The sequence below is a fragment of the Roseateles sp. genome, assembly GCF_047654785.1.
Classification (GTDB): Bacteria; Pseudomonadota; Gammaproteobacteria; order Burkholderiales; family Burkholderiaceae_C; genus Pelomonas.
Genome location: NZ_JASGKQ010000002.1, coordinates 55,862 through 113,532, shown reverse-complemented (window position 1 = coordinate 113,532; position 57,671 = coordinate 55,862). Strand labels below are relative to the sequence as shown.

The 57,671-nt window shown below is 69.2% G+C and carries 43 protein-coding genes and 1 pseudogene (2 of these 44 running past the window's edge); 17 read left to right on the top strand and 27 right to left on the bottom strand.

From position 1 onward, the window contains the following. The 11 genes and pseudogenes from tnpC to dnaA all read right to left on the bottom strand — a co-directional run. Window positions 1-624, bottom strand: partial view of an IS66 family transposase gene (tnpC, locus tag QM788_RS05175; protein ID WP_415660317.1) — the start only. Its footprint begins 855 nt before the window's first position; only the first 624 of its 1,479 coding nucleotides appear in the window; the start codon lies at window positions 622-624; its stop codon lies beyond the left edge, outside the window. Between the two features lie 111 nt (window positions 625-735). Then, window positions 736-1,122, bottom strand: coding sequence for an IS66 family insertion sequence element accessory protein TnpB (tnpB, locus tag QM788_RS05170; protein ID WP_415660126.1), 387 nt, complete (start codon window positions 1,120-1,122; stop codon window positions 736-738). Then, the gene (locus tag QM788_RS05165; protein WP_415660125.1) at window positions 1,065-1,412 is read right to left on the bottom strand and encodes a transposase; all 348 of its coding nucleotides are present in this window, start codon (window positions 1,410-1,412) and stop codon (window positions 1,065-1,067) included. The genes tnpB and QM788_RS05165 overlap by 58 nt, the downstream gene beginning before the upstream one ends. 51 nt (window positions 1,413-1,463) lie before the next feature. Beyond that, complete coding sequence (locus QM788_RS05160; protein WP_415660413.1) at window positions 1,464-1,910, bottom strand: very short patch repair endonuclease; 447 nt, start codon at window positions 1,908-1,910, stop codon at window positions 1,464-1,466. Next, window positions 1,903-3,984 (bottom strand): AIPR family protein, encoded by a 2,082-nt coding sequence (locus QM788_RS05155; protein WP_415660412.1) that lies wholly within the window; start codon window positions 3,982-3,984, stop codon window positions 1,903-1,905. The genes QM788_RS05160 and QM788_RS05155 overlap by 8 nt, the downstream gene beginning before the upstream one ends. Next, window positions 3,981-4,937, bottom strand: coding sequence for a PD-(D/E)XK motif protein (locus QM788_RS05150; protein WP_415660411.1), 957 nt, complete (start codon window positions 4,935-4,937; stop codon window positions 3,981-3,983). Before QM788_RS05150 ends, QM788_RS05155 begins: the two co-directional genes overlap by 4 nt. Then, the gene (locus QM788_RS05145) at window positions 4,930-7,650 is read right to left on the bottom strand and encodes a Z1 domain-containing protein (protein ID WP_415660410.1); all 2,721 of its coding nucleotides are present in this window, start codon (window positions 7,648-7,650) and stop codon (window positions 4,930-4,932) included. Before QM788_RS05145 ends, QM788_RS05150 begins: the two co-directional genes overlap by 8 nt. A 13-nt stretch (window positions 7,651-7,663) precedes the next feature. Next, complete coding sequence (locus QM788_RS05140; RefSeq protein ID WP_415660409.1) at window positions 7,664-9,100, bottom strand: ATP-binding protein; 1,437 nt, start codon at window positions 9,098-9,100, stop codon at window positions 7,664-7,666. A gap of 226 nt (window positions 9,101-9,326) precedes the next feature. Then, window positions 9,327-11,837 (bottom strand): DNA topoisomerase (ATP-hydrolyzing) subunit B, encoded by a 2,511-nt coding sequence (gyrB, locus tag QM788_RS05135; RefSeq protein WP_415660408.1) that lies wholly within the window; start codon window positions 11,835-11,837, stop codon window positions 9,327-9,329. 117 nt (window positions 11,838-11,954) lie between these two features. Further along, window positions 11,955-13,073, bottom strand: a pseudogene (dnaN, locus tag QM788_RS05130) (DNA polymerase III subunit beta); the annotation flags it as partial. 190 nt (window positions 13,074-13,263) lie between these two features. After that, the gene (gene dnaA / locus QM788_RS05125) at window positions 13,264-14,775 is read right to left on the bottom strand and encodes a chromosomal replication initiator protein DnaA (protein ID WP_415660407.1); all 1,512 of its coding nucleotides are present in this window, start codon (window positions 14,773-14,775) and stop codon (window positions 13,264-13,266) included. 253 nt (window positions 14,776-15,028) lie between these two features. Between dnaA and rpmH the strand changes: the two genes are divergently transcribed. Genes rpmH through yidC form a run of 4 tightly spaced genes read left to right on the top strand, consistent with a single transcriptional unit; the run spans window position 15,029 to window position 17,711 of the window. Continuing rightward, window positions 15,029-15,163 carry a 50S ribosomal protein L34 gene (rpmH, locus tag QM788_RS05120; protein ID WP_054021782.1) on the top strand — a complete coding sequence of 45 codons (135 nt, stop codon included), beginning with the start codon at window positions 15,029-15,031 and terminating at the stop codon, window positions 15,161-15,163. A 58-nt stretch (window positions 15,164-15,221) separates the two neighbouring features. After that, a complete protein-coding gene (locus QM788_RS05115; protein ID WP_415660406.1) occupies window positions 15,222-15,695 on the top strand; it encodes a ribonuclease P protein component in 474 nt (157 codons plus the stop codon). Beyond that, entirely contained in the window at window positions 15,692-16,009 is a 318-nt protein-coding gene (gene yidD / locus QM788_RS05110) for a membrane protein insertion efficiency factor YidD (RefSeq protein WP_415660405.1), read from the top strand. The genes QM788_RS05115 and yidD overlap by 4 nt, the downstream gene beginning before the upstream one ends. Beyond that, entirely contained in the window at window positions 16,002-17,711 is a 1,710-nt protein-coding gene (gene yidC / locus QM788_RS05105) for a membrane protein insertase YidC (RefSeq protein ID WP_415660404.1), read from the top strand. Before yidD ends, yidC begins: the two co-directional genes overlap by 8 nt. A gap of 198 nt (window positions 17,712-17,909) precedes the next feature. Here yidC and QM788_RS05100 read toward each other — a convergent pair whose 3' ends face one another. From QM788_RS05100 to QM788_RS05085, 4 genes are all read right to left on the bottom strand, one after another. Continuing rightward, window positions 17,910-18,797 carry a hypothetical protein gene (locus QM788_RS05100; RefSeq protein ID WP_415660403.1) on the bottom strand — a complete coding sequence of 296 codons (888 nt, stop codon included), beginning with the start codon at window positions 18,795-18,797 and terminating at the stop codon, window positions 17,910-17,912. 38 nt (window positions 18,798-18,835) lie between these two features. Further along, window positions 18,836-19,759 (bottom strand): hypothetical protein, encoded by a 924-nt coding sequence (locus tag QM788_RS05095; protein ID WP_415660402.1) that lies wholly within the window; start codon window positions 19,757-19,759, stop codon window positions 18,836-18,838. A gap of 125 nt (window positions 19,760-19,884) precedes the next feature. After that, complete coding sequence (locus QM788_RS05090) at window positions 19,885-22,734, bottom strand: protein kinase domain-containing protein (protein WP_415660401.1); 2,850 nt, start codon at window positions 22,732-22,734, stop codon at window positions 19,885-19,887. Window positions 22,735-22,747: 13 nt separating this feature from the next. After that, window positions 22,748-23,281, bottom strand: coding sequence for an ECF-type sigma factor (locus QM788_RS05085; RefSeq protein ID WP_415660400.1), 534 nt, complete (start codon window positions 23,279-23,281; stop codon window positions 22,748-22,750). 42 nt (window positions 23,282-23,323) lie between these two features. Here QM788_RS05085 and mnmE point away from each other — a divergent pair, with 42 nt between their 5' ends. The 6 genes from mnmE (at window position 23,324) to QM788_RS05055 (ending at window position 29,507) form a co-directional block, all read left to right on the top strand. After that, window positions 23,324-24,700, top strand: a complete 1,377-nt coding sequence (gene mnmE, locus QM788_RS05080; RefSeq protein WP_415660399.1) for a tRNA uridine-5-carboxymethylaminomethyl(34) synthesis GTPase MnmE — start codon at window positions 23,324-23,326, stop codon at window positions 24,698-24,700. A 28-nt stretch (window positions 24,701-24,728) separates the two neighbouring features. Further along, entirely contained in the window at window positions 24,729-25,901 is a 1,173-nt protein-coding gene (locus QM788_RS05075) for a diguanylate cyclase domain-containing protein (protein WP_415660398.1), read from the top strand. Between the two features lie 10 nt (window positions 25,902-25,911). Further along, window positions 25,912-26,724 carry a pyrroline-5-carboxylate reductase gene (gene proC, locus QM788_RS05070; protein WP_415660397.1) on the top strand — a complete coding sequence of 271 codons (813 nt, stop codon included), beginning with the start codon at window positions 25,912-25,914 and terminating at the stop codon, window positions 26,722-26,724. Then, window positions 26,725-27,270, top strand: a complete 546-nt coding sequence (locus QM788_RS05065) for a chorismate--pyruvate lyase family protein (protein WP_415660396.1) — start codon at window positions 26,725-26,727, stop codon at window positions 27,268-27,270. Between the two features lie 79 nt (window positions 27,271-27,349). Then, complete coding sequence (locus QM788_RS05060) at window positions 27,350-28,501, top strand: HPP family protein (protein WP_415660395.1); 1,152 nt, start codon at window positions 27,350-27,352, stop codon at window positions 28,499-28,501. After that, window positions 28,494-29,507 (top strand): Gfo/Idh/MocA family protein, encoded by a 1,014-nt coding sequence (locus QM788_RS05055; RefSeq protein WP_415660394.1) that lies wholly within the window; start codon window positions 28,494-28,496, stop codon window positions 29,505-29,507. Before QM788_RS05060 ends, QM788_RS05055 begins: the two co-directional genes overlap by 8 nt. Window positions 29,508-29,517: 10 nt before the next feature. Here QM788_RS05055 and QM788_RS05050 read toward each other — a convergent pair whose 3' ends face one another. Genes QM788_RS05050 through pbpC form a run of 6 tightly spaced genes read right to left on the bottom strand, consistent with a single transcriptional unit; the run spans window position 29,518 to window position 36,621 of the window. Further along, the gene (locus tag QM788_RS05050; protein WP_415660393.1) at window positions 29,518-31,128 is read right to left on the bottom strand and encodes a S41 family peptidase; all 1,611 of its coding nucleotides are present in this window, start codon (window positions 31,126-31,128) and stop codon (window positions 29,518-29,520) included. A 20-nt stretch (window positions 31,129-31,148) separates the two neighbouring features. After that, window positions 31,149-32,051 carry a 4-hydroxybenzoate octaprenyltransferase gene (ubiA, locus tag QM788_RS05045; RefSeq protein ID WP_415660392.1) on the bottom strand — a complete coding sequence of 301 codons (903 nt, stop codon included), beginning with the start codon at window positions 32,049-32,051 and terminating at the stop codon, window positions 31,149-31,151. A gap of 15 nt (window positions 32,052-32,066) precedes the next feature. Then, a complete protein-coding gene (locus tag QM788_RS05040; RefSeq protein WP_415660391.1) occupies window positions 32,067-32,951 on the bottom strand; it encodes a DUF2145 domain-containing protein in 885 nt (294 codons plus the stop codon). Then, entirely contained in the window at window positions 32,948-33,379 is a 432-nt protein-coding gene (locus QM788_RS05035) for a hypothetical protein (RefSeq protein ID WP_415660390.1), read from the bottom strand. Before QM788_RS05035 ends, QM788_RS05040 begins: the two co-directional genes overlap by 4 nt. Before the next feature lie 38 nt (window positions 33,380-33,417). Next, window positions 33,418-34,194: a response regulator gene (locus QM788_RS05030; RefSeq protein ID WP_415660389.1), complete on the bottom strand. Its 777-nt coding sequence runs from the start codon at window positions 34,192-34,194 to the stop codon at window positions 33,418-33,420. A gap of 30 nt (window positions 34,195-34,224) precedes the next feature. Beyond that, complete coding sequence (gene pbpC, locus QM788_RS05025) at window positions 34,225-36,621, bottom strand: penicillin-binding protein 1C (RefSeq protein WP_415660388.1); 2,397 nt, start codon at window positions 36,619-36,621, stop codon at window positions 34,225-34,227. A 116-nt stretch (window positions 36,622-36,737) separates the two neighbouring features. Here pbpC and QM788_RS05020 point away from each other — a divergent pair, with 116 nt between their 5' ends. Next, complete coding sequence (locus tag QM788_RS05020) at window positions 36,738-37,406, top strand: esterase (protein WP_415660387.1); 669 nt, start codon at window positions 36,738-36,740, stop codon at window positions 37,404-37,406. A 2-nt stretch (window positions 37,407-37,408) separates the two neighbouring features. On the opposite strand, the gene QM788_RS05015 is transcribed toward QM788_RS05020, so the two are convergent. The 3 genes from QM788_RS05015 to QM788_RS05005 all read right to left on the bottom strand — a co-directional run bounded on the left by QM788_RS05015 (window position 37,409) and on the right by QM788_RS05005 (window position 40,540). Next, a complete protein-coding gene (locus QM788_RS05015) occupies window positions 37,409-38,617 on the bottom strand; it encodes a Fic family protein (protein ID WP_415660386.1) in 1,209 nt (402 codons plus the stop codon). A 91-nt stretch (window positions 38,618-38,708) separates the two neighbouring features. Then, complete coding sequence (locus tag QM788_RS05010; RefSeq protein WP_415660385.1) at window positions 38,709-39,479, bottom strand: LytR/AlgR family response regulator transcription factor; 771 nt, start codon at window positions 39,477-39,479, stop codon at window positions 38,709-38,711. A gap of 2 nt (window positions 39,480-39,481) precedes the next feature. Continuing rightward, entirely contained in the window at window positions 39,482-40,540 is a 1,059-nt protein-coding gene (locus QM788_RS05005; protein WP_415660384.1) for a sensor histidine kinase, read from the bottom strand. Between the two features lie 116 nt (window positions 40,541-40,656). Between QM788_RS05005 and QM788_RS05000 the strand changes: the two genes are divergently transcribed. The 3 genes from QM788_RS05000 to pcaF are packed head-to-tail and all read left to right on the top strand — an operon-like array spanning window position 40,657 to window position 44,071. Beyond that, the gene (locus QM788_RS05000; protein ID WP_415660383.1) at window positions 40,657-41,451 is read left to right on the top strand and encodes an enoyl-CoA hydratase-related protein; all 795 of its coding nucleotides are present in this window, start codon (window positions 40,657-40,659) and stop codon (window positions 41,449-41,451) included. Next, the gene (locus tag QM788_RS04995) at window positions 41,448-42,872 is read left to right on the top strand and encodes a 3-hydroxyacyl-CoA dehydrogenase NAD-binding domain-containing protein (RefSeq protein WP_415660382.1); all 1,425 of its coding nucleotides are present in this window, start codon (window positions 41,448-41,450) and stop codon (window positions 42,870-42,872) included. Before QM788_RS05000 ends, QM788_RS04995 begins: the two co-directional genes overlap by 4 nt. Further along, on the top strand, window positions 42,869-44,071 hold the full coding sequence (gene pcaF, locus QM788_RS04990) for a 3-oxoadipyl-CoA thiolase (RefSeq protein WP_415660381.1): 1,203 nt from the start codon (window positions 42,869-42,871) through the stop codon (window positions 44,069-44,071). Before QM788_RS04995 ends, pcaF begins: the two co-directional genes overlap by 4 nt. A 3-nt stretch (window positions 44,072-44,074) precedes the next feature. On the opposite strand, the gene QM788_RS04985 is transcribed toward pcaF, so the two are convergent. Further along, the gene (locus tag QM788_RS04985; RefSeq protein ID WP_415660380.1) at window positions 44,075-45,319 is read right to left on the bottom strand and encodes an NAD(P)/FAD-dependent oxidoreductase; all 1,245 of its coding nucleotides are present in this window, start codon (window positions 45,317-45,319) and stop codon (window positions 44,075-44,077) included. Between the two features lie 373 nt (window positions 45,320-45,692). On the opposite strand from QM788_RS04985, the gene QM788_RS04980 reads away from it, so the two are divergent. Both QM788_RS04980 and QM788_RS04975 read left to right on the top strand, forming a co-directional pair. Next, on the top strand, window positions 45,693-48,560 hold the full coding sequence (locus QM788_RS04980) for a TonB-dependent receptor domain-containing protein (protein ID WP_415660379.1): 2,868 nt from the start codon (window positions 45,693-45,695) through the stop codon (window positions 48,558-48,560). Window positions 48,561-48,677: 117 nt separating this feature from the next. Then, complete coding sequence (locus QM788_RS04975; RefSeq protein WP_415660378.1) at window positions 48,678-50,714, top strand: alpha/beta hydrolase family protein; 2,037 nt, start codon at window positions 48,678-48,680, stop codon at window positions 50,712-50,714. A 1,020-nt stretch (window positions 50,715-51,734) separates the two neighbouring features. Here the strand turns inward: QM788_RS04975 and QM788_RS04970 are convergent. Both QM788_RS04970 and QM788_RS04965 read right to left on the bottom strand, forming a co-directional pair. Then, a complete protein-coding gene (locus tag QM788_RS04970; protein ID WP_415660377.1) occupies window positions 51,735-54,809 on the bottom strand; it encodes a TonB-dependent receptor in 3,075 nt (1,024 codons plus the stop codon). A gap of 392 nt (window positions 54,810-55,201) precedes the next feature. Further along, window positions 55,202-57,391 carry a malate synthase G gene (locus tag QM788_RS04965; RefSeq protein ID WP_415660376.1) on the bottom strand — a complete coding sequence of 730 codons (2,190 nt, stop codon included), beginning with the start codon at window positions 57,389-57,391 and terminating at the stop codon, window positions 55,202-55,204. A gap of 156 nt (window positions 57,392-57,547) precedes the next feature. Between QM788_RS04965 and QM788_RS04960 the strand changes: the two genes are divergently transcribed. After that, window positions 57,548-57,671, top strand: partial view of a LysR family transcriptional regulator gene (locus tag QM788_RS04960; RefSeq protein ID WP_415660375.1) — the start only. It continues 794 nt past the right edge of the window; 124 of the gene's 918 nt are visible here — the first part of the coding sequence; its start codon is at window positions 57,548-57,550; its stop codon lies beyond the right edge, outside the window.

The window sequence follows — 57,671 nt, the reverse complement described above, 5'->3', positions numbered from 1 at the left end:
CAGCGGCTGCAGCTGCACGCCGCATTCGCCGACCCACTGCGCGAGGGTCGACCGCGCGATGGCCATGCCAGCGCGTTCGAAGATGGCTTCCTGGCGGTACAGCGGGAGGTGGTCGAGGTACTTGGCCACCAGCACCTGAGCGAGCAGCCGTGTCGTGGGGATGCCCTTGTCGATGATGTGCGGGTCCATGGGCGCCTGCATCAACGTCTCGCACTGCGCGCAGACCCACTTGCCCCGGACGTGGCGCTCGACCGTGAAGACGCCCGGGGTGTAGTCCAGCTTCTCGCTGATGTCCTGGCCGATGCGCTTCATCGTGCAGCCGCACTTGCACGTCGTGCTGGCCGGTTCGTGATGTACATCGTGGCGCGGCAGGTGAGCCGGCAGCGGGGCCCGCTTGGGCTGGCGCTTCTCGCCGTCAGGCTTGTGGGGCTGGGCGTCCTCAATCTCGCGCGCCACCGCCGCCAGGTCCATGTCGAACGTCTCGTCGAGCAGGCTCTTCTGCTCCGGCGTGTAGGCCTCGCTCTGCGCCGCAAACTTCAGTCGCTTGAGGACCGCGTTCTCGTGGATCAGCTTGTCGATGAAGGCCTGCTTGAAGGCCAACTCGGCGCGTGCCGCGCGCAGCATCTGACGCAGTTGCTCAGGTTCGGCGGTGTCGAGGGGGTCAGCAGCGATCACGGGGATTGATCGTGCCGACGACAGCGCTCCCGCGCCATCCGTGGATGCCGCAATTGCTGTCTACAGCAGGGTGATGACGCCGGCGTCGCCGACGCGCTGCCACGGCAGGCCGAGGACGAGCGCATTGAGCTGCTCCGTCGTGAGCGTCAGCGTCCCGCCGACATCCCGGGGCCAAACGAACTTGCCGCTGTTGAGCCTGCGAGCAGCGAGCCACACGCCGATGCCGTCGTGCACGAGGACCTTCATGCGGTTGGCACGGCGGTTGGCGAAGAGGTAGGCGTGGTGCGGCCTGGCGGCGCCGAAGACGTTGACCACGCGGGTGAGCGCAGTCTCGGTTCCAGCTCGCATGTCCAGCGGCTCGACCGCCAGCCACACGGCGTCAACGCGAATCACCGCAGCAGCTCGCGAGTCCAGGCAGCGAGCTCCGCTACAGCGCTCAGAGGCCATGTGACGGTGATGGTGACCGCGCCCCGTTTGAGCTCGACGCGAAGGTCCACCGGTGCCGCAGCAGGTGCAGCCAGGCCGGGAAGCGGCAGTGCAACGAACTCGCTCGTCACCGCGAGCCCCTCGTGCGAGCCGCTGCGAGAGAGCTGCCTCCAGCGATGAACGACGTTGGCATTGATGCCATGAGCCAGCGCTACCTGGGCCACCGATGCGCCTGGCTCTGCGCATTCGGCCAGCACCAGCGCCCGCTTCGTCGCGCTGTATCGCCGCCGCGTTTTCTTCTCGCTTGTCATGCGTCCACCTCAGTGATGTGGACAGCATCCTTGTCGTAGGCGACTGCTGGTTCAAGATGCCTTTGCCGGACGCATACCGCCGCCCTCGATCCAGGCGCTCAGGGCTGCTTGCAGGCCTGCTGCAGTGTCAGCTTGGCACGTTGAGCATTCCCATACGCACAACACTCGCCAGCCTAGCGCCTGAAGCTTCTCGACCGCCCGGCGGTCGCGCTCGACATTAGCTTCGAGCTTGGCTTTCCAGAACTCGGGTCGCGTGGCTGGCATCTTTGAGAATCGGCACCCTTGGTGCATGTGCCAGAAGCATCCGTGGACAAAGATTGCGACCTTGCGGCCAGGCATGACGATGTCAGGCGCACCTGGTAGGTCACGCCGATGCAGCCGGAAGCGGTAACCCGCGGCGAAGAGCATCCGGCGGACGATCAACTCGGGTTTGGTGTTCTTGCCCTGGATGCCAGCCATCATCCGGCTGCGGTCCGCAGGGGAAACGACATCAACCATGGTGGTGTGAGTTAGAGGCCGCCCAGCCCTCGTCGACGGCCTTGGTCACTACCTGAAGCAGCTTCACGGACTGGGGTCCGGTTGGGATCATCCTCGGCATTCGCGCAGCGACACGCAGCACGTCCAGCTCCGACGGTGTCATCACCGTGCCCGCCTCCGCCCATCGCAACAGCTGTTGCCAGTAGGGCGTCCCGCGGTTCACCACGAGCGTCTGCGCCTCGACCTCGTTGGTGACCTTCTGCTCCTTCCTGGCACTGCGACGGCCCGAGGTCGCGGTCTCCGATGACACGAGGTCTGCGTCCAGCTCATTGAACACGCTGGTGTCTATGTACGCCTTTAGGTCCTCCCAGCAGCGCTCGCGCTTGCACCATTCGGTGACGTTCGCGATGCCGGACTTCGCTGCGGTCTCGACGATCCGCTGGTTCACCTGAGCTCCGACCGCGAGCAGCGCGGCCAGCAGCTCGTTGGACGGTGCCTGGCGCTGCCAAGTACGCTCGAAGTCCAGTGCCTGCCCCGCCTTGCCGAGATGGTGCTGCATCAGGGCGATGGCATAGGTGACGATCTGCGCTCTGTAGCCCTGCGAGTACCAGTCTGCCTTCTGCACGCTACGTTCGAGAGCGCGAAAGATGATCGTGCCGGCCACCGCATGCCGGAACCAGGCGTCGTTGAAGTCGATGCCCTCGTCCTTCCAGGACTCACCGACGAACTCGGCGAACTGCATGAAGTTCTTCTGTGAGCCGAAGCAGACGATGTGTGGCTGACCGCGGAACGTCATGACCACCTTGGCCAAGTCAGTCTTGGCCATGACCTGCCCGCGTGGGTTCTGGAGGTCGAACTCACGCTTCTTCGCCGTCGTCAACCACGCGCTGGCATTCGCATACTGCCCTCTTGCCCGCTCATAGAACCAGTGCGTCTGCGTCAGCACGCCCTCTGGTGCCGGAGCCCAGAGCCTGCGGGAAATGCCTTCGATGCGGACGTGGAACGGGTGGTTGGAGAAGAAGTCGGCGTCGCTGACCTTGTTCTGGCTGTTGGCGTACTGGGAGATGCGGGGCACCATCTCGTCGACCAGCTCCGGCTTGATGACCGACAGCTTCATCTGGACACGGATGCGGTCCAGGTTGACGCCTTTGTCCTTCTTCAGCACGTTGAAGATCGACGCGGTGGTCTGGCCGCCATTGACGATCTGCAGGTGCCGCAGCTTCTCCAGCCGAATGGCGCCATCCCGCTCGACAAACTCAGCTTCGCTGGCGGTTGCCGATATGCCGTTGTTGTAGGCGAAGAACAGGTCGGGTTCGTCGAGAATGGTCTTGCGGATGCCCTTGTTCACCTTGCCCTTGGCTTGCAGGAACGTCCGCACGTTCTGCTCGAGCAGCCGACCGGACCACCGGTCGTAGATCGCCGCAAGCCAAGCACCCGGGATGACCGTCAGGTAGGAGGCACTGCCATCGCCTCCCGAATTGGCGGCCAGGCACGGTAGCGACTCGCCGAACATCTCCACTAGGTCGATTTCGATTTCCTCCGGTTCGGCCGATGCCATGAGGCGTTGGATGACCCTGAGGTCCCATACGCGATATGTCAGCTCGCGACCGTCAACCTGCTGGGAAGGAATCTTCTTGACCGCACCCGACAACGCCTCGTCTGTGAGCAGATGGAAGCGCACCCGTCTGATGCCCGGCAGCTGATCGGCAAGTTGGCGTGCAAACCCCCAGGCCGGGTGGCTGACGTCGATGGTGTCGCGGAATGCCGGCTTCGATGCCTGGAGCAAGAACTTTTCGACCCGGCGGAAGCACGGCTCCATGGCCGTCCTGGTCAGCGTCTGGACCTCGTTCCCACCATCGAACTCGGCGACAAGCAAGTCAAGGGTCAGCCCCTCGTCTGCGAATCCGTAGCCCTCGATGCGGATGCTGCCGTTGGGGCTCTTGAATGGCAGCGGCACGAACTCCTGGACCGCACCAGAATCGACCAGGGCCTCGGCGACAAGCTCCGTGAACGCAGCGACCGAGAAATCGGCCGTGGCCGCCCCGCGCGCTGCCACCATCTGCATGAGCTCGGCGTGGAACTCGTCATCCGTCATGTCTGAGCTCCGCACGCGCCTGAGACTGCATCGGCTGGGACGGCAAAAGATCGCATATCTGCGAGGCAGATCGAATAGGCAACGTCCTTGACGCCAGTGGGAACCTGCTCGGTGGTCAACCGGGGAAACCCATCACGGACCTCGTAGTCGCCAGTCGAAGTCACGGCATACGACATCGCGCGGTATTCCGGCAGGTCGACGTAGCCCATGGTCAACAGCCGGTCCTCGAAGGTCTCTGTCGCTGCGTGGCTCGGGGCAAGGAGTCGCCGCAGTTCATCTACCAAGTCAGGCAGGGCAAGGCCATCATCCTGACGGACAAGGCAGACAAGATGCAGGAACAGGGGCACTTCGCTGGACGTCAGTTGCTCGGCCGATGTGATTCGGACCGAAGGGTCCGAGCCGGCGGCGAACGTCTTCACCTCGACCAATCGCCCGTTGAACACGAAGTCCTGCGGGAGACCCATTGGACCCTGCCAGCACTCAACGGCCGCAGTGCCAACCGTCGACACCAAGTAGTCCCGAAGGAACAGCAGTTCGCCGATGAGGCCCCGGACCTGACGCTCGTCGAGCAGCTTCCCGGTGCCCTTGCTGAGGAACTTCTGCCAACGCAACAGCCTTGCAACGAGAAGCTGCAATCCTGTTGCCTCATCCTTGCCCTCGTCGGCCACAGACAGCAAGTCCAGGCACAGGGCGTGGAACATCTCCCAGTCGCCGGCGGGCTCGAGCACCAGCTGAAGCCGACTGTCCGCAGCAACGACCAGGAGCTCGACGCCCTTCACAGTTGGCAGTTCCAACGGGACATCTTCGACCCGGTGAAGCGCTATGAGCAGTGCCAGCCTACCGTCTGGCTTCCGCCCCCAGAACGCTTCAATCCGTGCCAAGCCAGGAACCCGAAGCACCGACAGGGTCCCGGGCGTGCCAGGAGGCAGTCCCTTCCAGGGGTTGTCACGCATCGGCCTGCTCCGACTCTTCCGCCGCCTCCTCCAGGTCCTCCTGGAAGTTGTTCTTCCACCAAGTCGTATTGACCACGTATTCGACCTGCTGCTCTGGGCGACCCGTTGCCTTAAAGCTAATGCCCCAGGCCAGCGCACCCCGCTCTTCCCGGGCCTGCTGGTCCTGCGGTGGACTGCTCTCACGCAAGAGAAGCAGATGAAGCATCAGCAAGGGCCGCGTCCGCGCCAGCCGATAGGCCTTGTCTGAGATGCTCTTGCCTTCGTTGCCAGAGATTTCAAAGAAGTCGTCACGGGCAGTCTTCACCTCTTCGTCGGTAAGCCCTACCCGCTCTTGCCCGCGCGACGCGACGCGTGAGGACTTGCCATTGATACGGAAGTACCCGATACCGTCATCGGCCGTGTCCCAGCTTGAGCTTCGCTCCTGCAACTGCACGGCTCTGCCCCCGAGCGTGAAGGGTCCGGCGTCGGCCTTGGCGGGGCTGAAGAGGCAGACATCCCACTCTGGCATCTCATCGACCTCGCGTGCCTGGATGTAGGCATTCACAGGTCCCGCCTGAGTCTTGATGCAGAGGTCGTCATAGTTGCGGAAGCGGCCGACAAAGTCGCGCACTTCAGCGGCGCTCACACCAGACCACAGCCATCCCGCGTCCGAGGCCACCAGCGTGGAGCCGTGCTGCCGGTCCAGCGAGGCAACGAACTCCTCCGCCAGTTTGCGGTTCTGTTCGAGCGCATCCTTCCGAAGAGAAGTTGTTTCGATTAGCGTGCCGCCGAGCGAGATGCTGTGCCGGACGGGCTTACCCGTCCGCATCTTGTTGCGGGCAGTGATGATGAGCGACTCGGGATCGGAGCGCACCCGCAGGCCGAACTGCAGCGGCGTTCGGTTGGCGCGCTCCATGCGCTTGAATTCGTCGCGCAACTCGTCGATGGCATCGGAGATATGAGAGTACCAGCCAATGGCATCGTCGGTCATGTAGACGCGGCAGACATCCGCGTATCCGTCCCGGTACCCGAACCATCGCCCCATCTGCAGCAGCGTGTCGTACATCATCGAGCTGCGGAGGAAGTAGCTCACGGTGAGCCCCTCCAGCGTGAACCCCCGCGACAGCACAAACCCCCCAACAGCAATGACGTGAAGGCCAGTCTCCTCGTTGCGCTTGTAGTCCAGTGTGTCAGGTGACTTGCCGTTGATCTTCCGCACGTCCACCGGTCCAACGGCCTCGCGGAGTCGCGCCTGCACATCCGACCAAGTCTCCTTCACGCTTCCCGCGAACTGGTCGTCCCACACGCGGCGCAGTTCGGCAAGCGCCGGGTCACGCAGTGCCTGCGCCTCGGGCAGGGCGGCATGTCCCTGGCATGCCTCGAGATACCTTACCAGTTCGCTCTTCACCAAGCCCGTGACTTGCGTCTGGACGTCATTGAAGCGCGAGACGTTGATGAGCATCGACGAATGGTTGGTGCCGTTTCCACGACAGCAACGGACAGCTCTGGCTAGCAGGAAGGTGGCGACCGCCTCTTTCAGCGAAGGAGGAAGAGCTGGGACCTTCCAGCTGATCTTGTGCTTCTCCGGCAGGCTGGCCTCGTGATCCTCGACCGCAATGAGAGAGCCACCGAGGTCACCGTCAGCGCCGAACAGGCGCGCCGCGCTGACATAGTTGGTTGGAGCGTCCAGCGACACGATGAAGTCGCGAGGAAACAGGTCTTCGCGCGCCATCGCGTCAGTCGACTCCGGGTCAATGAAGATGTTGGCGAACGGGGTCGCCGTGTAGCCCAGATAGACGTTTTTGTCGAACAGCGACAAGAGCTCGCGTATGCGCCCGTTGATGCTGGTGGGGCTGTCGGCGTTCGCCGAGGTGTTGACCGATGCGTTGTCAGCTTCGTCGTCGATAAGCAGCATCGGGGTGCCGGAAATGCGGCCTGACGGGTCCTTGTTCTTCGTCTTCAGCCATTCGACCAGGTTGCCCAGTACCTTGGCGTTCTTCTTCATCACGAGGATCAGCGGCTCCTTCAACGACTGGATCGGCATGGTCAGCCTCGCGTGCATGACCTTGAAGTCATCCGCCCGGCTGGTTAGCGTCGACGGCCTCCGGTCTAGCCCGAGTCGACCGACACCAACGATGGGGTCCTTCGCCTCCTTGTCGGAGTTGCTGCCGATGAAGCCCTCTTCGATGCGCTCTTGCGTCTGCGCCCGCAGGTCTTCCTGCATGCCGGCGAGGATGACGATGAACTTGTAGCCGTAGTCGGCGGCCTTGCTGATGACGCCAGAGTAGTTCGCGGTCTTGCCGGACTGGACATGCCCGACGACCAGGCCCCGTCGTGACCAGGGCTTGGCCAAAAGAGGGTCACCCAGCAAGCCCACGATCTTGTCGGTGTCCTTGTCCAGGACACCCAGAACTGTCGAGACAAACCCCTTCTGGCTCAGCCATCGGCGGTAGCGAGGGTAGTAGAAATGACCTTCGACCTCCGCCCGGCGCTGCGGCAGCCAGGGCTTGAATTCACCGTCGAACTTGATTGAAGACGCATCGTGCACACGCACGAATAACTTGGTCTCGATGCGCTGCGCACAGAGTTCGAGCTGCTCTGCGGATGTCTGCGCCTTGAGGTCCGGGCTCAGCACCAGCAGCGTCGTCAGCACCATCCGGACGGACTCGGGTGTGCGCTCCGGCATGGTGGCCAAGACGCCTATGGCGTTGTTCTCAAGGTCATTCAAGGTCATCGTTGTTCTCCCTTCATGTTCTGCCCTGCAGCGCGTCGCGCGCCACCTTGTCGAGTTCCTTGGGCCAGGCGGCAAACGGCTCGATGTCGCGGAGGAGCTCCGTCAACCCTTTCTGGTCCACGCCTGGGTTTGCTGCAGCAATGAGGCGCGCAAGGGTCACCAGAGCGCCCACATCGCAGGTAGTGGGCTCAAGTACACGCGGGTTCGTCGCGTAGTCGCTGAAGAAGATCGCCGCGGGGAAGGCTTCGCCCACCATGCGCAGCACAGCGTCGAGCCGAGTCCGGGTATCGTTGTCCAGGTTCGCACGAAGGTCGGCGACGAGGGGGTGCTCGGGGTTGACCTCATACCTGACAGCGTCGTTGAACGCGCGCCTCTGCCAAACGGCGGCAGTCGGCCCGGACGACACCGGCGTGCCCCGGTGCGTGTACGGCCGCTTGGCCGATGAACGGATGCGCTCGACAATCTGCTTCATCCGCGCACGGACTGCGGCTGGAGGCCGTGCCCGTGACTTCCGGACGTCGATTGCCCAGAGGTGATCCTGGGTGTTTGGTATGTCGACCTTGATCCGCGCGAGCTTCGTCAGCTCCTCCTGCGGCGCCAGCCGGAACCAGGTTCCCCAGACGATCAGCCTGCGGTTTCGGTAGACGTAGAAGCCTTGGTTCCGGAGGTAGCCCTCTGTGCCGGAGAGGCGCTGGTACTCGGCTTGTGTCACCTTGGAGTGATGCGGAAGCACGTAGGCCTGCATTCGCACGTCGCCGGTCTTCGTGACCACCCGCTCCTCCTGGAGCACCTGTGTTGCCAAGCTCCGTTCATTGAACGGGTCGAACGCCGGGACCTCGGCCAAGTTCAGGCGCATCGCCAGCTTGGCGTAGCCGCGTTCTCCGCCGATGAAGCGATGGAAAACACGGGCGATGTGCTCCCGGACCACGGCCATCTGCTCGTTGAGCTGCTGATGGCCTCGCTCGTCGCGACCGTCAAACTCGAGCCGGTCGATGTTCTCCCACATCACCAGAGTGCCTTGCGGTCCCAACTCGCGCAAGCACGGCATCAGCGCCAGTTCAGCGGCTGCCGGGCGCTGCAGGGTCCACTTGTCGGTCTCGGCAACGTAGTCGAGGTCCCACCTCGCCGCTGATTCGATGCCCTTATGGCGGGTGAGGACGGTGAGCCGGCGGCACTGGGAGAACGATGCAGTCTTCAAGCCGAGACCAAAGCGCCCGAGGTCATCCTTGCTTCGCGACTCGAGCGGATTCCGCGTTCCCGGCCGCATGGCCTCCCGAAGGACGGAAGGCGACATGCCTTCACCATCGTCGATGATGCCAATCCATGCCCCGCCGTCGTGCCAACCGAAGCGCACATCGACGGCGCTTGCGCGGGCAGTGATGCTGTTGTCGATGATGTCCGCAACGGCCGACTCCAGCGAGTAGCCGATGTCGCGCATCGCCTCGATCATGGCCGAGGCTCTAGGCGGGAGCTCCTCTACTCCCGGTATGTCAGCTGCCTCCGGCTCAGCGAGGTGGTCCCTTTCGGTATTCATTCTGTTCCCAGATATATGGCAGGGAGCTCAATGCACGCCCCTCTTGGTCACACCGTCAGAAACGTCTATCAATATTGACTATTTGATAGCTTTCGCGCTTTATACCTCACCGTTTCGCGTCTTATGCCTCGCTCTACAGGCGTCAGACGTCGATGTTCCCGGCCCTCAGCGCATTCGTCTCGATGAAGTCGCGCCGCGGCTCGACCTCGTCGCCCATCAGCATCGTGAACACCTTGTCGGCCTCGATGGCGTCCTCGATCTGCACGCGCAGCAGCCGGCGGACCGTGGGGTCCATGGTCGTTTCCCACAGCTGCTCGGGGTTCATCTCGCCCAGGCCCTTGTAGCGCTGGCGGCCGACGGCGCTTTCGGCCTGCTGCATCAGCCAGGCCATCGCGGCGCGGAAGTCGTCGACCTTGCTCTCCTTGGCCTTCTCGCCCTCGCCCTTGCGGACGACGGCGCCGGGCTTGATGAGGCCCTGGAAGCTCAGGCCCGCGTCGGCCAGCACTTCGTAGTCGGCACCGTGCACGAAGTCGGCGTGGATGACGCTGGCGCGCACGTTGCCGTGGTGCATGCGGGCGATCTTCAGGAAGAGCTTGTCGGTGCGCGGGTCGGTCTCCACCGTCACCTCGGCGCCGTGCAGCGCGGCCTTCAGCGCGGCCGCGCTGGCCTCGGCGTCTTCGCGGCTGTCGATCTTCAGCGCCAGGCCGTTGGCCAGCACGTGCAGCGCCTCGCCGTCCATCCAGTTGGACAGGCGCTCGATGACGCTCTGCGCGGTGACGTATTTGCGGGCCAGCGCGTCCAGCGCGTCGCCGCTCAGGGAGGTGCCGGCGCCGGTGTCCAGCGAGGCGTCCTGCAGCGCGACCTTGAGCAGGAAGGCGTCCAGCTCGGGCGCGTCCTTCAGGTACTGCTCGTGCTTGCCGACCTTGACCTTGTACAGCGGCGGCTGCGCGATGTAGATGTGGCCGCGCTCGCAGAGCTCGGGCATCTGGCGGTAGAAGAAGGTCAGCAGCAGCGTGCGGATGTGGGCGCCGTCCACGTCCGCGTCGGTCATGATGATGATGCGGTGGTAGCGCAGCTTGTCGGGGTTGAAGTCGTCGCTGCCGGCGCCGCGGCCGATGCCGGTGCCTAAAGCGGTGATCAGCGTGATGATTTCATTGCTGGTCAGCAGCTTCTCGTAGCGGGCCTTCTCGACGTTCAGGATCTTGCCGCGCAGCGGCAGGATGGCCTGGAACTTCCGGTCGCGGCCCTGCTTGGCGGAGCCGCCGGCGGAGTCGCCCTCGACGATGTAGATCTCGCACAGCGCCGGGTCTTTCTCCTGGCAGTCGGCCAGCTTGCCGGGCAGGCCCAGGCCGTCGAGCACGCCCTTGCGGCGCGTCATCTCGCGGGCCTTGCGGGCGGCCTCGCGGGCGCGGGCGGCGTCGAGGATCTTGCCGCAGATGGTCTTGGCGTCCAGCGGGTTCTCCAGCAGGTAGTCGGTCAGCAGGCGGCCGACGATGTCTTCCACCGGCGCGCGCACTTCCGACGAGACCAGCTTGTCCTTGGTCTGCGAGCTGAACTTGGGCTCGGGCACCTTGACGCTGACGACGCAGGCCAGGCCTTCGCGCATGTCGTCGCCGGCGACCTCGACCTTGGCCTTCTTGGCGAGCTCGTTGTCCTCGATGTATTTGTTGATGACGCGGGTCATCGCGGCGCGCAGGCCGGTCAGGTGGGTGCCGCCGTCGCGCTGCGGGATGTTGTTGGTGAAGCAGAGGACGTTCTCGTTGAAGCCGTCGTTCCACTGCATCGCCACCTCGACGCCGATGTTGGTGCCCTGGTCGCTCATCTTGTCGCCGACGGCGTGGAAGATGTTCGGGTGCAGCGTCGTCTTGCCCTTGTTGATGAACTCGACGAAGCCCTTCACGCCGCCCGCGTAGGCGAAGTTGTCTTCCTTGTTGTTGCGCTCGTCGACGAGGCGGATCTTGACGCCGTTGTTCAGGAACGAGAGCTCGCGCAGCCGCTTGGCGAGGATGTCGTAGTGGAAGTCGTTGTTCTGCTGGAAGATCTCGGTGTCCGGCAGGAAGTGGACCTCGGTGCCGCGCTTGTCGGTGTCGCCGATGACCTTGAGCGGGCGGGTCTCGAAGCCGTCCACCATCACGCTTTCGGCGTTCTGCGGGATGCCCTTGGCGAACTCGATGAAGTGGGCCTTGCCGTTCTGGCGCACCGTCAGGCGCAGCCATTTGGACAGGCCGTTCACGCAGCTCACGCCGACGCCGTGCAGGCCGCCCGAGACCTTGTAGCTGTTCTGGTTGAACTTGCCGCCCGCGTGCAGCTCGGTCAGCGCGATCTCGGCGGCGGAGCGCTTGGGCTCGTGCTTGTCGTCCATCTTGACGCCGGTGGGGATGCCGCGGCCGTTGTCGATGACGGAGATGGAGTTGTCGGTATGGATGGTGACGACGATGTCGTCGCAGTGGCCGGCCAGCGCCTCGTCGATGGAGTTGTCCACGACCTCGAAGACCAGGTGGTGCAGGCCGGTGCCGTCCGAGGTGTCGCCGATGTACATGCCGGGGCGCTTGCGCACGGCCTCCAGGCCTTCGAGGATCTGGATGGAACTGGCGTCGTAGGCCGCTTGCGGAGCCGGTGCGGGGCTGTTCTCGGGGGTGGCGCTATCGCTCATCGGGGACTTTCAAGGCCGCAACGCGGCCGGTACAACTTCAAACCAGAGCCCCCCGCTTGGCGGGGGGCTGGGGGGTGCGGAACATTCAGGGCATGCAATGCCGATGAGGATCGTCAGAATCCGCATCGGCATCACGACGTACTTGAACCCGGTCGTGTCGGGGAGGGTCAGCAGCGCGCTGCTGGCGCTGTCGTTGAGGTCGATGCAGACCATGTCCTGGCTCATGTTGGCCAGCGCGTCCATCAGATAGGTCACGTTGAAGCCGGTCTCGATGCGGTCGCCCGCGTAGTCGATCTCGATCTCTTCCTTGGCCTCTTCCTGCTCGGCGTTGCTGGACGCGATGCTCAGCAGGCCCGGCTCGAAGGTCAGGCGCACGGCCTTGAACTTCTCGCTGGTCAGGATGGCGGCGCGCTGCAGGCTGGCCAGCAGCGGCGCGCGGCCCAGCGTCAGGCGGAACTTGTGGTTCTTCGGGATGACGCGGTTGTAGTCCGGGAACTTGCCCTCGACCAGCTTGGTCACGAACTCCATGCCCGAGAAGCTGAACTTGGCCTGGTTGCCCGCGAAGCGCATCTCGATGGGCGCGTTCTCGTCGTCGCCCTTGCCGTCCTTCAGCAGGCGCTGCAGTTCCAGCACGGTCTTGCGCGGCAGGATGACTTCCTGCTTGGGGATGTCGGCGTCCAGCTCGGCCTGGGCCAGCGCGAGGCGGTGGCCGTCGGTGGCGACCAGCGTCAGGTTGCGCCCTTCGGCGACGAACAGGATGCCGTTCAGGTAGTAGCGGATGTCGTGCACCGCCATCGCGAAGTGGACCTGGTTGATCAGGCCCTTCAGCGCCTTCTGCGGCACGCTGAACGCGGGGCCGAAGTCGGCGGCCTCCTGCACCAGCGGGAAATCGTCGGCCGGCAGCGTCTGCAGCGTGAAGCGGCTCTTGCCGCCCTGCAGCGTCATCTTGTTCTGGTTGCTGGCCAGGCTGACGGTCTGGTCGCTGGGCAGCGCACGCAGGATGTCGATCAGCTTGCGCGCGCCGATGGTGGTGGCGAGGTTGCCGGCGTCGCCGTCGAAGGCGACCGTGGTGCGCACCTGGATTTCGAGGTCGCTCGTCGTCAGCTCCACCTGGTCGCCGGTCTTGCGGATCAGCACATTGGCCAGGATCGGCAGCGTGTGGCGCCGCTCGACGATGCCCGACACCGCCTGCAGCGCGGTGAGCACCTGATCCTGGGGAGCTTTCAAAACGATCATGAGGGCCTCTTTGGCGGGGTCTTTGGGGGGAGGGGCGCCGGGGCCGGGGCCCCAGGAACACGCGCGCGCGTGAAGCTGCGATTGTCGCCCGGAATGGGCGTGCGGCCGGCCGCCGGAGGCGGGCCGAGCGCTACGGGTCAACCCGAGTCCGGGCCGTTCCCACGGGGCGCCCGGGCCCTGGGCGGAGGGGTCAGCCCTTCAGCGTTTGCTCCAGCACGTGCAGCTGCTGGTTCAGCTCGGTGTTCTTCTGCCGCTCGCCGCCGATCTTGCGCACCGCGTGCAGCACCGTCGTGTGGTCGCGGCCGCCGAACAGCTCGCCGATCTCGGGCAGGCTCTTCTGCGTCAGCTCCTTGGCCAGGTACATCGCGATCTGGCGCGGCCGGGCGATGCTGGCCGGGCGCTTCTTCGAGTACATGTCGGCGACCTTGATCTTGTAGAAGTCCGCCACCGTCTTCTGGATGTTCTCGACGCCGATCTGGCGGTTCTGGATGGACAGCAGGTCCTTCAGCGCCTCGCGCGCCAGCGCGATGCTGATCTCCTTGTGCGAGAACTTCGCATAGGCCAGCACCTTGCGCAGCGCGCCCTCCAGCTCGCGGACGTTGGCGCGCACGTTCTTCGCGACGAAGAAGGCCACGTCCTCGGGCATCGGCGTGCCCTCGGCCTCGGCCTTCTTGATCAGGATGGCGACGCGCATCTCCAGCTCGGGCGGCTCGATGGCCACGGTCAGCCCGGCGTCGAAGCGCGAGGTCAGGCGCTCGTCGATGTCCACCAGCCCCTTGGGGTAGGTGTCGCTCGTCATGATGATGTGCGCCTTCTTCGCCAGCAGCGCCTCGAAGGCGTTGAAGAACTCCTCCTGCGTGCGGTCCTTGCCGGCGAAGAACTGCACGTCGTCGATCAGCAGCAGGTCCAGCGAGTGGTACTTGGCCTTCAGCTCGTCGAAGGTCTTGCGCTGGTAGTTCTTCACCACGTCGGAGATGAACTGCTCGGCGTGCAGGTAGAGCACGCGGGCGTCCGGCCGGTCCTTCAGCAGCGCGTTGCCGACGGCGTGGATCAAATGCGTCTTGCCCAGGCCGACGCCGCCGTAGATGAACAGCGGGTTGTAGGTGACGCCCGGCGCGCCGGCCACGTGCAGCGCGGCGGTGCGGGCCATCTGGTTGGCGCGGCCGGGCACCAGCGTGTCGAAGGTCAGCTGCGGGTTGATGCGGTGCTTGCTCGACGCCGGCGCCTGCGACGGCAGCAGCACCGGCGCGGCCGGCGGCGCCGCGACGACGGGCCGCAGCGCCGCGCTGGGCTCGGCCGGCAGGCCGGCCTGCTGGGGCGCGGGCGCGGCCGCCGGGCCGGCGGGGGCGGCGGCCGCGTCGCGCGCGGCCAGCGTCAGCTCCAGCCGCGTGGGGCGGCCGGCCAGCTCGGTCAGGATGGTTTCGATGCGCGCCGCGTACTGGCGGCGGATCCAGTCGCGCTTGAAATGGTTGGGCACCTTCAGCGTCGCGACGAGGGGGGCATCCCCCGGGGCGTCCGCGCCCTCCAGCGTGGCGGGCGGCAGCGGGCGGATCCAGGTGTTGAACTGCTGCTCGGGCAGTTCGGCGGCCAGGCGCTCGCAGCCGCGCTGCCACAGGCCGGCGGCCCAATCCGCCGCGTCCCGGCCGTCTGCGCCCGTCGTCAATGCCTGCACGCCAGCCACCCCGTGTTCTTCTTCGCTCATTGTGGAAAACTTCTTTTCGAGCGGCCGGATTGTACGGGTCCGGGCCCGCCGCAGGCCGGGTTATCCACAGAAACCCGACGGCCGCCCATCCCTGGCAAACCCGCCCCGGGGCCGGCCACTGATTGACCGGGGTGGCCGCATCTGCTGTAATGCCGGGTTTTCGCGCACAAGCGGCTGGTTCGCTGTGCGCTTTTTTGCCGGGCGCCAACCGCTGTGGCCGGCTCCGCACAAACACCCTCAAAAGAGGTTCCCCATGAAGCGTACCTACCAAGCCTCCAAGACCCGCCGCGCCCGCACCCACGGTTTCCTCGTGCGCATGAAGACGCGCGGCGGCCGCGCCGTCATCGCCGCGCGCCGCGCCAAGGGCCGCAAGCGCCTGGCCGTCTAAGCCACGCCGCGATCCGAGCGACGGCGCCCGAGCGCGTCGCCAGCCTGTCCGGCGCCCGATGATCGGCAAGCTGCAACGCCCGGTGGATTTCGAGCGCGTGCTCGGCCGCCAGAGCCGGGCGCGCAGCGCGCATTTCGCGCTGCACCACCTCGCGGCCGAGCCGGCGCCCAGCGCCTGGCATGCCGCCAGGTCGCGCACCGCCCAGGCCCAGTTATCAACAGGCGACGCACAGCCTGCCCACAGCGTTGTGGACCATGACCCGCCCGCCGCGCCGCAAGGCTGCTGGGTGGGTATGGTCGTGCCCAAGCGGCACGCCAAGCGCTCCGTGACGCGCCAGCTGCTGAAGCGCCAGATCCGCGCCGCCTTCGCCGAGCGCCCGGGCATGCCGCCGGGCCTGTGGGTGGTGCGATTGCGCGCGCCGTTCGACCGCCAGCAGTTCCCCAGCGCCGCGTCCGACGCGCTGCGCCGGGCCGTGCGGGCGGAGCTCGCGCAGCTGCTGGGCCGCGCGATGCCGCCCCGGGGCGCCGCATGAACGCGCCGAGCCCGCCAGCCCGCGTGCTGATGGCCGCCGTGCGCGGCTACCGGCTGCTGCTCAGCCCCTGGCTGGGCAACGCCTGCCGCTTCGAGCCGACCTGCTCGCGCTATTCGCTGGCCGCGCTGGCGCGGCACGGCGCGCTGGCCGGCAGCTACCTGACGGCGGCCCGGCTGCTGCGCTGCCAGCCCTGGTGCGACGGCGGGCACGACCCGGTGCCCGACAATCCGCCGCGGCTGTTCTCCCGCCTCGTCCCTTCCTCCCCCGCGCGCCGTGGCGCGCCGTCTTCCTCGCCCGAGTCTTCCCATGACTGATATTCGCCGCACCGTGCTGTGGGTGGTGTTCACCATGTCCCTCGTCCTGCTGTGGGACGGCTGGCAAAAGCACAACGGACATTCCTCGATGTTCAGCCCCTCGGCGCCCAAGGCGGTGGCCACGGCGCCGAACGGTGCCGCCTCCGGCGGCGTGCCTGCGGCCACCGTGGCGGCGGGCCAGGCGCCGGCCATCGCGCCCGCAGCCGCCCCGTCCGAGAAGGTGACCGTCCGCACCGACGTGCTGACGGTCACCGTCGACACGCTGGGCGGCGACATCGTCCGCGCCGAGCTGCCCAAGTACCTGACCTCGCCCGACCCGTCGGTCACCGACCAGTTGCTGCAGATGGTGCGCCTGAAGCAGCCGGCCCCGTTCACGCCCGAGCCCGTCGTGCTGTTCAACGCCGCCCAGCAGTACCGCGCGCAGACCGGCCTGGTCGGCGCCCAGGGCCCGCTGCCCACGCACAACACGCCGATGACGGTGCTGCCCGGCGAGCGCGAGCTCCAGGCCGGGCAGGACGAGGTCAAGCTGCGGCTGGAGTCGGCCGAAGTCGGCGGCGTCAAGCTGGTCAAGACCTTCACGTTCAAGCGCGGCGCCTACACGGTGGGCGTGACGCACGAGGTCATCAACGCGGGCGCTGCGCCGGTCACGCCGCAGGTCTACCTGCAACTGGTGCGCGACGGCAGCACCGTCACCGGCGGCGCGGCGTTCACGCCCAGCTTCACCGGCCCGGCCGTCTACAACGACAAGGCCAAGTTCAAGACGCTCAAGTTCGAGGACATCGACAAGGGCAAGGTCGACATCGAGAAGCAGGCCGATGACGGCTGGGTCTCCATGGTCCAGCACTACTTCGCCAGCGCCTGGCTGGTCAACGAGCCGGGCAACCGCGAATTCTTCGTGCGCAAGCTGCCCGGCCAGGCCGGCGTGCGCGGCGACACCTACGCCACCGGCATGGTCTTCACGCTGCCCACGCTGGCGCCCGGCGCCAGCACGACGCAGACCGCCCTGCTGTTCGCCGGCCCGCAGGAGGAGAACAAGCTCGCCAAGCTCGCCCCGGGGCTGGTGCGCGTGAAGGACTACGGCATCTTCACCATCATTGCCGAGCCGCTGTTCTGGCTGCTGGACAAGATCCACGGCGTCATCGGCAACTGGGGCTGGACCATCGTCGCCCTGGTCGTGCTGCTGAAGGCCGCGCTGTACGGGCTGAACGCCAGCGCCTACAAGTCCATGGCCAAGATGAAGGCGCTGGCGCCGCGCATCAACGAGCTGAAGGAGCGCTACAAGGACAAGCCGCAGGAGATGCAGCAGCAGATGATGAAGATCTACCGCGAGGAAAAGGTCAACCCCATCGGCGGCTGCCTGCCCATCTTTGCGCAGATGCCCATCTTCATGGCGCTGTACTGGGTGCTGCTGTCCACCGTCGAGATGCGCCAGGCGCCGTGGATCCTGTGGATCACCGACCTGTCGGTGCGCGACCCCTACTTCATCCTGCCGCTGCTGATGATGCTGTCCAGCCTGTTCCAGGTCTGGCTCAACCCGCCGGCGGCGGACCCGATGCAGCAGAAGATGATGTGGATCATGCCCATTGCCTTCGGCATCATGTTCTTCGTCTTCCCGGCCGGCCTGGTGCTGTACTGGCTGACGAACAACATCCTGTCGATCGCGCAGCAGTGGATGATCAACAAGCAGCTCGGCGTGAACTGAGTCACGCCCGCCGGACGAGCCCCCGCAGCCCGGGGGCTTTTTTACGCCTGCGCTTCGCGGTTCAATGGCTTCGCGGGGCAGAGAACACAACGGCCCGGGCGAAGCGCACGAGCGCGGTCGCACCGGGCCTCCCCCGCGCCAGATGCCAGCGGGCCGCATCCCTTCACGGTGATGCGGCCTGTTGCGTTCTGCGGGCCCTCAGCGGTTGCTGGCCTGCCAGCGCGCGAGCTGCTCGGGGCCGATGACGAAGTAGCGCTTGTACCCGCCGTCCTGGCGCGAGCCCATCTCGATCGCCTCGATGGACACCGCCAGGTCGGCGTTGGCGCCTTGGCGGTTGACGATGGGCATCGGTGCATTGGAGACGCCGGTGACGCGCCCGTAGATTCGCAGCATGTCCTTGCCCTTTTCACGCAGCGCCTCGATCTCTCTCGCGCGTTCCACGGGCACCTTGACCGTGAACTGCAGCGTCTGGCAACTGGCGCAGAGTGCGTCGAACGCGGGGTCGTAGTTCAGGCTGCTGCGGTGCTTGCCGTCGCTGTAGCTGACGCCCAGGCGCCGCGCCCCGGGCTTCACGCTCAGGTAATACTCGCCGGTCGCGACATCGGGCCCCGCCAGAAAGATGTACTCGGCCTGGTAGGCCATCACCATCTGCAGCGAAGCCGGGTCGGCCGGCAGTTCCTGGCGGGTCTTGTCGGCCCACGCCTGCTTCTTGAACTCGTTGGCCTCGTCGGCGCTCTCGGGGTGGACGATCTTCGCGATCAAACCCCAATCCGGTTTCGGCACCGAGGCGGCCTGGGTCTTCCAGTGCGCCAGGTAGGCGAGGAAGGCGCTGTCGGGCTGCTGTTGGTATTCACCCTTGGTCCACTCGGTCGCCTCCTGGCGCTGGTAGCTGGCGAAGCGCTCCGGCAGCGGCGCCGTGCCGTCCAGGACGACGGCGCTGACGGAGCCGAACTTCTCGGTCTGCTTGAAGCGCGGCAGCTGCGGGTCGGCGCTGGTGGCGGCTGCCGCAGGCGTGGCCGGCGTGCCCGCCTCGTCCTTCTTGCCGCAGGCGGCGAGCAGCGGCAGCGCCAGCGCAACGGCCAGCACGGGCTGGCAAACACGGTGATGCATGGGCTTTCGCGCGCTCACGGGCTCACCCACATCTGCACGATGCCTTGCTCGCGCCCCGACACGGTGGTGCCGCCCGGCGGCGTGGCCTGCACGACGATCGCGTAGCGCGGTGTGCCGCCCTTGCGGGGGATGCTGTAGGCGTGCATCGCGTAGTGGCCGGTGCCGGCGGTGCTGGGCACGGTGTCGCCGGTGGCCGCGTTGCGGGCCATGTCGAGGCCCGTGCCGCCGGCGGCGAGCGCGGCGCCGACGTCGGCGGCGGCCACCGCAAAACTCGCCGCGCCGACCGGCGCCACCGTCAGCGAGCCGTCGGCGTTCACGACCACGTGGTTGTTGGCCGCGGGCGTCACGGCGGCGATGTCGCCGGTCGCGCCGGTCGCGGAGCCGGTGAACCGGCAGTCCTCGGCGACATAGAGGCGCGTGCCGGCGGGGATGTCGGTGATCCTGGCCAGCGCTGTGGCCGTGCCCGCCACCATGACCTGCATGCTCTTGGCGTAGCCGGCGATGCTCGCGCCGTTGGCGTCCCAGCGCACGACCGAGCATTGCTGGATCAGTTGCCCGTCGGCGCCCGGCGCCAGCCAGCTCAGGTCGCCCGCCTTCATGATGGTGCTGCTCAAGGAAACGCTGTCGCTGCCCAGCGTGATGCCGGTTTCGCCGCCGGCCAGCGCGTCGCGGAAGCCGAACGAGCCGATGACCACCGCCCCCTTGGTGGCCGACACGGCCGTCACCGCGCCGGTGCCGGCCGCGGTGGCGGTGCCGTACAGCGTGTAGATGTCGTAGCGGGCGTAGGGGAAGGTCGTGCCGCCGGTGCCGCCGGCGCTGCCGCCGGTATTGCCGGTGCCGCCGCTGCTGGCCTCATCGCCGCCGCCACCACCACCGCAGGCGCTCAGCGCGGCCGCCATCAGCAGGCTCAGGGCCAGGGCCCCCGTTGTGTTCTTCATCGTTGGTTCTCCAATCCGTTGCAAGGCAAGGCGCCGGCATGGCGCCTTGCCTGCATTGACGAGAACCGGCGCCGCGAAGCGCCATGGCGCTGCGCAGCGTCCGCCGATGGGTGGGCGGCCGCCCGTCAGCGCTTGCCGGCCGCCAGCTGCTGCGCCTCCCGGCAGCGGGCCAGCCAATAGCTCCCTTCCACCTCGCCACGCTGCCCGTGCAGCTGCGCGGCGCGAGCCAAGGGCGCCACGGCACCCGCGGCATCGCCTCGCGCCAGCCGCATGCGGCCGAGGGCTTGCTGCAGCAAGGCTTCCTCATAGGCGAGCGCCGCCCGTTCGGGCGATTGCTCCAGCGCCTGCAGCAGCGGCTCCAGCCCCGGCAGCTCGGCCACCTTCGCGTCCCGCCGCGCAAGCAGCGACAGGTCCAGCCACAGCACGGCGGCCTGGAAGCGGGAGGCCTCGGGCAGCGCGGCAAGCGCTTCGGTGAGCTTGGCCTTGGCCGTGTCGAGCTGCCCTTGCGCCAGCGCCGCCTCGCCCTCGGCCTGCCGGATGGCCGCGGCGCGCAAGGGCAGCTCGGGCCAATATTGCAACCACAGCGCCTGCGCCCGGGCCAGCCAGGTGCGCGCGCCGGCCGCATCGCCCAGGCCGATGCGCGCCTGGGCGCACATCGTGAGCCGCTGCACAAGGCGCCCCGGCTGAACGCTCCTGCTCTCGCCCCAGGCATGGCATTGGCGCAGCGCTTCGCCAAAGCGGCCCAGCCGCAACGAGGCGCGGATGTTGGTGTCCTGCGCGAGCGAGACGAAGTCGGCCAGCTTGGAATCCGGCGCCAGCCACGCCGGCCCCGTCATCCGTGCCAGCGTCCGCTCGGCCAGCGTCGCCGCCTTTTGGGCGTCCACGGCGTCCAGCTGCAGGCTGGCCAGCTTGGTCTGGACCAGCAGCGTCTGCTGATGATCTTCGCCCCAGACCTTGCGCATGCCCGCCAAAGCCTCGCTTCTCACGCGCGTCGCTTCCGTCCAGCGGCCGAGGTTTTCCAGTACGTCGGCGCGGTCGCGCAGCGACGTCATCGCCTGCGCCGAATCCTCCCCGAAATGCTGGCGATTGGAGGCGAGCGCCCGTTCGGTGTCGGCCAGCGCCAGGTCGTACCGGCCCGCGTTGGCATGGAAGCGCGCCAGGATGCCCAGACTCACGTGCACCTGATCGTGATCGCCCGCTTCGCGCGCGTATCCGACGGAGGCCTGCAGATCCTGCTCCACCTGGGGCGAGCCAGCCGGAAAGCGCTCGATGCGGGCGCTGCGGCCCACATAGGCGCGGGCCAGCTTGGCGGGATCGCCAACGCCCAGGCGCTGGTAGATGCGCAGCGCCTCGTCCGAGCGGGCGATGGCCTGTTCGTCGCGCTTGTTCTCGTAGTCCCAGTCCACTTCCTCGAGCAGCGCGTCCGCGTAGGCCACGCTGTCGCGCCCATGGACCCGGGCCGCGAACGCCACCATCTCGTCGTGCAGGCGCTGCGCCTCGCCATCGAGGTTGAACGCGCTTGCGAGTGCCGCCAGGTCCGTCATCAGCGACAGGCGTTCGGCCGGCGCGTCCTCCAGCTCGACGAGCACGCGCTTCGCTCCCGCCTGCACGAGATCCTTCAGGCGCAGGTCCCGGTGAGACAGGTCAGGGCTGGTCTGGTCATCCGGGTTGAACAGGCCGAGCGCGAAGCGGTACATGGCCTGGGCCCGCGTCGTCTGGCTTCGCGCCTCCTGCGCCGACCGCAACGCCCACCCCGTCGTCCCCACCAGCGCCAGCACCGCGACTGCGGATGCCCCCACCGCCCAGCGATGCCGCGCGACGATGCGCCCCGCCCGGTAGCGCCACGACGGCGGCCGCGCCAGCACGGCCTCGCCGGCGAGGTGGCGGCGCAGGTCGGCGGCCAGTGCGTCCATCGTCGCGTAGCGCTGCGCCGGCTCCTTGGCCAGCGCCTTGGCGACGATGGCGTCCAGGTCGCCGCGCAGCGCCTTGCGCACCGCCGCGTCGGCCGCGGCGGCGGACGGCGCCCGCGGCTCGGCCTCCAGCACGGCACGCTCCAGCGCATGGCGCGTCGCCGGCGCGGCCGCCGCATAGGGGCTGGCGCCGCTCAGCAGCCGGTAGGCCAGCACGCCGAAGGCATACACGTCGCTGGCGACGCCGGGCTCCTCGCCGCGCACCTGTTCCGGCGACGCGTACTCGGGCGTCATCGGCCGCTGGCCCCCCTGCGTCAGCGTGGCCTCGCCGTCGCCGGGCGCCAGGCCGCGCGCGATGCCGAAGTCCAGTAGCTTCACCTGCCCGTCGTCCTGCACCATGACGTTGGCGGGCTTGATGTCCCGGTGCAGCACGAGGCGGCTGTGCGCGTACTGCAGCGCGTCGGCCACCTGCAGCAGCAGCCCGACGCGCTCGCGCACGCCGCAGCGCCGGGCCTCGCACCAGCCGAGGATGTCGCGGCCCGGCACGCATTCCATCGCCAGCCAGGGCAGCCCCTGGGCGTCCACGCCGGCGTCGTACAGCCGCGCGATGCCGGCGTGCGCCAGCCGCGCCAGCAGGTCGCGCTCGCGCCGCAGGCGCTCCAGCCAGCCCGGCGCCGGGCTGTGCGGCAGCTTCAGCGCCACCTCGCGCTGGAAGTCGCCGCTGTGCGGCCGGGCGCGCCAGACGCTGGCCATGCCGCCGCGGCCCAGCGCCTCCACCAGCACCCAGGGGCCGACCCGCTGCCCCGCCTGCCAGGCCGGGCCGGCGCTGCCGCCCGGCCCGGTGGCACCGGGCAGGCTGGCCGCGCGGCTCATGAAGTGCGCCCCGGCCGCGTCGGCCTCGGCCTGCAGCAGCCGCTCCAGCGTGGCGCGCCAGGGCCGCTGCGCGGGCGGCAGCGCGTCGAGGAAGCGCGCCCGGGCCTCGGGCGGCAGGGTCAGGGCTTCATCCAGCAGGGGTTCGAGGGCTTGCCATGGGTCGGCGGTCAGGTCGGCGAGCGGCTCGGTCATGCCAGGGCGGGATTCATGCGTTCAGGTGTCCCCACAGCAGCGCCCGCGCCTTCTGCCAGTCGCGCTGCACGGTGCGGCGCGACTGGCCCAGCGCCTCGGCGCACTCGGTCTCCTCCAGGCCGACGAAGAAGCGCAGCTCGACCAGCCGCGCCAGCCGCGGGTCGTGGCGCTCCAACTCGGCGAGCGCGTCGTGGACCTGCAGGTACTCGTCATCGCGGTGGGCCAGCGTGGGCAGCTCGTCCAGCGGCAGGTGCGTGGCGTCGCCGCCGCGCCGCTGGGCCTGCCGGGCGCGGGCGTAGTCCACGACGATGGAGCGCATCACCGTCGCCGCGTAGGCCATGAAGTGGCCGTGCGCCAGGCCCTGCCAGCCGCTGCTGCCGGCCAGCTTGAGCCAGCTTTCGTGCACCAGCGACGTGGTGTCCAGCAGCGTCAGCGGGCCGCTGCGGCGCAGGCGCTGGCGGGCCATGCGGCGCAGCTCGCGGTAGAGGTCGTCTCGCAGCTCGGGGTCGAGGATGGGAAGTTCGGGCGGGGTCTGGTGAGCGCTCACGAGCGAGCCGGCGCAAGGCGGCGGAGGTTCGACAATGCCGCGATGCTATCCCGCCAAGCCGACCCCATCGCCGCCATCGCCACCGCGCCGGGACGAGGCGCCGTCGGCATCGTGCGGGTGTCGTCGCCGCACGACCTGGCGCCGCTGATCGAGGCCGTCTGCGGCCGGGCGCTCCAAGCCCGCGAGGCGACCTACCTGCCCTTCCGCGATGCGGCCGGGCAGGCCATCGACCAGGGCCTGGCGCTGCACTTCCCTGCGCCGCACTCCTACACCGGCGAGCATGTGCTGGAGCTGCAGGCGCACGGCGGCGCGGTCGTCATGCAGCTGCTGCTGGCGCGCGTCATCGCGGCGGGTGCCGGGGTGCGCCTGGCCGAGCCGGGCGAGTTCACGCAGCGCGCCTTTCTGAACGGCAAGCTGGACCTGGCGCAAGCCGAGGCCGTCGCCGACCTGATCGACGCCAGCACCGAGGCCGCCGCGCGCAGCGCCAGCCGCGCGCTGGGCGGCGCGCTGAGCCACGAGGTGGGCCTGCTGCGCGACCAACTGATCCAGCTGCGCATGCTGGTCGAGGCGACGCTCGACTTCCCCGAGGAGGAGATCGACTTCCTCGAAAAAGCCGACGCCTTCGGCCGGCTGGACCGCCTGGCGGCGCAGCTCGCCGCCGTGCAGGCCCGCACCCGCCAGGGCGCGCTGCTGCGCGACGGGCTGAAGGTCGTGCTCGCGGGCCAGCCCAACGTCGGCAAGAGTTCGCTGCTGAACGCGCTGGCCGGCGCGGAGCTGGCCATCGTCACGCCCATCCCCGGCACGACGCGCGACAAGGTCAGCCAGACCATCCAGATCGAGGGCGTGCCGCTGCACGTCACCGACACGGCCGGCCTGCGCGACGACGCGGCCGACGAGGTCGAGCGCATCGGCGTGTCGCGCTCGTGGGACGCGATCGCCGAGGCCGACGTCGTGCTGTTCCTGCACGACCTGGGCCGCGTCGGCCAGCCCGGCTACGAGGCCGAGGACGCACGCATCCGCGCGCGGCTCGCGGGGGTGGACGCGGGCCGCATCGTGCAGGTCTTCAACAAGGCCGACCTTGCCGCCGCGGCCGAGATCGACACGGCCGGCGAGATCGTGCTGAGCCTGAAGACCGGCGGGGGCCTGGAGGCGCTGCGCCAGCGGCTGCTGCAGACGGCCGGCTGGCAGGCCGTGCCCGAGGGCCTGTTCATCGCCCGCGAGCGCCACGTGCAGGCGCTGGCGCGCACGGCCGACCACCTCGCGCAGGCCCGCGCCATCGCGGAGCAGCGCGACGCGGCGCTGGACCTGCTCGCCGAGGAACTGCGCCTCGCGCACGACGCTTTGGGCGAGATCACCGGCGCGTTCTCGGCGGACGAGCTGCTGGGCGTCATCTTCAGCAGTTTCTGCATCGGCAAGTAGCGCCGCGACGTAGCATGGCCGCCTGACCATGCAGCTCGACCCCGCCTCCACCTTCGTCATCGCCACCATCGTCCATGTGCTGATGGCCGCGCTGCTGGGCCTGTTCTGGCGCAATGTGCGCCGGGGCGGCGCGGCGGGCTTCGGCTGGTGGGTGTGCAACGAGGCCCTGCTCGCCTGCGGCGTGCTGGTGCTGGTGGTCGGGCCGGTGCCCATGGTGACCAATGCCGTGTTCATCACCGGCATGCCGCTGCTGGAGCTGGGCCTGCGCGTCTGGTTCGGCCGCCGGCTGTGGCCGGGCATGGGCCTGCGCTGGGCCGTGGCCGGGCTGGGCTTTGCCGCCTGGCTGGCCGCCTGGCGCCTCGGCATGGACTACGGGACGCGCGCGGCCATCGTCATCAGCGTGCAGCTGCTGCAGTCCGTGCTGCTGACGCAGTTCGTGTACGCGCAGTGGCGCCGGCTGCGCGGGGCCGACGAGCCGTCGCGCCTGGGGCTGGCGCTGCTCGGCCTGGGCGGCGTCGCCGTCGCCGTCATGCAGCTGTGGCGGGGCCTGCAGAACTGGCCCTACGTCGGCACCGGCGTGGCGCCGCCCGGGCAGTTGCTGGCGGTGCTGATGGTGGTCAACATCGCGCTGGCGGTGACGCGCGTGTCGGCCATGCTGCTGATGCTGCACGGCCGCGTGGAGGGCCGGCTGCAGCAGGCCGGCGCCGAGCTGGAGCGGCGCGCCAACACCGACGCGCTGACCCAGGTGGCCAGCCGCGCGCATTTCGAGGCCGCCTGCGGCGTGCTGCTGGCGCAATCGCGCGCCAGCCGGCTGCCGGTGTGCCTGATGCTGTGCGACATGGACGGCTTCAAGGCCGTCAACGACGAGCTCGGCCACCCCGAGGGCGATGCGCTGCTGGTGCGCTTCGCCGCGCAGCTGCGCGACACGCTGCGCCAGGGCGACCTGGCCGGCCGGCTGGGCGGCGACGAGTTCGCGGTGCTGATGTTCAACTGCCCGCTGGAGACGGCGCAGGGCATCGCCCAGCGGCTGCGCATGGCCGTGGGCATGCTGGACGGGGGCGGCGGCCGCAGCATGAGCTTCTCCGCCGGCCTGGTGCCGGCCCGGCCCGGCGAGGACTTCGCCGCCCTGTACCGCCGCGCCGACCAGGCGCTGTACGCCGCCAAGTCCGCCGGGCGTGACCGCGTGGTGGCGCAGGCCTAGACTGCGGCCCATGCAAGACAAGATCGCATTCATCGGCGGCGGCAACATGGCCGGCGCCATCTTCGGCGGGCTGCTGCGCGCCGGCATGCCGGCCGCGCAGCTGCTGGTCGTCGAACCCCATGCGCCGCAGCGCGAGCGGCTGGCGGCCGAGCACGGCATCCAGGCGCTGGCCGCGGGCGACGCCAGCCTGGCGGCCGCGGGCACGGTGGTCTGGGCCGTCAAGCCGCAGCTGTTCGCCGAGGCGGCCGCGCCGCTGCGGGCCTGGCTGGGCGGGGCGCTGCAGCTGTCGGTGATGGCGGGCATCCCGTCGGCCGCGCTGGCGCGGGCCACCGGCAGCGAGCGCGTCGTGCGCGCGATGCCCAACACGCCGGCGCTGATCGGCCAGGGCATCGCCGGCCTGTATGCGCGGCCCGCGGTGTCGGCGGACGAGCGCGCGGCCGTCGAGCGGCTGCTGGCGCCCACCGGCCAGACCCTGTGGGTGGCGCGCGAGGACGACCTCGACGCGGTGACCGCGCTGTCGGGCTCCGGCCCGGCGTATTTCTTCTTCTTCGTCGAGGCCATGATGGCCGCCGCGCAGGACATGGGCCTGGACGCCGAGCAGGGCCGGCGCCTGGCGCTGGCCACCTGCGCGGGCGCGGCGGCGCTGGGGCTGGCGTCCGACGAGCCGCCCGCCACGCTGCGCGAGCGCGTGACGAGCAAGGGCGGCACCACGCACGCCGCCATCACCTCGCTGCAGGCCGATGCGGTGGACGCCGCCATCCGCCGCGCCGTGCTGGCCGCGCAGCGGCGCGCGGCGGAGCTGGGCCGGGAGTTCGGCGCGTAAGTGGGCATCGCCACCCGCGACAGCCTGCGCGACTGGCTGCGCGCGCCGGGCTCGCTGAGCCGGCGGCTGGCGCGGCTGGGCGGGCGCTTCGAGGTGCAGGTGCTGCGCCAGGGCGTGGCGCCGTTCCGCGCCCGCGAGCGCGCCGCGCTGGGCCTGCCGCCGCGCGGGCTGACGCTGGTGCGCGAGGTCATCCTGCGCGTGGACGGCCAGCCGCTGGTGTGGGCGCGCTCGGCGCTGCACCAGTGCGCCGGCACCGGCCCGTGGCGGGCGCTCAAGGGGCTGGGCGCGCGGCCGCTGGCCCACCTGCTCTACGACGACCGGCGCATCCACCGCAGCGAGCTGGAGCCGCGCCGCCTGGCGCGCCAGGGCCACACGCGCCGCCACGCCGCCCGGCAATGGCAGGCGGCCACCGGCGCGCCGCCGTCGCCGCAGATGCTGTGGTCGCGCAACTCGGTGTTCAGCCGCTGCGGCGCGCAGCTGCGCGTGATGGAGCTGTTCGTGCCGGAGCTGGCCCGCCACCGGCCCGGCGCCCGGAAGATCCGCTGAAGGCCCGCCGGGCGCGGCGGCGGACACAATCGGCGGCTCCGTCCCCCAGCCGCCCCTTCTCTGCGCGCCGCCGCCGTCCATGTCCGCTGCCCTGCTGCCTTCCCGCCTGTTGAACCTGCTGCGCGCGCTGCGGCCCGCGCCGCAGGCCGTGAATGCGCGCGAGCGGCTGCGCGTGGTGCTGGGCGCGGGCCTGGGCATCCTGCTGGCGGGCCTGGCCGGCCAGGCCGCGATGGCGCCGGGCCTGCCCTGGCTGGTCGCGCCGCTGGGGGCCAGCGCGGTGCTGGTGTTCGGCCTGCCGGCCAGCCCGCTGGCGCAGCCCTGGGCGGTGCTGGGCGGCAACACGCTGTCGGCGCTGGTGGGCATCGCCTGCCTGCGCTGGCTGCCGCTGCCGCCGCTGGCCATCGCCGCCGTGGCGGTGGCGCTGGCCATCGGCGTGATGTTCGCGCTGCGCTGCCTGCATCCGCCCGGCGGCGCGGCCAGCCTGCTGATGGTGATGACGGCCACGCAGGACTGGCAGGCCGCCTTCCTGCCCGTGGCGCTGAACTCGTTGCTGCTGGTGCTGGCCGGCATGGCCTACAACGCCGCCACCGGCCGCCGCTACCCGCATGCCCAGGGCGTGCCGGCCGCACCGGCCGCGCCGGGCGGCCCCAGCATCGCGCCGCCGCGCTTCGGCGAGGCTGAGCTGGACGCGGTGCTGGCCCGCTACAACCAGGTGCTGGACGTGCCGCGCGACGACCTCGCCGACCTGCTGCATGAGGCCGAAATGCTCGGCTACCGCCGCCGCCTGGGCGGGCTGCGCTGCGAGGACGTCATGTCCCGCCCGGTCGTCACCGTCGGGTCCGGCACGCCGCTGGCGGAGGCCTGGGCGCTGCTGCAGCGGCACCGCATCAAGGCGCTGCCGGTGGTGGACGCGGCGCAGTGCATCGTCGGCATCGTCACGCGGGCCGACTTCATGCGCGCCGCCGACGCCGAGCGGCGCGAGGGCCTGGCCGGCCGGTTGCAGCGGCTGCTGGCGCCCGCGTCCGGCACGCCTGCCGGCAAGCCCGAGGTGGTGGGCCACATCATGAGCCGCCAGGTGCGCGTGGCCAGCGCGGACCGCCCCATCGCCGAGCTGGTGCCGCTGTTCTCGGACAGCGGCCACCACCACATCCCCATCGTCGGCGCCGAGGGCCGCCTGGTGGGCATCCTGACCCAGTCCGACCTCGTGAAAGCCCTGAGCCACCATGACTAGCGATCCCCTGTTCCGCTGGGCCGTCATCGGCCCCGGCGGCATCGCCAACCGCTTCGCCGACGCGCTGGCCGCCGTGCCCGGTGCGCGGCTGGCCGCCGTGTTCGCGCGCGATGCCGCCAAGGGCCGTGCCTACGCCGGGCGCTGGCAGCCCGCCGATGCGCCCGCGCGCGTGACCGCCGACCTCGACGCGCTGCTGGCCGACCCGGCGGTGGACGCCGTCTACGTCGCCACGCCGCACTCCCACCATGGCGGCTTCGTCCGCGCCGCGCTGGCGGCCGGCAAGCCGGTGTTGTGCGAGAAGCCGCTGGTGACCACGCATGCCGAGGGCGCCGAGCTGGTGGCGCTGGCGCGCGAGCGCGGCGTGTTCCTGATGGAGGCGCTGTGGACGCGCTTCCTGCCCGCCTACGCGCAGGCCGCGCGCTGGCTGCGCGACGGCGCGATCGGCGAGCTGCGGGCGATGCAGTCCAGCTTCTGCTTCGCCTCCGCCTACGACCCCGCGCACCGCCAGTGGAACCCCGCGCTGGGCGGCGGCGCGCTGTGGGACATCGGCATCTACAACCTCGCCGCGACGCGCTGGGTGCTGCAGCAGATGCACGGCGGCGACTGCCCCGAGCCCGAGGCCCTGGACGTGCGCGCCCGGCTCGCGCCGACCGGCGTGGACGCGGCCGTCGAGGCCACGCTGCACTTCCCCGGCGGCGTCACCTCGCAGTTCCGCTGCGGCTTCGACGCGATGTCCATCAACGCCTTCGAGGCGCTGGGCAGCCGGGCCGCGCTGCGCTTCCCGCGCGACTTCTGGCAGGCCGAGTCGGTGGAGCTGGTGCGGCGCAAGCAGCCCGTCGAGCAGGTGGCGGCGCCGTTCGCGCGCAACGGCTTCGAGGGCGAGATCGCCGAGGCGCAGGCCTGCATCCGCGCCGGCCTCGTCGAGAGCCCGCGCATGCCGCACGCCGAGACGCTGGCGCTGCTGCGCTGGATGGACGCGATCCGGGCTCGCTTCCCCCAGCCCTGACGGGGGCGCGCTACCGGGGCTGCGGCAGCAGCAGCCGGTTGCCGCGCGCCGGGTGGCGCCGCGGGTACAGCGCGGCGGCGCCTTCGCCCGGCGGGGCGGCCTGCGCACGGGCGGTCGCGGCCGCGGCCAGCGGCGCGGTGCCGGCCGGGCACTGGCCGGTGGTCGCGTGCGCCAGCGCGGTGGCGAGCATGCGCTCCTGCGGGTCGCCCAGCGCGCGGGTGAAGTCGTCGTCCACGGCGCAGCCGGGCAGGAAGCGCGGCGACGCGCCGCTGCCCGGCACGAAGCCGTCGGTGTAGTCGCCGAAGCCCTTGGCGTTGACCCCGGCGAACTCGATCGGGAAGTAGCTGATGCCGCAGTTGTCCTTGGCGGTGAAGCCATACGGCTTGCCGCAGGTCTTGCCGCCGACCAGCACCACCTCCACGTCCACGCCGCGCAGCCCGTTGATGACGGACTCGCTGGCCGAGCAGGTGCCACGCTGCGCCAGCACGTAGACGCGGGCGAGGTCCAGCGTCGGCAGCGGCTGGGTGCTGGTGCAGCGGCCGCCGGCGGCCAGGCAGGCCTCGGCGTAGAACGGCGTGCGTTCGTTCTGGCTGCTGCGCCGGTCGTTGTAGCGCAGCGTCTCGAAGGCCTGGCCGGCCGTGCGCGTGCGGCCGGCGATCATGGTCGCCAGCTCGCTGGCGATGTACAGGTAGCCGCCGCCGTTGTAGCGCAGGTCCAGCACCAGCGCCGTCACGCCCTGCGCGCGGAAGTCGGCCACGGCGTCGATGAGCAGGCGCTCGGACGGCAGGTTGTGGTCGTTGAACAGCAGGTAGCCCGCCTTGGCGCCGCCGGGCAGCGTCATCGCGCGCGCCAGCGGCACCGGGTTGCGGGTGACGCTGGCGCCGGTCAGGCTCAGCGTGTAGGTGCTGCCGTCCGTGCGCCGCATCGAGAACAGGTGGCTCGTGCCGGCCGCGGGGTAGAGCGCGGCGTTCAGCGTGTCCACGCCCGGCCGGTCGGCCACGTCGGCGGCGACGCCGTCCGTGCTGAGCAGCTCGTCGCCGCGCGCCACGCCCGAGGTCGCGGCCGCCGAGCCGGCCTCCACATAGGCCACGCGGATGCGCCGCGGCGGCGTGTTGCTGGCCAGGCTCCATTCGATGCCGTAGCCGGCCTCGATGCCGCCGTCGCTCATCGCCTGCCAGTCGGCGGTGGGGTAGGTGAAGCTGAAGCGGTCGCGGCGCGCGCCGGAGTCGGTCAGCTGCGGCGACTTCAGCGCCTCGAAATAGGCATCCATGGCCGCATAGGTGTCGCTGCCGCCGTAGGCGGGCGCGTCCGGCGCCACGCGCGGCACCTCGTCGCGCCACAGGTAGGCCTCGTCGAAATAGGCGCGCAGCCACTGCTTCTCGCGGTCCAGCGTGGCGGTGCGCAGCGACGCGGCGGCCAGCGTGTTGCTGGCGGCGCACTCCTGCGCGAAGCTCGCGGACGGGCCGGCCGGGTCCGGCGACAGGCCGCTGCTGCCGCCGGCATCGCCCGGCACGCCGGACGACCCGCCGCCCCCGCCGCCACCCCCGCATCCCGCGAGCAGGCCCAGGGTCAGCCAGGCCAGCAGCGGCCAGGGGGCGGGGCGGCGGCGCGGCTTGGGCATGGGTGTTGGTTCCGGGGGGGTCAGCGCAGCGCGAGGTCCACCACCGTGCCCGCGAACACCGCGAAGCCCAGCCAGTGGTTGGCGCGGAAGGCCGCGAAGCACGCCTCGCGGCGGCGGTGGCGGATCAGCGTGTAGTGCCAGGCCGCCTGCGCCGCGGCCACGGCCATGCCGGCCAGGAACCAGCGGCCCAGGCCCAGGCGCAGGCCCAGCGCGGTCCACAGCGCCAGGTAGGCGGCGTAGCAGGCCATGATGCCGGCCACGTCCCAGCGGCCCAGCGCGATGGCCGACGAGCGCACGCCGATCCTCAGGTCGTCGTCGCGGTCCACCATCGCGTACTCGGTGTCGTAGGCCAGCACCCAGAACAGGTTGGCCACCAGCAGCGCCCAGGCCGACAGCGGCACCGAGCGCAGGTGCCACTCGACGCCGCCCAGCGCGGCGGCGAACGCCATCGGGATGCCGAACGAGAACGCCACGCCCAGCACCGCCTGCGGCATGGCCAGCACGCGCTTGGCGAACGGGTAGGCGATCGCCACGGCCAGTGCCGCGAAGCTCAGCAGGATGGCCGGCGGGTTGGTCGTCAGCACCAGCGCGAACGCCGCCAGCGCCAGCGCGGCGCCCAGCCCCAGCGCCTGCCGCACCGACACCGCGCCGGTCGTCACCGGCCGGCCGGCGGTGCGCTTGACGTGGCGGTCGAAGTCGCGGTCGGCCACGTCGTTGACGCAGCAGCCGGCCGAGCGCATCAGCACCGTGCCGAGCGTGAACACCGCCAGCAGGTGCCAGCCGGGCCAGCCGTCCGCGGCGATCCACAGCGCCGCCAGCGTGGGCCACAGCAGCAGCAGCCAGCCGGCGGGGCGGTCCCAGCGGATCAGCTGCAGGTACAGGGCCAGCCGGGACGGCGTGGCGGCGGGGGCGGCGGTCGTCATGGCGGCATTGTCTCGTCAGTCGGTCGGCAGCACGCGGTCGCCGGGCTGCGGCACGCAGCCGTCGGCCAGCGGCGGGCCGCCGTCGCGCCGCAGCAGGCCGTGCGGGCCGTGGCACAGCTCCACGCGGCGCGCGCCCGGCCAGCGGGCGAGCGCGAAGGCGTCCAGCGCGGCGGGCAGGCTGGTCTGCACCAGGCCGGCGTCCAGCTGCCCGGCCGGGTGGTCGCCGAAGTGCAGCCAGGGCACGAGGTGGCCGGCCAGCAGCAGCCACGGCGGCACGCGCACCGGCTCGGGCGCATAGCCGGCGCCGCGCAGCCAGGCCTGGGCCGCGGCGCGCGTGCGGGCGCCGCCGGCGGCGGCGGCCAGCAGCTCGGCCAGCCACTGGTTGCAGTTCTGGAAGCGGGTGCTGAACGGGTAGGCGTTGGCGCTGTAGCGGGCGTTCAGCAGCGCCAGCGCCAGCGGCTCGTCGAGTGCCGCGGCGGCCAGCGGCGCGGCGGCGTCGGGCGGCAGCAGCAGCAGGCTGACGTAGCCCACGCGCACGTCGTCGGTGCCGGCGACGAAGCCGGCCAGGCCCTGGTCGAACAGCCGCGGCACGCCCTCGGCGCAGGCGTAGTAGAGCTGGCGCACGGCCCAGGGCGAGCCCAGGCCGTCGGGCAGGGCGACGGCGGCGTGCGAGTAGCGCAGGCCCAGGCGCGACAGGTCGGTGCCGGAGCGCGCCACCAGCGCGGCCTGCGCGCCCGAGGCGGCCAGCGTCTCGCGCACGAGGGCGGCGAAGCGCAGCAGGCGGTGCTGCTGCGCGGCACTGACGTCGGGCGGGCGCTCGCAGCCGCGCGGCAGGCCGGCGCGGGCGGCGCCGGTGGCGGCCAGCAGCATGGCCGCGAGCAGCGCGCGGGCCGCGCTCAAGGGCCGACGGGGCGGGCCGCCAGCTCGCGGTGCCAGGCGTCTTCCAGCACCAGGTAGAAGGCCTGGCCGGTGTCGGCGTGCGCGAAGGCCACGCCATAGGGCTGCGGCGTGGCCTGCACCTCGTCGCCCACGTGGACGGCGCGCGCGGCCAGCGCCTGCCGCGGCAGCGTCAGCTGGACGGGCGCGGCGCCGGGGCGGTCCAGCGTCAGGCGCAGCCGGCCGGCGTCGGCCTGGGCCACGTCGGTGACGCGGTAGCGGCCTTCGGCGCGCTTGTCGCCGCCGGTGCTGCTGCCGGAGGAGGCCTGCAGGGAGTCGGACACGCTGCCCGACGCGGACGAGCCGGCGTCGGCGGCGGACGAGGTGGCGGTGGAGCTGGCCTGGGCTGTGGCGGCGGCCAGGGCCAGGGCGGCGATCAGGAAGGGGCGCATGGGCGGGCTCGCGGCGGTGGCTTCGGGGGGGGGAGGGATCAGGCCGGCAGGTGCACGGCCAGGCGCGCCTGCTCGATGGCGGCGACCAGCGCTTCCTCCGGGTAGGGCTTGCCCAGCAGCTGCGTGACGCCGGCCGCGCGGGCTTCGTCGTGCTTGTCGTCGGACGAGGTGATCATGACCACCGGCAGCGTGGCCGTGGCCGGCGTGGCGCGCACCTGGCGGGTCAGCTCGAAGCCGTCGATGCCGGGCATCTCGACGTCGGTGATCAGCAGGTGCGGGCGCTCGGCGGCCAGCAGCGCGAGCGCCTGTTCGCCGCTGTCGGCCAGCGCCACGCGGTAGCCCTGGGCCGCCAGCAGGCGGCTGATCTTGACGCGCACGATCTTGGAGTCGTCGGCGACCAGCACCAGGGTCTCGTCGGCGCGCAGCTCGCGGGTGGGCGCCGCGGCGGCGGGGACGGCGGCGGCCCGGGCCTCGGCGTCGCGCAGGGCCTGGTCGCGGGCCAGGCGTTCGGCAGCCTCGCGCTCGGCGGCCTGGCGGGCCTCGGCCTGCCGTGCGGTTTCGGCGCGCGCTTCGGCATCGCGGGCGGCCTGGGCCTCGGCCTCGGCGCGGGCCCGTTCGGCCGCCAGCGCCTGGGCGGCGGCCTCGCGCTGCGCGCGGGCGGCGTGCTCGGCCTGCTCCAGCGCCAGGCGCTGGGCCTCGCGCTGCGCGGCGGCGGCGCGCGCGCGTTGCTGCCGGCGGCGGCCCAGCCACAGCAGGAAGGCGGCGACACCGGCGGCGAAAAGGCCGGCCAGCATCCAGATCAGGGATTCGTTCATGGCGTCATGTCCTGCGGGGGTGGCGGCAGCTTAACGAAGCGGCGGCGGCACCCGCACCTCGAAGTCCACGCGCGCCCAGCGGCCCTGGCCGTCCAGCGCGGTCAGCGCATGGGCGCCGTCGCGGCTGAGCGTGAGGCGCTGCACCGCGTCGGGCCGGTCGCTGCCGCCGGCGAACTGGCCGTCCAGCAGCCAGGTCAGCCCGGCGCGGGCGCCCACGGCCTGCACGCGCAGCGGGATCTGCCGCTGGCCCGGCGCGGCGCGCAGCACGCTGCCGGGCTCCAGGCCGACGATGCGCAGCGCACCGCCCTGCGGCGTGGCCGGCGCGCAGCCGGGGCGCCAGGGCAGCCGGTCCACGGGGTCGCGCAGCGCGGGGTCGAGGAAGGGCAGCAGCAGCGTCGGCCAGCGGGCGACGTCGTGCCGGGTGGTGCGCCCGGCGTGGCGCAGGCAGCCGGGGGCCACGCGTTCGGCGCCGTCGGTCCATGCGGCTTCGACGAGGCCGGCGGCGGGCCGCAGCCGGTCGGGCAGCGTGGGCGGCGTGGCGCCGTCCAGCGTCCAGGCGCTGCGGCGCTGCAGGCAGTGGCCGGGCGGGGTCTCGGCCTGCGCTGCGCCCAGCGGCCAGCAGATGGGCACGGCGCGCACGCTGGCGGGCTGGCGGCGCGGGGCGAGCTGCTGGCGGGCCTGGGGGGACGCGCCCTCGGGGCCGAGCGCGGCGGCGAGGTCGCGCAGCAGCGGGGCCGCCGTGTTGGCGCCGAAGTGGCCGGGGTTGGGCGTGCCGTCGGGCCGGCCGACCCAGACGCCGAAGGTGTAGCGGTCCGTGACGCCCAGCGCCCAGGCGTCGCGGAAGCCGAAGCTCGTGCCGGTCTTCCACGCGACGCGCTGGCTGCCCTCGCGGAACGGGCTGCCGGGGCGGCCGCCGTGCTCCAGGATCTCGCGCACGATGAAGGCCGCGCCCTCGCTCATCAGCCGGGCCTCGCGGACGGGCTCGTCCGGCAGCAGCCGCGGCCGCCCGGCGAGGCCGCCGCGCGCGAGCGCCGTGTAGGCGCCGACGAGCTCCTCCAGCGAGGTGCTGCCGCCGCCGAGGATGAGGCTCAGGTTGGGCGCCGCGTCGGCCGCCATGCGCAGCCTGACGCCCGCATGCCGCAGCCGGCCGGCGAAGCGCTCGGGGCCGAGGCGTTCCAGCAGGTCCACGGCGGGCACGTTGAGCGAGCGCTGCAGGGCCTCGCTGACGCTGACCGGCCCGGAGAAGTCCGCCTGGAAGTTGCCCGGCGCATAGCCGCCGAAGTTCTGCGGCGCGTCGATGAGCAGGCTCTCGGAGTGGACGAGGCCCTCGTCCAGCGCCATCGCGTACAGGAAGGGCTTGAGCGTGGAGCCGGGCGAGCGCAGGCGGCGCACCATGTCCACGTGCGCGCCGCGGCGGGCGTCGGTGAAGTCCGCCGAGCCGGCGTAGCCGTGCACCGCCAGCGTGCGGTTGTCCACCACCAGCGCGGCCAGGGACGCGGCGTCGGGCAGCGTGTGGAGGCGGTCCGCCAGCAGCTGCTCCAGGCGGGCCTGCAGCGCGGCGTCCAGCGTGGTCTGGATGAAGGCGGGCGCCTCGCCGCGGCGGCGGGCCTGCTGGCGCAGCCGCTCGGCCGCCAGCGGCGCCAGCCAGCGCGCGCGCAGCGGCGGCGCGAAGACGCGCTCCAGCCGGGCGTCGGCCACGTCGGTGGCGCGCCAGACGCCCAGCGCCTGCATGCGCGCGAGCACCTTGTCGCGGGCGGCCTGGGCAGCCTGCACGGCGCGGTCCGGCCGCAGCCGCGTGGGCGACTGCGGCAGCGCGACGAGCAGCGCGGCCTCGGCCTGCGAGAGCTCCGCCGCGCTCTTGCCCAGGTAGGCGCGGCTGGCCGTCTCCACGCCCTGCAGCGGGCCGCCCATGGGCGCGAGGTTGACGTAGAGCGACAGGATCTCGCGCTTGCTCAGGTGCAGCTCCAGCTGCAGCGCGCGGGCGATCTGGCGCAGCTTGGCGGGGATGCTGCGCCCGGCGGCCCGGCCGTCGACCAGGCGCGCCACCTGCATCGTCAGCGTGGAGCCGCCGGACACGATGCGCCCCTGCCGCGCCCACTGCCAGGCGGCCCGCGCCAGCGCCACCGGGTTGACGCCCGGGTGCCAGTAGAACGCGCGGTCCTCGTAGGCCAGCAGCGCCTCCAGGTAGCGCGGCGACAGGGCGTCGGGCGTGGTCGGCTGGCGCTGGGCGCCGTCGTCGCCGGCCCAGCTGCGCAGCGGCGTGCCGTCGGCGGCCAGCACCGTCAGCGTCGGCGAGGTGGCGGCGGGCCGGGGCAGCGGGAATGCGAGGTCCAGCGCAAGGACGAGCAGCAGCAGCCCGGCCAGGGCCAGTTCGGCGCGGCGCAGGCGGGACGGGCGATGGGGTTGCGCGGGCTTGCCGGCCTTCATGGATGGGGATTCCCGCTTGGGTGGGTGCGGCCGGGGGCGGGAGGCGTTGCTGCCGCGCTGGCGTGCCGCGTTTCGATTTTGGGGGGCTTTGGTGGGGGTGGGCCGACAATCCGGCCATGACCGAAGCCCTTGATCCGCAGCCGGCCGACCTGCTGTTCGTGCTGCTGCCCGACGGCGGCCTGGCCCCCGACGGCCCCGACACGCTGGCGCCGCTGGCCGCGGCGCTGCAGGCCCAGTATCCGCAGGCCATGGCGCTGCAGCTGCGCCCACCGCTGCGCGATGCCGAGGGGCGCTGCCGCTGGTGGGCCGGCGAGGCGCCCAGCCCGGACGGCCTGGCCGCCGCGCTGCCGCCACTGGTCGAGCGCCTGCGCTTGGAGGCGGCCCGGCTGGAGTTGCCCTGGCAGCGCGTGGCGCTGGCCGGCGTGGGCGACGGCGCGCTGCTGGCGCTGGAGGCGGTGCAGGCCGAGCCGGCGCTGGCGGGCCGCGTGCTGGCGTTTGCCGGCGGCTATCTGTCGCGCCCCGGGCATGCGCCGCAGGAGGTCTGCGTGCACCTGCTGCACGGCCTGGCGGACCAGCGCTTTCCGTACCGCCACGTGGTGGACGCCGCGCAGGCGCTGGTGGCGCTGGGCGCCGACGTGACGGCCGACCTGCTGCCCCACCTGGACCATGGCCTGCATCCGGCGCTGATCGCCAAGGCGATGGAGCAGCTGCGCACCTTCATCCCGGCGCGGCTGTGGCGCGAGGCGGTGATCGCGGCGCAGGAGAGCGAGCGGCCGGTGGGGTGAATTCAGCCGCCGGCCTGCGCGACGTCCGCCTCGGCTTCCGGCCACAGCGCCGGGAAGTAGAAGCGCAGCGCATGCAGCGGCAGGCCGAAGCGCACGCGGCCCTGCGGTGAGTCGCTGGCCAGCAGGCCGCGTTTGAGCAGCGCGCCCAGCAGGTTCACGGCGGTGCGCTCGCCCAGGCCCGTCATGCGTTTGAACTCGCCGCGCTCCAGCGCCGTGCCGCTCAGGAACAGGTAGTGCAGCGGCCGCAGCGCCTCGATGCGCACGCCGCTCTTGCGCGAGGTTTGCTCGAAGTTGAGGCAGGCGGCCAGGCGGCCTTCCATGTCGGGCAGCTGCAGCAGCCCGGCCATGAAGCGCACCTGGTCGAGGCAGGTGTCCAGCACATAGGCGATCCAGTCCACCAGCGCGGCCTCGCTGAGATTGCCGCGGCCGTCCAGGTCGCCCCGGCGCGGCTCGTCGGCGGCGGCGATCAGGCCGTAGTAGCGGTCCACGCTGCGCGCAAAGCCCCGCAGCGGCGACCACAAGCCGCGCGTGTAGCCCAGCGCGCCCAGGGCCAGGTGGGTGTGCAGCCGCATCACGCGGCCATTGCCGTCGACGAAGGGGTGGATCCAGCCCAGCCGCTGGTGCGCGGCCGCCAGCGCCACCAGCGTGGCCTCGCCGCGGCGCACGCCCGAATAGGCCTGGCCCCAGCGCGTGATCAGCCCGGGCAGGCTGCTGGCCTGCGGCGCCACATGGCGGCCCACCTGCACTTCACGGGTGCGCAGCGCGCCGGGCGTGATGGCCTGGCCTTCGTCGGTGCGCTGGTCGGCGTCGGGCAGGCGCGCGAACAGCTCGCGGTGCAGCGCGCTCAGCCCGGCCTGGGTGTAGAGGGCGTGCAGGCCGCCGTCGCCGACGAAGCGGGGCTCCAGCGCGGCTTCGGCGTCGATGTGGGCCAGCGCCAGGCGCTGGCGGGCGGCCAGCCGGGCGTCGGCCGAGAAGTCGTGCCGCAGCGCCTGCTCGAGTTCGAGCGGCCGGGTGTGCTGGCCCTCAATGCGGTTGGAGTAGTAGGAGTTCATTGCCCGCAGCAGCCCGCGCAGCTCGTCGGGCATGGGCCGGCCCACCAGGGCCAGCGCGGCGGTGCTCAGGTCATGGGCCTGGGCCAGCAGCGGCTCCAGCGCGCTTTCGCGCGGCAGCAGCGGCTCGAACGGGTGTGGCGCGTTATAGAGTGCAGGCAAATTTGCGTACCTGAAAGGTTGTTCATTCCGTTGAATTGAAACACTTTTATCTATGTGGTGCGGATGTTTTTGCGAACCTGGAAGCGCCAGGTCACTGCCCCTTGAACAGCGCCTGGAACTGGCGCGATACCGGCAGCCTGTCGTCGCGCCCGCGCAGCGTGAGCACCATGCTGCCTTCGTCCACGCGCACCGCGCGGGCGATGCAGCGGCTGTTGACGAGCACGCTGCGGTGGATCTGCCAGAACTGCTCCGGGTCCAGCTGGGTCAGCAGCTCGCGCAGCGGCGTGCGGATCAGCGCCTCGCCGCCGTGGTGCACGACGCGGGTGTAGCGCTGGTCGGCCTCGAAGTAGATGACCTCGTCGGCGGGGATCAGGTGCACCTCGCGGCCCACGCCGGCCTGGATGGGCCGCGGCGCCGGGCGCGGCGGCGGTGCGAGCCGGGCCAGCAACTGCTGCAGCGCGGCGGCGTCCGGCGCGGGGGCGGCCTGCGCGAGCCGCGCGCGCAGCCGCGCCAGCGCCTGGGCGAGGCGGATGTCGTCTACGGGCTTGAGCACATAGTCCACCGCGCCGGCATCGAAGGCGGCGAGGGCATGGTCGTCGAAGGCGGTGACGAAGACGATCAGCGGCGGCGCGGCCAGCGCGGCCAGGCGGCGCGCCACCTCCAGCCCGGTGAGGCCCGGCATGCGGATGTCGAGGAAGGCGATGTCGGGCTCATGGGCCAGGCAGTCGTCCCAGGCTTCGGCGCCGTTGGCGCTGGCGGCCACGAGGTCCAGCTCGGGCCACAGGCGCGCCAGCGCGGCGCGCAGCTGTTCGCGGGGGGCGTCCTCGTCGTCGGCGATCAGCGCGGTGAAGGGGGTGGGCATGGTCAGTCGGGCAGGGTCAGGGTGGCGGTGCAGCCGGGGGCGGCGTCGGCGAGGGTCAGCGTGGCGGCGGGAAAGGCGCTCAGCAGCCGGCGGCGCGTGTTGGCCAGGCCGACGCCCTCGGTCCAGCCGGGCGCGAGGCCGGCGCCGTCGTCGCGCACGGTCAGCACGAGGCGGCCCGCGTCGCGTCGCGCGGCGATGCCGACGTGGCCGCCGCGCAGCTGCGGCTCGATGCCATGGGCGATGGCGTTCTCCACCAGCGTCAGCAGCAGGCCGGGCGGCAGTGTGGCGTCCAGGCCCTCGGGCACGTCGATCGCGAAGCTCAGCCGCGCACCCAGCCGCGCCTGCATGATGGCCAGGTAGCGCCGCACCATGCCGACCTCGTCGGCCAGCGGCTGCAGCTCGCGCTCGAACATCGGCAGCGTCGCGCGCAGATAGGCCGTGAAGTCGCGCAGCAGCGGCGCGGCGCGGGCATCGCCGGTGTCCACCCAGTGCTGCAGCGAGGCCAGCGTGTTGAACAGGAAATGCGGCTGGATCTGCGCGGCGGCCAGGCGCGTGGACAGGCGCAGCGCGGCGTCCTGGTCGGCCAGTTCGCGCAGGCGGGCTTCGATCTGCTGGACGCGGAACAGCGTCAGCAGCCACCAGGCGAACAGCACCGAGGTCATGATGGCCAGCGCCAACGGCAGTTGGGCCCGTGTCTCGTCGCGCCAGCCGGACTTGACGGCCAGCACGCCCGCGCCGGCCACGACGAAGCCGGCGATATAGCAGGCCAGGTTCAGCCGCCGCGCCGTGGGCGAGCGCCACAGCCAGCGCGCCACGGCCAGCGCCAGCCAGCCCAGGCCCAGCACGGCCGGCCACATCCACGCGAACTGCCGCTGGGCCTGTGTGGTGACGGCCAGCAGCAGGATGAGGTTGACGTAGAGGTACTGGTCCATGCCTTTCGGCCAGGGCTGCATGCCGGCGCGCGCCATCTCGTCGGGCGTGAAGACGCGGCGCGGACCGGGGTAGAGCCACTGCGACCAGTCGCAGGAGAGCCAGGAGCGCGGAGCGGAGGGCGTGGACATGGCGGGCAGTCTAGGAGCCGGCCCGCGCCGCCGGCCGCGCGATGCGGCGAATGGCGGGCCGGGCGGCTGAACGGCGGTGACAGCGGCCGGGCGGGCCCCGGTGCAAGAATGGTTGCATGCCCTGGACCTCCCTCGACCTGCAGCGCCGCGCCGACGGCGTGGCCGTGCTGACGATGAACCGGCCCGCCGTGTTCAATGCTTTCGACGAGACGCTGATCGCCGAGCTGGACGCCGCCTTCGCGCAGCTCGGCGGCGAGGCCGGCGTGCGCGCCATCGTGCTGGCCGGCGCTGGCAAACATTTCAGCGCCGGGGCCGACCTGCAATGGATGCAGCGCGCCGCGGCCGCGTCGCAGGATGACAACCTCGCCGACGCGCGCCGCTTCGCCGCCATGCTGGCGCGCATCGCCGAATGCCCCAAGCCCACGCTGGCCCGCGTGCAGGGCGCGGCGCTGGGCGGCGGCGTGGGCCTGGTGTGCGCCTGCGACATGGCCGTCGCGGCCGACACCGCGAGCTTCTCGGTCAGCGAGGCGCGCATGGGCATCCTGCCGGCCGTCATCGCGCCCCATCTCGTCAATGCCGTGGGCCTGCGCGAAGCGCGGCGCCTGGCGCTGACGGCCGCCCGCATCGGCGCGCCCGAGGCCGAGCGCGTGGGCCTGGTGCAGCGCGTGGCGCCGGCCGAGGGCCTGGACGCGGCGGTGGACGCCCTGCTCGCCGACCTGCTCGCCTGCGGCCCGCAGGCGCAAGCCGAAATCAAGCAACTCTATGCGCGGCTGGCCCCCGGCCCGCTGAGCGCCGACGTGCGCGAGCTGACCGCGCAGACCATCGCCCGCGTGCGCGCCACGCCCGAGGCGCGCGAAGGCTTTGCCGCCTTCCTGGCCAAGCGCGCGCCGAACTGGAAACCCGCCCCATGACCCTCGATCTCTCCCAGGCCCGCGTCCTCGTCGTCGGCGCCGGCCTGATGGGCGCCGGCATCGCCCAGGTGGCCGCCCAGGCCGGCCATGCCGTGCAGCTGTTCGACGCCCGCGCCGGCGCCGCCGAGGCCGCCAAGGCCAAGCTCGCGCAGACGCTGGACGGCCTCGCCGCCAAGGGCCGGCTGACCGCCGACGCCGTGGCCGCCACGCTGGCGCGCATCACGCCGGCCGCGGCGCTGGCCGGCGACGTGGACCTCGTCGTCGAGGCCATCGTCGAGAACCTGGACGTGAAGCGCGCGCTGTTCGCCGAGTTGGAGGCGCTGCTGCCCGACGCCGCCGTCATCGCCACCAACACCTCGTCCATCTCCGTGACGGCGCTGGCGCGCGGCATGCGCCGGCCGGAGCGGCTGGTCGGCATGCACTTCTTCAACCCGGTGCCGCTGATGAAGCTCGTCGAGGTCGTCTCCGGCCTGGGCACCGACGCCGCCGTCGCGCAGGCCGTGTTCGCGCTCGCCGCGCGCTGGGGCAAGACGCCGGTGCATGCGCGCTCCACGCCGGGCTTCATCGTCAACCGCATCGCCCGGCCGTATTACGCCGAGGCGCTGATGCTGCTGCAGGAGCGCGCCGCCGCGCCCGAGCTGATCGACGCCTGCCTGCGCGCCGCCGGGTTCCGCATGGGCCCCTGCGAACTGATGGACCTGATCGGCCACGACACCAACTTCGCGGTGACGCAATCGGTGTTCGCGGCCAACTTCTTCGACCGGCGCTTCACGCCCTCGCTGGTGCAGCAGGAGCTGGTGGATGCCGGCTTCCTGGGCCGCAAGAGCGGGCGCGGCTTCTACCGCTACCCCGAGGGCGCACCGGCGCTGCCGGCCGCCGCAGCGGCCGCCGCGCCGCGGGCGGCCCGGGTCGTCGTGCACGGCCGCGGCCCGGTGGCCGAGCGCTTCGCCGCCGCGCTGCCCGACACGCCGCGTGAGCCGGACAGCGACTGGACCGGCCTGGACGTCGACGGCCGCCCGCTGTGCCTGACCGATGGCCGCCGCGCCGCCGAGCTGGGCGCCGGCGGCGCCGTGTTCGACCTGCCGCTGGCCGCCGCCGGCGACATCGCCTTTGCCGGCGATGCCGGCACCGCCGCCTGGCTGGCCGTGCTGGGGCTGACGCCGCGCGCCATGGCCGACGTGCCGGGCCTCGTCGTCGCGCGCACCGTCGCCATGCTGATCAACGAAGCGGCGGACGCCGTGCAGCAGGGCGTCTGCGACGAGGCCGGTGCCGACGCGGCGATGAAGCTGGGCGTCAACTACCCGGCCGGCCCGTTCGAGTGGCTGGCCGCCTGGGGCGCGCCGGCCGTCGCCGCGCTGCTGGACCGACTCGACCACCACCACCGAGGCGAGCGCTACCGCGTGTCGCCCTACCTCCGATGACTGAAGCCTTCATCTGCGACGCCATCCGCACGCCCTTCGGCCGCTACGGCGGCGCGCTGTCCACCATCCGCGCCGACGACCTCGGCGCGCTGCCGCTGAAGGCGCTGATGGCGCGCAACCCCGGCGTGGACTGGGCGGCGGTGGAAGACGTCATCTACGGCTGCGCCAACCAGGCCGGCGAGGACAACCGCAACGTCGCCCGCATGGCCGCGCTGCTGGCCGGCCTGCCGCAGGAGGTGCCCGGCTGCACGGTGAACCGCCTGTGCGGCTCGGGGCTGGACGCCGTCGGCACTGCGGCGCGCGCGATCCGCGCCGGCGAGGCGGGGCTGATGATCGCCGGCGGCGTGGAGAGCATGAGCCGCGCGCCCTTCGTGATGCCGAAGGCCGAGAGCGCCTTCAGCCGCGCCAACGCCGTCTACGACACCACCATCGGCTGGCGCTTCGTCAACAGGCTGATGAAGGCCCAGTACGGCGTGGACGCCATGCCCGAGACGGCCGAGAACGTCGCCACCGATTTCGGCATCGAGCGCGAGGCGCAGGACCGCATGGCGCTGGCCTCGCAGCACAAGGCCCTCGCGGCGCAGCAGCGCGGCTTCTTCGCGCGCGAGATCGTGCCCGTGGACGTGCCGCAGAAGAAGGGCGAGCCGCTGCGCGTGGCGCTGGACGAGCATCCGCGCGACACCAGCCTGGAGGCGCTGGCGAAGCTGAAGGGCGTCGTCAGGCCCGACGGCACGGTGACGGCCGGCAACGCCAGCGGCGTCAACGACGGCGCCTGCGCGCTGCTGCTGGCCAGCGAGCATGACGCCGCGCGCCATGGCCTGACGCCGCGCGCCCGCGTCGTCGGCATGGCCACGGCCGGCGTGGCGCCGCGCATCATGGGCATCGGCCCCGCGCCGGCGACGCGCAAGGTGCTGGCGCTGACCGGCCTGACGCTGGCGCAGATGGACGTCATCGAACTGAACGAGGCCTTTGCCGCCCAGGGCCTGGCCGTGCTGCGCGACCTGGGCCTGGCCGACGACGACGCCCGCGTGAACCCGAACGGCGGCGCCATCGCGCTGGGCCACCCGCTCGGCGCCAGCGGCGCACGCCTGGTGACGACGGCCGTCAACCAGCTGGAAGCGAGCGGCGGCCGCTACGCGCTGTGCACCATGTGCATCGGCGTGGGCCAGGGGATCGCGCTCGTCGTCGAGCGGGTCTGACCGCTATTCGAAGAACAGCCGGGTCAGCCCCTTCACGCTGACCAGGTTGCCCGGGTTGCTGGTCTCGTTGAGCACGCCGCTCATGCGCTGCAGCAGTCGCGGGCTCTTTTTCGCGCGCCAGATCAGCAGGTCGGCCAGCCAGGGGTGGGCGTTGACGCGGTTGGCGCGTTCGTAGAGGTCGAACTTGGGCTTCAGCGCGGTCAGCGTGGCCTCGTACGTGGCGCGCGTGGCGGCGTCGCCGTCTTGGCCATCCTCGCGGTGCGCCAGGATGGCATCGGCGGCCAGCATGCCGGTTTCCATCGCCTTGCCGATGCCCTCGCCGGTGAAGGAATAGGTCGAGCCCGCCGCCTCGCCGGTGACCAGCAGGCCCGGCCGCGTCCACGCCGCGCCGGTCAGCGTGCAGCGCAGCGGCGCGCCCTTCAGCTCGCCCACCAGTTCGCCGACACGCATCAGCTCGGCGGCGGGCGGGTATTTCTCGACGAAGGCGTCGAAGATCGCGCGCAGGTTGACGTCCTTCTTGCGGCCCTTGCCGCCGAGATCCTTGTGCGAATCGGTGACGCCGACGCCGATGTTGAAGTGGCCGTCCGGGGCCGGGAAGATCCAGCCATAGCCCGGCCGCACCGCCTTGTCCCACACCACTTCCAGCGCCTTGATCCTGCCGGCCAGCTGCGGCGCCTTCACGTAGCCGCGCAGCGCCACGCCGCTGGGCGTGTGGCGCTGGCACATGCCGGCGGCCGTCAGCGCCTTCGGGACGGCGCCGGTAGCGAGCACGACCCAGCGGGCCGGTATCTCGACGAGCTCGTCGCCCCGTTTCAGCCGCGCGCCGACGATGCGGCCGTCCCGCTCCAGCGGCGCCTCGAAGCGCATCTGCTCGAAACGCGCGCCGGCATCGCGCGCGGCCTGCAGCAGCAGCGCATCCAGCTCCCTGCGCGGCAGCACGGCCAGCGAGCCCGGCACGTCGATGCGCCCGCCGCGCGGGCCGATGCAGCCGACATGGCTGACCGGCTGCGCGCGGCGCATGACCTCGTCCAGCATGCCCAGCCGGGCCAGCGCCTGGTGCGCGTCGGGGATCAGCCCGTCACCACAAGTCTTGTCGCGGCCGGGCGGATGCTGGTCCACCAGCAGCACGTCCACGCCCGCACGGGCCAGCACGCGCGCGCAGGCGCTGCCGGCGGGGCCGGCGCCGATGATCAGGGTTTCGCAGCGCTGCTTAGCAGCGGGCCCAACGCCCTCGGAAAAAACAGCCACGCTGATCCTATTGAGTAAGGGCAGCGATTCTAGGGGTTGGCTATCCCACGCATATCACCCTGTCCACACGGATAACCGACGTCATTGGGCAGATTTGTGTGGTCACGCGACAACGGCCAGACCCAACTGTACGCCTACTCGACTTGGTGAAATCCCTAGGTTCTGGCGACAATGGCAGTGTTGGGGCGGTCTATTGGGGTGTACCCCGATCCGCGTGACGGGCTGCTGTTGCCAGACTGCGCGCCGCGAAAGAGCGTTTCTCCGCGAGGGATTCGCGTTTCCAAAATTTATCCGCAACACAAAGCGTTGAGAACGTCCTCACGAAGGAGTAGTTATGTTTAAAAGAAATGCCCGTAGCGCAGCTGCGCTGGCGATGATCGGTATGCTGAGCGCTGTCTCGGCAATGGCACAAGAAGCCTCGTCGGAAAAGCTCGAACGCATTGAAATCACGGGTTCGCGCATTCGCCAGATTGATGCCGAAACCGCTCAGCCCGTGCTGAAGTTGACCGCACAAGACATCCAAAAGTCTGGCTTGGTCACGCTCGGTGATATCGTCAATCAGCTGTCGTCGGCTGGCACTCCTGACTTCTCCAAAGGCCAAACCTTGGCCTCCAACCGCGAGCAGGGTGGCGACTACCCCAATCTCCGCAACCTCGGTTCTCAGCGTCTGCTGGTGTTGGTGAACGGCAAGCGATGGGCGCAGACCGTGGCCGGTTTCACCGACCTGTCGACCATCCCGTCCTCGCTCGTCGAGCGTATTGAGGTGCTGAAGGACGGTGGCTCCTCGGCCTACGGCTCGGACGCTCTTGCCGGCGTGATCAACTTTATCTTGAAGAAGTCCCTGGATGGAGGCAGCGTCAGCGTCATGACGGGTGCCAACGAAGCCGGTGACGGTAAGCGCAACGACTTCAACCTGAGCTACGGCCTGTCCGGCGACAAGGGTTCGCTGATGTTTGGCCTGACTTACTCGAAGCAAGGCGAGGTCTGGGCGAAGGATCGCGACATCACAGCCTACAGCTATGGCCCTGACTTCAAGACTGGCGGTCTGGGCATCGGCCCTTGGGGCCGTGTACGCAGCACGGCCAATGGCGCTGCCACCGGTTCGACCTATGTGCTGAACCACACCGGCTCTTATGACGGCGTAGGCGTCGGCCAGGCTTCCAACGACATCGCCAACTACCATGTGGGTGCGACTGCTGACGATTCGTTCAATTCGACGCAGCAGATGATGTTCACGATTCCGACGGAGCTGAAATCGTTCTTCACGCATGGCTCGCTGGACTTGTCGCCTTCTATGCGCCTGAGCTCCACAGCTATGTTTGCCGAGCGCAACTCGGTTCGCCAGATCGCTGGCTACCCGCTGCAGTCGACGTCGCAGTCGGCTTACCCGGTTTACATCGACAAGGACAGCTACTACAATCCGTTCGGCAACCAAGGCGTGGGTGTCGCAGCCGGCGCAGGTGTGGATGCTTTCTTCCAGCGCCGCATCACCGAGCTGCCGCGCGTGACAGAGAACAACAATCGCACAACGCACTTTGATGCCGCCCTCGAAGGCGACATGAGCATCGCTGGTCGTGCTTGGACTTGGTCTGCTGGCGTCAACTACAGCAACGTTTCGGGTGAAGCGCTGAACTCCGGCAACATCAACCTGGTCAATCTGAAAAAAGCCTTGGGCCCGAGCTTCATGAATGCTCAGGGCGCCGTGCAGTGCGGCACGGCTGCGGCCCCCATCACGCTGGGCACCGGCCCTGGCTCGTGCGTTCCCTTCAACATCCTCGGTGGTCCCTCGGCCTCCACCGCTCAAGCTTTGGAGTACATCAACCAGCGCGGCGTAACGACCTACGGCGCAACGGTCAAGAGCCTGACGGCTGACATCAGCGGCGAAATCATGAAGCTGCCTGGCGGCATGATGACCGCTGCTGCCGGCCTTGAGCGCCGCAACGTGAAAGGCTACGACAAGCCGGGCGTGTTTGAGCAGAACGGCCTGAGCACCGACCTGGCAGGCCAGTCGACGACTGGCGACTACACCGTCAAGGAAGCCTATGTCGAAGTGAACCTGCCGCTGTTGAAGGGGGTTCCTGGCGCTGAACAGCTGGTGCTGAACTTGGCAACCCGCTACTCGGACTACAGCAACTTCGGCAACACCACCAACAGTAAGGGTAGCCTGCTGTACCGTCCGATCAAGGACGTGCTGCTCCGCGGTACGTATGCTGAGGGCTTCCGCGCTCCTACATTGGATGACATCGCTGGTGGTGGCTCGCAGTCCTTCGCGTCGTACACTGATCCTTGCGACACCCGCTTCGGTGCAGCTGCCAACACGCCTGAAGTCCAGGCTCGCTGCTTGGCTGCAGGTGTACCAGCCGATTTCCGTCAGCGCGGCCAGAACGGTCTGCCGATCACCGCGCCGAACACCCAGTCGCCGTATCCGTTCCAGCAAGGCGCAGGCAACTCGTTCCTACAGCCTGAAACGGCGACCACCAAGACCCTGGGCTTCGTTTACAGCCCGTCCTACCTGCAAGGTTTGACGGTTGGTCTGGACTGGTACCTGATCGAGCTCAAGAACCGCATCACCGGCGTGACGGCCAGCGCGCTGCTGAACGAGTGTTACGTCAACAACGTGACGGCACTGTGCGGCCTGCACACGCGTGACTCCACCGGCCAGGTGAATGCTGCCGCGCTGGGCAACGTGAATCAGGGTGGTCTGCGCACGGAGGGTTTCGACCTGTCGGTGGGCTACCGCTTCCCGGCCACGTCCTGGGGCCGTTTCAACCTGCGCAGCGAGACCACGTACGTCAAGAAGTACGAAGTCAAGAGTACAGCCACCTCGAACTGGGGTCCGTTCTCTCTGTCGGCTGTGGGTGAGAACGACATCTACCGCGTCAAGTCCAACATTGGCATTGACTGGACGATGGGCGATTTCGGCGTGACTTTGGGCACCCGCTACTACAGCGCAACCAAGACCACCTGTTGGGATACGGATCCGGATGCGCCTGTGTACTGCTCGAACCCGACTGGCGAATGGAGCGGCGGCACGGGCTTCAATAAGCTGAAGGCTCTGGTCTACAACGACCTCAGCGCCAGCTACAAGACGCCTTGGAAGGGCACGCTGCTGGTCGGCGTGAACAACGTCTTCGACAAGAAGCCGCGTATCAACTTCGACATCGGCTCGTCGTCTTCGGCGGTCAATGCTGAGTTGCCGATTGACCGCTCCTGGTTCGTGCGTTACACGCAGCAGTTCTGATCGAGCATGCAGGGGAGCGGTCGCGGCCGATTCCCTGTCGTTGTGTCGCAAAGCCCGGCTTCGGCCGGGCTTTTTTATTGGACTTCGCCTCTTTGCCAAGGCGATCAGGGAGTAATCATGCTCAAAAAATCGGTTGTGCGTACCCTGTTGGTGATGTCGTTCGCCAGCACCTCGTTTGCGCAGTCCACCACCCCCGTCGCTCAGCCTCTCGTGCCGGTCGTCGCGTTCTTCCAGTCCTCGGAGTTTCAGGAAGCGCAGCTCAGCCCATCAGGCCGCTACCTGGCCATCACCACATCCAAGCTTGGCGGCCGTCGAGCACTGTTCGTCTTTGACTTGAGTCCCAACGGCAAGCCAACGCAGGCGGCGCGCATCCACGACCTGGATGTCGTCGACGTGCACTGGGTCAATGAGGACCGCCTGCTCTTCAGCGTTCGTGATCTGTCGTTGGGCAGCGGCTCCAGCTATCACAACCCCCCTGGTCTGTTCGCGGTCGACCGGGATGGCAACAACCTGCTGAAATTGATCCGACGTGAGCAAAATGCTGCCTCCGGCGGACGTATTCGCGATCGTAGCCTTTCGCCTTTCCATCGCTTGTTGGCGGTGCCTGATTTCGTCGCCGGTGCCGCCAACGACACCATCGTTGTCGGTGAAGCCCGATTCAACGCGCAGTGGGAGGTGGTGTCGATGCGTCCGCTGCAGGTCAATGTCAACAACGGGCTGGTGCAGACGTTCGGCGACCTGAAGGCGCCCTCCCGGGTGGCGCAGTGGCTCTTCGATGGTAAAGGCCAACCGCGCGTTGCCATCAGCGTAGATGAAATGCAGGGGCGGATGTTCTATCGGGCGCCTGACAGTGAGACCTGGATGCAGATCGGCGAGGGAAACCTGTTGGACATGCCATTCCGGCCCGAGTTTGTGGACGATCGCGGAACTCTGTACGTCACCAAGCGTCAGGGCCCGGCGGAAACCTCGGCGCTGACGCGCTTTGATTTCAAGACTGGTGCTCCGGAAGCCAAGCCGTTGATCGTGACAGCCGGGTTCGATTTTGAAGGGCAGGCGATCAGTTCGGACCAGGGCTTGCTTGGCTTCCGCGTTACCACTGATGCTGAGGAAACCGTGTGGTTGAACGCGGGCATAAAGGCTTTCCAGCAGAAGGTCGACAAACTCTTGCCAGGCCGCATCAACCGCATCATGTGCCGGCGTTGCGGCAGTCCTGACATGGTGGCACTCGTGCAGTCGTACTCGGATCGGGAGCCGGGCCAGGTACTGGTGTACCGGGCCAAAGACGATGCATGGCAGTCTGTCGGTCGGGTGATGCTTGGCATCGACCCAGCACGCATGCCGCGCGTCGACCTTCAACGCATCAAGGCGCGCGATGGCCTGGAGTTACCGGTCTGGATCACACTGCCGCCCGGGCTGAAGCCCAATGCCAAGCCTGAGAAGCCTCTGCTGACGGTCGTGCTTGTGCATGGGGGGCCGAACGTGCGTGGACGTGTTTGGGGATGGAGCCCTTATGCGGCCTTTATTGCCTCGCGTGGTTATCTTGTGATTGAACCTGAGTTCCGCGGCAGCGACGGCTTTGGGCGCAAGTTCATGGAGGCAGGATTCAAGCAGTGGGGCCAGGCCATGCAGGACGACGTGGCCGATACGTTGCTCTGGGCGCAGAAATCTGGGCTGGCCAGCGATCGAGCCTGTATTGCGGGTGCGAGCTATGGTGGCTACGCGACTTTTGCCGGCTTGATGCGGCATCCAGAGCTTTATCGCTGTGGGGTGGCCTGGGTGGCTGTGACGGATCTGATGCTTCTTGCCCAGGGCTCTTCCTGGGTGGAGACGGACGTCAATGCTCTGTCTCGCCAGCACGTGCTGAGCGCACGGCTGGGCGATCCGGAGAAAGATGCCGCCATGCTGCGCGCAAATTCGCCCGTGGAGCAGGCCGCACGCATCAAAGCGCCGGTGCTGCTGGGCATGGGGGGCGCTGATTTGCGTGTCCCTCTGCAGCATGGCGAACGTATGCGCGATGCGTTGGCCAAAGTTGGCAATGCACCGGAGTGGGTGGTTTACTCGGATGAAGGGCACAGCTGGCTGCGCCCAGAATCCCGCATCGATTTTGCGAACCGGATGGAGCGCTTCCTCGCAAAGCATCTCGGTCAACCTTGATGGCTGCCGTTTGCAGTAAACAAGGCCGTACAACGCGGCCTTGCCTCGTATTCTGAGCGATATTGGCGAGCAGTGCCCCTCTCCCGCCTTCCGCTTCTGCACCTCAGCCCATTTGCACCCGGCTTGCAACAGCAGCCTATAAGTGTCAAGCCCCGCCTGTTTATGCACGGCGCGTTTGAACAATTTGGGCTTGGCGACCTGCCAGGTTTGAAGGGTTTGGGCGGGAGAGAGGTGCTTGAGGGAGCGCTGCGGGATGTGGTGGTTGTAGCTCGTGGCGTACGCCATGAGCATGGCCTCGAGTTCGGCGCCTGAAGCGGTCCAGCTCCGCGCGCGAGACGGCCGGGTTGATGAATTCGCGTACCACCCCACCAGCAGGTCGTCCAGCGGGATCAGCGTCAGGCGGAGCAACTCGGCCACGATGGCCTCCTGCCCTTCGCTGAGCGTGGTGTTGAGCTTGTGCGGGCGGGTGCGAGCGGTCCTGCACGTCTTCGCGGTTCTTCCACTTCGCGGCCGTGGCGCAGCTGATGTTGTAGCGCTCCGCCAGTTCCACCACCCCCAAGCTTCGACGCTCGAATCTCCGCTCGGATCAGCGGCGTGGTGCGGGCTCGGGCGTGGACTTGGCTCATCTGACTGTGGCGACCGTCGGCTCGGCCTTGAGGGTTCGGATCAACTCTTGCACCAGGTCCCTGGCTTTGAACAGGGCCCAACTGCGAACGGGTACATGATCACATGGGATGCAACAAGTAGGTCGCCGGCATTCTGGCCATCGATGGTCTGATATTGGTGGTGTTTGAAGCAAATCAGGAAAATAAATCCCGGGTCGATATTGACATCGAGCGCAGGTTTATTCCGTTAAATTAAAATGCAAGACTGATTGGTGGGTGTTGATTTTGTTGGTTTTGTTGGTTTTGTGAAGGCTATGAGAATGGAGCGGCATGAGTTCGTATCGAATTGTCTTGTAGAAATAAAAAATACCCCTGCCGCCTTTCGGGCGGCAGGGGCTCTTGAGCCGTGCCTGGATCAGAAGTCGTAGCGAGCAGTAAGACGAATGCTACGAGGGTCGGTGTAGTACAGCGCACGACCGTACATCTGATTGACTTCAGCCCGTGTCGAGTTCGATGCCGACGCTTCGTAGAAAGATGTGGCCGTCTGCGTGTTGAACACGTTCAGGACGTCGGCCGTCAGCACCAGCCCCTTGGCCCAGTTGGGCGCGTATGTCACGCTGACGTTGAACGTCTTGGTCCAGGGAGTCGTGCCCATAGACCCGCGTGGCGACGGGCCATAGCCGGAATTCGGCACCACGGCTGGGTCATTGACCCCTGTTTGAGCGCCCGGAACGCCACAGTAGTGATAATAAATGGCGCCAGGGTAATGATCTGGAAACTGGTACGGATACCAGCTTGAGCAGCTACGCGGGCGGCCGCTTTGGATAATGGCAGAGCCACCCACCGTCCATTCATCGGCTACCTTATAAGAACCGATCAGCTTAATCTGGTGCGTGCGGTCGTTCGGCAGCAGGCCGTAGGCGCCTTCCATGATCTGCGGCTGATCCCAGTCAGCCGTAACGGAAACATCGCCCTGTCCGCCGCTTCCAGTGTCGAGCGAGGAGTTCAACTGACCTTCTGCGTTGCCTGCCATCCTAGACCATGTGTATTCAATCTTCCCGTACAGGCGGCCATCCTGATATTCTGCAAACAGATCCAGCGCCTTGTACGTGCGCTTCGGTTTCGGCAGGCCCACCTGCTCCGCAGTCAGGTGAACGGTCGTGTATGTGCCATCGCCATTGGGCTCAAGAAGAGTCATGCCTCGACCCGGGTTGAAAACACGGCACAAACCATCAGCACACGTATCATCCATCGAGCTCTTGAGGTTTCGATAGATTAACTTGGCCCCCCAACTCCATTGCTTGGAAAGGATCTGTTCCATGCCTACGATGAACTCGTCCTGATAATGAGGCTTCAGGTCGGTAACGGCAATGGTTTTTGGATCGAAAGCGCTGCCACATTCCGAGTTCGCCGACACGCCGCCCGCTCCGGGCGTCCCCGCCGCGCAGACGTGTGCGTCGGCGCCGGGCGTGATTTCGTTCAATCCCGTGGGCGTGCCATCCGCATCGATGCCGGTGTAGGTGTAGTAGCGGCTTGCTGCCAAGGCGCCATTGGCGGCGCGAATGGCGACGTTGCTTGGCAACGCGAGGGCATAGCGTCCGATGTTGCCGAACACCTTCAGGCTGGAGTCTCCCTTCAGATCCCATACGGCACCGAAGCGAGGCTGCCAGATATTTTTCTGCTCAACGAAAGCTTGACCATCGGTGTTGTAGTTGGTGAAGCTGTCGTTGCGCAGGCCCAGCGAGAGCAGAACATCCTTGGTGGCCTGCCAGCGATCCTCCAAGTACCAGGCCTTTTGCTCCGTGCTGGCTTTGCCGCCCGACGCGCGGAGATACTTCTCAACATAATATCCTTGCGCGCCAAATCCACCGCCGCTGGCGGGGGTGTTGTACAGGCCGTCGATGTTTTCTGTTGGTTTGATTATGTCGAAGTACCATTCATAGCCTGGACCACTGGAAACTGTGCCGGCCAAGATGGTTTCTGCCTTCAGGTAGTCGATGCCGGCATGCAGTTCGTGCGAACCCAGCTTATAGCTCAGGTCGAAGCGAGCAGCCTTTGATTCATCTTCGGTTGCGCCGCGAACCGTAGCGTATGGTTGCGAATTTGCAATGGAGCCAAACTGGCTGGGCACGATGGCTGAGCTGATGCCGGCGTACGTCTTGCTGGGATCATAGCCGGGTCTAGACCACAAGCTATGTTTGATCTTCTGTGTACCGACCAGCGCTGAAACAGTCAGATCATCGGTGATGTAGCCAGTATATTTTGCGATATACAGGCGAGACGTGTCCGCCATCGAATTATCACCGCCTTGGAATTTTTCAGTTCCGTGTGAAAGCGATGTGTAGTCAAAGCTGTAGTCGGCCCACTTCTCCTTGGCATCATCCTGAATCGTCGTGAACTCCAGAATGTGGTTGTCGGTGATATTCCAGTCGAGCTTCAAGGTAGCGCGCGGAAGCGTTGTCGAACCTTCACGCCAAGCCTGCGCCTTGCTCGTGGCGGATGTCAGCGTTGCCACACGGCCAATGGTTGGGTTGATGTTCTCATATTCAGTCTTGCCTTGCTCGGCATTGACGTAGATGAATAGGCGATCTTTGATGATGGGCCCGCCGACGTAGACACCGTAGGTAAGTTCGTCGGACTTGTTCGCTCCGCGGTATTGGTACAGCGTGTTATCGGTCCACTGAACTGGATTAGTACCGGTTGTGCCTTCGCCGGTGTAATGGTTCGCTTCGCTCCAGTGGCCGGTGTCGGCATACTTCAGGTTCTTTGGCTTGGATCTTCCCGCGTTAGGGGTATAGATGGCGTAAGCGCCGCCTTTCCACTCGTTGGTGCCGTGCTTGGTGACCATGCTCATCACGCCGCCGGTCGATCGGCCGTACTCGGCACCGTAGCCTCCGGTCAGTACTTGAACCTGGGAAATTGAGTCGAATCCCAGGCTGGTGGCGCCCAGATTGGTCAGCGGATTGGTGACTGGGTAGCCGTTGATGTAGTACGCATTCTCAGACGCTGCCGACCCCCCGAAACTGCCGATATTTCGCTGCCCGGCGCGTCCAAGAGGAGTGTTGTTGTTGCTGCTGCTGTTCGTATTCACCGTGTTGTAGTTGGTGCTGTTCACGACACCTGGCGCCAGCAACGCGACCGAATTCACACTTTGGCCGACTGCGATCTTCGACAAAAGGTCGGCGGTAAACACGGTGCGTGTGTCTACCTGCGAAATGTCAATCTTCGGACGGGATCCGGAGACAATGACGGTTTCCAGGGTGTTGCCACCAAAGGAAACATCAGCGCCGCTGCCAACGGTCACGGTGATGTCACGGAACCCCAGCCCCTTTGCTTCAACTTTGTATGCACCCGCTGGCAGATTGCCGATGCTGTAGCGCCCCTCTGGACCCACCGTAACCGTGCGGGTAAGACCCGTGCTGCTGGTGATCGTGATGAGGGTGCCGGCGGGGACGCTGCCATAGATGCTGCCCGTGGTGCTCTGGGCCATCACGACACCAGCCAAGCACATGCCAGCCGCAACTGCGATTAGGGATCGGGTCCTCTTAGCCATGAGATTCGCTCCAAAAGAGATAAGACTTTGAAGGTGCCATCCCTGCCGCAACGGCCTAGTGGACCGTCACGAGCAAGCGGAGGGCGATACGCGTTGAGTGTCGGTTGGGCCAGAATCAGGCGCCCAAGGGATACCCTTGGCTTGCAGTGTGTGGCAAATGATGTAGGCGCCCGCCGGATTGAGAAATCCTTTGTGAATCAATGGCCTGCCCGCTGCAGGACGTTGCAGGCCTCACCTGCCCATGGACCCAAAGAGCACGCTCGGGCTAGGAATGGTGTTGTGCTTTGGTAACGATTTGCCTTGCTACAGATGGTCTGGAGCATCACAAGTCAAGTGCGCGATGTGTCGCCCTTCACCCTCAACCTCCACCCATGCAACAACGGCTCCGTATACCCGTTCGGCTGGGCCTCCCCCTTGAACACCAGGTCCAGCGCCGCCTGCATGGCCGCGCCTTGCGGGTTGGCGGCGAGTGACTGATAAGCCGGGTCGCCCGCGTTCTGCCCGTCCACCACCTGCGCCATGCGCGTGAAGGTTTCGCGCACCTGCTCGGCCGACACCACGCCGTGGCGCAGCCAGTTGGCGATGTGCTGGCTGCTGATGCGCAGCGTCGCGCGGTCTTCCATCAGGCCCACGCCGTTGATGTCGGGCACCTTGGAGCAGCCCACCCCCTGGTCGATCCAGCGCACCACGTAGCCCAGGATGCCCTGCACGTTGTTGTCCAGCTCCTGCTGGCGCTGCTCGGGCGTCCAGTCGGCCCGGGGCGCGACGGGGATGGTCAGTAGCGCGTTCAGCAAAGCCTCGCGTTCGGCATCGAGATCCACCTGCTCCAACGCCTGCTGCACGGCGGCCACGTCGACCTGGTGGTAGTGCAGCGCATGCAGCGTCGCGGCCGTCGGCGAGGGCACCCAGGCGGTGTTGGCGCCCGCCTTGGGGTGGGCGATCTTCTGCTCCAGCATCGCGGCCATCAGGTCGGGCATGGCCCACATGCCCTTGCCGATCTGCGCGCGGCCGCGCAGGCCGCAGGCCAGGCCGGTCAGCACGTTGCAGCGCTCGTAGGCCTGGATCCACGGCGTCGTCTTCATGTCGCCCTTGCGCAGCATCGGGCCGGCGCGCATCGCGGTGTGTATCTCGTCGCCGGTGCGGTCCAGGAAGCCGGTGTTGATGAAGGCCACGCGGCTGGCCGCGGCGGCGATGCAGGCCTTCAGGTTGACCGAGGTGCGGCGCTCCTCGTCCATGATGCCCAGCTTGACCGTGCTGTCGGCCAAGCCCAGCAGTTGCTCGACGCGGGTGAACAGCTCGGTGGCGAAGGCCACTTCGGCCGGGCCGTGCATCTTGGGCTTGACGATGTAGACCGAGCCCGTGCGGCTGTTTTTCAGTCCTTCGCGGCGCTTCAGGTCGTGCATCGCGATGGTCGTCGTGACGACCGCGTCCATGATGCCCTCGGGGATCTCGCTGCCGTCGTCCAGCAGGATGGCCGGGTTGGTCATCAGGTGGCCGACATTGCGCACGAACATCAGCGAGCGGCCGTGCAGCGTGAGCGTGCCGCCGTTCGGCGCGGTGTAGGCGCGGTCGGGGTTCAGGCGGCGCGTGAAGCTGCTGCCGCCCTTGGCGACTTCCTCGGTCAGCGTGCCCAGCTGGATGCCCAGCCAGTTGCGGTAGGCCAGCAGCTTGTCCTCGGCGTCCACGGCGGCCACCGAGTCCTCCAGGTCGAGGATGGTGGAGAGCGCCGCTTCGAGCACCACGTCGGCGACGCCGGCCGGGTCGCTCTTGCCGATGGCGGTGCTGCGGTCGATGCGGATGTCCAGGTGCAGGCCGTGGTGGACCAGCAGCACGCTGCTCGGCGCGGCGGCGTCGCCCTGGTAGCCGGCGAAGGCGGCCGGGTCTTGCAGGCCGGTCGTCGCGCCGGAGGCCAGCGTGACGGCGAGCCGGCCGCCCTCGACGCGGTAGCCGGTCGCGTCCGCGTGCGAGCCCTGCGCCAGCGGCGCGGCCTGGTCCAGCACCCGGCGGGCGACGGCGATGACCTTGGCGCCGCGCACCGGGTTGTAGGCACCCGCGCGCGTCGCGCCGTCGGCCTCGGGGATGGCGTCGGTGCCGTACAGCGCGTCGTACAGCGAGCCCCAGCGCGCGTTGGCGGCGTTCAGCGCGTAGCGGGCGTTCAGGATGGGCACCACCAGCTGCGGGCCGGCCTGCTGCGCCAGCTCGGCATCGACATTCGCCGTGCTGGCCCGCACCTGCGCGGGCGGCTCGACGAGGTAGCCGATGCGCTTCAGGAAGGCCTGGTAGGCCGGCATGTCCGTGATCGGGCCGGGGTGCGCCTGGTGCCAGGCATCCAGCTCGGCCTGCAGGCGGTCGCGCTCGGCCAGCAGCGCGCGGTTCTTGGGTGCCAGCTCGTGCGCGATGGCCGAGAAGCCGGCCCAGAACGCGCCGGGCGCGACGCCGGTGCCGGGCAGCACCTCGGTGTCGATGAAGCGGGCCAGGTCGGCATCGACCTGCAGGCGGTGGAGGGAGGTGCGGGACATGGCGGTCTCCTGGACGGACGAGAGTGGCATTGCCGCCATCTTGCCGCCGGGCGGGCGCGCGATTCGCAGCCGCGCATGCCATTCATCTGTGACTGGAATGCACGAATCGGGCGCTGAATGCCTAACTTTGGGCGGGCGGCACAGCACAATCCCGGCATGGACAAGCTCAAGCAGATCGAGTCCTTCGTCCTCGTCGCGGCCAAGGGCAGCCTGACGGCGGCGGCCCAGGCGGAAGGGGTGGCGCCGGCCGTCATGGGCCGGCGCATGGACGCGCTGGAGG

Bases quoted from the DNA above. Each gene is read 5' to 3' on its own strand.
- tnpB (WP_415660126.1), bottom strand. From the start codon at position 1,122: ATGGCCTCTGAGCGCTGTAGCGGAGCTCGCTGCCTGGACTCGCGAGCT.
- gyrB (WP_415660408.1), bottom strand. From the start codon at position 11,837: ATGAGCGATAGCGCCACCCCCGAGAACAGCCCCGCACCGGCTCCGCAA.
- QM788_RS04995 (WP_415660382.1), top strand. From the start codon at position 41,448: ATGACCCTCGATCTCTCCCAGGCCCGCGTCCTCGTCGTCGGCGCCGGC.
- dnaA (WP_415660407.1), bottom strand. From the start codon at position 14,775: ATGAGCGAAGAAGAACACGGGGTGGCTGGCGTGCAGGCATTGACGACG.
- QM788_RS05010 (WP_415660385.1), bottom strand. From the start codon at position 39,479: ATGCCCACCCCCTTCACCGCGCTGATCGCCGACGACGAGGACGCCCCC.
- proC (WP_415660397.1), top strand. From the start codon at position 25,912: ATGCAAGACAAGATCGCATTCATCGGCGGCGGCAACATGGCCGGCGCC.
- QM788_RS04975 (WP_415660378.1), top strand. From the start codon at position 48,678: ATGCTCAAAAAATCGGTTGTGCGTACCCTGTTGGTGATGTCGTTCGCC.
- QM788_RS05050 (WP_415660393.1), bottom strand. From the start codon at position 31,128: ATGCCCAAGCCGCGCCGCCGCCCCGCCCCCTGGCCGCTGCTGGCCTGG.
- QM788_RS05075 (WP_415660398.1), top strand. From the start codon at position 24,729: ATGCAGCTCGACCCCGCCTCCACCTTCGTCATCGCCACCATCGTCCAT.
- QM788_RS05060 (WP_415660395.1), top strand. From the start codon at position 27,350: ATGTCCGCTGCCCTGCTGCCTTCCCGCCTGTTGAACCTGCTGCGCGCG.
- QM788_RS05095 (WP_415660402.1), bottom strand. From the start codon at position 19,759: ATGAAGAACACAACGGGGGCCCTGGCCCTGAGCCTGCTGATGGCGGCC.
- QM788_RS05145 (WP_415660410.1), bottom strand. From the start codon at position 7,650: ATGACCTTGAATGACCTTGAGAACAACGCCATAGGCGTCTTGGCCACC.
- QM788_RS04980 (WP_415660379.1), top strand. From the start codon at position 45,693: ATGATCGGTATGCTGAGCGCTGTCTCGGCAATGGCACAAGAAGCCTCG.
- yidC (WP_415660404.1), top strand. From the start codon at position 16,002: ATGACTGATATTCGCCGCACCGTGCTGTGGGTGGTGTTCACCATGTCC.
- QM788_RS05155 (WP_415660412.1), bottom strand. From the start codon at position 3,984: ATGACGGATGACGAGTTCCACGCCGAGCTCATGCAGATGGTGGCAGCG.
- QM788_RS05035 (WP_415660390.1), bottom strand. From the start codon at position 33,379: ATGCGCCCCTTCCTGATCGCCGCCCTGGCCCTGGCCGCCGCCACAGCC.
- QM788_RS05140 (WP_415660409.1), bottom strand. From the start codon at position 9,100: ATGATCGAGGCGATGCGCGACATCGGCTACTCGCTGGAGTCGGCCGTT.
- ubiA (WP_415660392.1), bottom strand. From the start codon at position 32,051: ATGACGACCGCCGCCCCCGCCGCCACGCCGTCCCGGCTGGCCCTGTAC.
- rpmH (WP_054021782.1), top strand. From the start codon at position 15,029: ATGAAGCGTACCTACCAAGCCTCCAAGACCCGCCGCGCCCGCACCCAC.
- QM788_RS05055 (WP_415660394.1), top strand. From the start codon at position 28,494: ATGACTAGCGATCCCCTGTTCCGCTGGGCCGTCATCGGCCCCGGCGGC.
- QM788_RS05165 (WP_415660125.1), bottom strand. From the start codon at position 1,412: ATGACAAGCGAGAAGAAAACGCGGCGGCGATACAGCGCGACGAAGCGG.
- QM788_RS05150 (WP_415660411.1), bottom strand. From the start codon at position 4,937: ATGCGTGACAACCCCTGGAAGGGACTGCCTCCTGGCACGCCCGGGACC.
- pbpC (WP_415660388.1), bottom strand. From the start codon at position 36,621: ATGAAGGCCGGCAAGCCCGCGCAACCCCATCGCCCGTCCCGCCTGCGC.
- QM788_RS05000 (WP_415660383.1), top strand. From the start codon at position 40,657: ATGCCCTGGACCTCCCTCGACCTGCAGCGCCGCGCCGACGGCGTGGCC.
- mnmE (WP_415660399.1), top strand. From the start codon at position 23,324: ATGCTATCCCGCCAAGCCGACCCCATCGCCGCCATCGCCACCGCGCCG.
- QM788_RS05090 (WP_415660401.1), bottom strand. From the start codon at position 22,734: ATGACCGAGCCGCTCGCCGACCTGACCGCCGACCCATGGCAAGCCCTC.
- QM788_RS05160 (WP_415660413.1), bottom strand. From the start codon at position 1,910: ATGGTTGATGTCGTTTCCCCTGCGGACCGCAGCCGGATGATGGCTGGC.
- QM788_RS04970 (WP_415660377.1), bottom strand. From the start codon at position 54,809: ATGGCCCAGAGCACCACGGGCAGCATCTATGGCAGCGTCCCCGCCGGC.
- QM788_RS05115 (WP_415660406.1), top strand. From the start codon at position 15,222: ATGATCGGCAAGCTGCAACGCCCGGTGGATTTCGAGCGCGTGCTCGGC.
- pcaF (WP_415660381.1), top strand. From the start codon at position 42,869: ATGACTGAAGCCTTCATCTGCGACGCCATCCGCACGCCCTTCGGCCGC.
- QM788_RS04965 (WP_415660376.1), bottom strand. From the start codon at position 57,391: ATGTCCCGCACCTCCCTCCACCGCCTGCAGGTCGATGCCGACCTGGCC.
- QM788_RS05020 (WP_415660387.1), top strand. From the start codon at position 36,738: ATGACCGAAGCCCTTGATCCGCAGCCGGCCGACCTGCTGTTCGTGCTG.
- QM788_RS05030 (WP_415660389.1), bottom strand. From the start codon at position 34,194: ATGAACGAATCCCTGATCTGGATGCTGGCCGGCCTTTTCGCCGCCGGT.
- yidD (WP_415660405.1), top strand. From the start codon at position 15,692: ATGAACGCGCCGAGCCCGCCAGCCCGCGTGCTGATGGCCGCCGTGCGC.
- QM788_RS05005 (WP_415660384.1), bottom strand. From the start codon at position 40,540: ATGTCCACGCCCTCCGCTCCGCGCTCCTGGCTCTCCTGCGACTGGTCG.